The organism is Bradyrhizobium sp. GW821-FHT13H05, assembly GCF_058804065.1.
This window is the reverse complement of sequence record NZ_JBXAPO010000021.1, coordinates 1-55,520: the sequence shown is the minus strand read 5'-3', so window position 1 is coordinate 55,520 and position 55,520 is coordinate 1. Positions and strand designations below refer to the sequence as shown.

The 55,520-nt window shown below is 64.6% G+C and carries 56 protein-coding genes (1 of these 56 running past the window's edge); 20 read left to right on the top strand and 36 right to left on the bottom strand.

The features are described from left to right. The 8 genes from AC1RR3_RS36215 to AC1RR3_RS36180 form a co-directional block, all read left to right on the top strand. Nucleotides 1-76, top strand: the final stretch of a protein-coding gene (locus AC1RR3_RS36215; RefSeq protein WP_492829705.1) for a hypothetical protein. 395 nt of this gene lie to the left of the window's left edge; only the last 76 of its 471 coding nucleotides appear in the window; the start codon falls outside the window, past its left edge; it ends in the stop codon at nucleotides 74-76. A 40-nt stretch (nucleotides 77-116) separates the two neighbouring features. Continuing rightward, nucleotides 117-377 (top strand): hypothetical protein, encoded by a 261-nt coding sequence (locus AC1RR3_RS36210; protein ID WP_492829816.1) that lies wholly within the window; start codon nucleotides 117-119, stop codon nucleotides 375-377. A 132-nt stretch (nucleotides 378-509) separates the two neighbouring features. After that, complete coding sequence (locus tag AC1RR3_RS36205; protein ID WP_492829703.1) at nucleotides 510-764, top strand: hypothetical protein; 255 nt, start codon at nucleotides 510-512, stop codon at nucleotides 762-764. Nucleotides 765-790: 26 nt separating this feature from the next. Further along, the gene (dapA, locus tag AC1RR3_RS36200; protein WP_492829701.1) at nucleotides 791-1,708 is read left to right on the top strand and encodes a 4-hydroxy-tetrahydrodipicolinate synthase; all 918 of its coding nucleotides are present in this window, start codon (nucleotides 791-793) and stop codon (nucleotides 1,706-1,708) included. A 25-nt stretch (nucleotides 1,709-1,733) separates the two neighbouring features. Continuing rightward, entirely contained in the window at nucleotides 1,734-2,132 is a 399-nt protein-coding gene (locus AC1RR3_RS36195; protein ID WP_492829699.1) for a hypothetical protein, read from the top strand. 112 nt (nucleotides 2,133-2,244) lie between these two features. After that, nucleotides 2,245-2,436: a hypothetical protein gene (locus AC1RR3_RS36190; protein WP_492829697.1), complete on the top strand. Its 192-nt coding sequence runs from the start codon at nucleotides 2,245-2,247 to the stop codon at nucleotides 2,434-2,436. Nucleotides 2,437-2,454: 18 nt separating this feature from the next. Beyond that, nucleotides 2,455-2,841, top strand: a complete 387-nt coding sequence (locus tag AC1RR3_RS36185) for a hypothetical protein (RefSeq protein ID WP_492829696.1) — start codon at nucleotides 2,455-2,457, stop codon at nucleotides 2,839-2,841. A gap of 90 nt (nucleotides 2,842-2,931) precedes the next feature. After that, nucleotides 2,932-3,060 carry a hypothetical protein gene (locus AC1RR3_RS36180; protein ID WP_492829695.1) on the top strand — a complete coding sequence of 43 codons (129 nt, stop codon included), beginning with the start codon at nucleotides 2,932-2,934 and terminating at the stop codon, nucleotides 3,058-3,060. 3 nt (nucleotides 3,061-3,063) lie between these two features. Here the strand turns inward: AC1RR3_RS36180 and AC1RR3_RS36175 are convergent, their stop codons facing one another. Then, a complete protein-coding gene (locus AC1RR3_RS36175; protein ID WP_492829693.1) occupies nucleotides 3,064-3,645 on the bottom strand; it encodes a TetR/AcrR family transcriptional regulator in 582 nt (193 codons plus the stop codon). Nucleotides 3,646-3,730: 85 nt separating this feature from the next. On the opposite strand from AC1RR3_RS36175, the gene AC1RR3_RS36170 reads away from it, so the two are divergent. From AC1RR3_RS36170 to AC1RR3_RS36160, 3 genes are all read left to right on the top strand, one after another. Next, entirely contained in the window at nucleotides 3,731-4,471 is a 741-nt protein-coding gene (locus AC1RR3_RS36170; RefSeq protein ID WP_492829691.1) for a crotonase/enoyl-CoA hydratase family protein, read from the top strand. 69 nt (nucleotides 4,472-4,540) lie between these two features. Beyond that, complete coding sequence (upp, locus tag AC1RR3_RS36165; protein ID WP_492829689.1) at nucleotides 4,541-5,176, top strand: uracil phosphoribosyltransferase; 636 nt, start codon at nucleotides 4,541-4,543, stop codon at nucleotides 5,174-5,176. A gap of 32 nt (nucleotides 5,177-5,208) precedes the next feature. Then, nucleotides 5,209-6,783, top strand: coding sequence for an AMP-binding protein (locus AC1RR3_RS36160; protein ID WP_492829687.1), 1,575 nt, complete (start codon nucleotides 5,209-5,211; stop codon nucleotides 6,781-6,783). Between the two features lie 4 nt (nucleotides 6,784-6,787). Here the strand turns inward: AC1RR3_RS36160 and AC1RR3_RS36155 are convergent, their stop codons facing one another. The 11 genes from AC1RR3_RS36155 to AC1RR3_RS36105 all read right to left on the bottom strand — a co-directional run bounded on the left by AC1RR3_RS36155 (nucleotide 6,788) and on the right by AC1RR3_RS36105 (nucleotide 16,765). After that, nucleotides 6,788-7,699 (bottom strand): flagellin, encoded by a 912-nt coding sequence (locus tag AC1RR3_RS36155; protein WP_492829685.1) that lies wholly within the window; start codon nucleotides 7,697-7,699, stop codon nucleotides 6,788-6,790. A 12-nt stretch (nucleotides 7,700-7,711) separates the two neighbouring features. Next, nucleotides 7,712-9,481: a flagellar hook-associated protein FlgK gene (flgK, locus tag AC1RR3_RS36150; RefSeq protein WP_492829683.1), complete on the bottom strand. Its 1,770-nt coding sequence runs from the start codon at nucleotides 9,479-9,481 to the stop codon at nucleotides 7,712-7,714. An 18-nt stretch (nucleotides 9,482-9,499) separates the two neighbouring features. Continuing rightward, nucleotides 9,500-9,976 (bottom strand): flagellar protein FlgN, encoded by a 477-nt coding sequence (locus AC1RR3_RS36145; RefSeq protein ID WP_492829681.1) that lies wholly within the window; start codon nucleotides 9,974-9,976, stop codon nucleotides 9,500-9,502. 9 nt (nucleotides 9,977-9,985) lie between these two features. After that, entirely contained in the window at nucleotides 9,986-10,246 is a 261-nt protein-coding gene (locus AC1RR3_RS36140) for a hypothetical protein (RefSeq protein ID WP_492829679.1), read from the bottom strand. Between the two features lie 3 nt (nucleotides 10,247-10,249). Continuing rightward, the gene (gene flgE / locus AC1RR3_RS36135; protein WP_492829677.1) at nucleotides 10,250-11,515 is read right to left on the bottom strand and encodes a flagellar hook protein FlgE; all 1,266 of its coding nucleotides are present in this window, start codon (nucleotides 11,513-11,515) and stop codon (nucleotides 10,250-10,252) included. Between the two features lie 31 nt (nucleotides 11,516-11,546). Next, nucleotides 11,547-12,215, bottom strand: a complete 669-nt coding sequence (locus AC1RR3_RS36130) for a flagellar hook assembly protein FlgD (protein ID WP_492829675.1) — start codon at nucleotides 12,213-12,215, stop codon at nucleotides 11,547-11,549. Nucleotides 12,216-12,489: 274 nt separating this feature from the next. Then, on the bottom strand, nucleotides 12,490-12,762 hold the full coding sequence (locus AC1RR3_RS36125) for a hypothetical protein (RefSeq protein WP_492829674.1): 273 nt from the start codon (nucleotides 12,760-12,762) through the stop codon (nucleotides 12,490-12,492). A gap of 164 nt (nucleotides 12,763-12,926) precedes the next feature. Next, on the bottom strand, nucleotides 12,927-13,352 hold the full coding sequence (locus tag AC1RR3_RS36120) for a flagellar export chaperone FliS (RefSeq protein ID WP_492829671.1): 426 nt from the start codon (nucleotides 13,350-13,352) through the stop codon (nucleotides 12,927-12,929). A 2-nt stretch (nucleotides 13,353-13,354) separates the two neighbouring features. Beyond that, nucleotides 13,355-15,037, bottom strand: coding sequence for a flagellar filament capping protein FliD (gene fliD, locus AC1RR3_RS36115; RefSeq protein WP_492829669.1), 1,683 nt, complete (start codon nucleotides 15,035-15,037; stop codon nucleotides 13,355-13,357). Nucleotides 15,038-15,098: 61 nt separating this feature from the next. After that, on the bottom strand, nucleotides 15,099-15,923 hold the full coding sequence (locus AC1RR3_RS36110) for a flagellin (RefSeq protein ID WP_492829668.1): 825 nt from the start codon (nucleotides 15,921-15,923) through the stop codon (nucleotides 15,099-15,101). 143 nt (nucleotides 15,924-16,066) lie between these two features. Continuing rightward, complete coding sequence (locus tag AC1RR3_RS36105; protein WP_492829667.1) at nucleotides 16,067-16,765, bottom strand: RNA polymerase sigma factor; 699 nt, start codon at nucleotides 16,763-16,765, stop codon at nucleotides 16,067-16,069. A 513-nt stretch (nucleotides 16,766-17,278) separates the two neighbouring features. Here AC1RR3_RS36105 and AC1RR3_RS36100 point away from each other — a divergent pair. The 3 genes from AC1RR3_RS36100 (at nucleotide 17,279) to AC1RR3_RS36090 (ending at nucleotide 21,624) form a co-directional block, all read left to right on the top strand. Beyond that, nucleotides 17,279-19,693 carry a hypothetical protein gene (locus AC1RR3_RS36100; RefSeq protein ID WP_492829666.1) on the top strand — a complete coding sequence of 805 codons (2,415 nt, stop codon included), beginning with the start codon at nucleotides 17,279-17,281 and terminating at the stop codon, nucleotides 19,691-19,693. Nucleotides 19,694-19,754: 61 nt separating this feature from the next. Beyond that, nucleotides 19,755-21,074 (top strand): hypothetical protein, encoded by a 1,320-nt coding sequence (locus AC1RR3_RS36095; RefSeq protein WP_492829814.1) that lies wholly within the window; start codon nucleotides 19,755-19,757, stop codon nucleotides 21,072-21,074. Nucleotides 21,075-21,087: 13 nt separating this feature from the next. Continuing rightward, nucleotides 21,088-21,624: a hypothetical protein gene (locus AC1RR3_RS36090; protein ID WP_492829665.1), complete on the top strand. Its 537-nt coding sequence runs from the start codon at nucleotides 21,088-21,090 to the stop codon at nucleotides 21,622-21,624. A gap of 1 nt (nucleotide 21,625) precedes the next feature. Here AC1RR3_RS36090 and AC1RR3_RS36085 read toward each other — a convergent pair whose 3' ends face one another. Genes AC1RR3_RS36085 through AC1RR3_RS36060 form a run of 6 tightly spaced genes read right to left on the bottom strand, consistent with a single transcriptional unit; the run spans nucleotide 21,626 to nucleotide 28,576 of the window. Next, nucleotides 21,626-22,876, bottom strand: coding sequence for an acetyl-CoA hydrolase/transferase family protein (locus AC1RR3_RS36085; protein ID WP_492829663.1), 1,251 nt, complete (start codon nucleotides 22,874-22,876; stop codon nucleotides 21,626-21,628). Between the two features lie 7 nt (nucleotides 22,877-22,883). Next, nucleotides 22,884-24,437, bottom strand: a complete 1,554-nt coding sequence (locus tag AC1RR3_RS36080) for a class I adenylate-forming enzyme family protein (protein WP_492829662.1) — start codon at nucleotides 24,435-24,437, stop codon at nucleotides 22,884-22,886. Between the two features lie 22 nt (nucleotides 24,438-24,459). Beyond that, entirely contained in the window at nucleotides 24,460-25,626 is a 1,167-nt protein-coding gene (locus tag AC1RR3_RS36075) for an acyl-CoA dehydrogenase family protein (RefSeq protein ID WP_492829660.1), read from the bottom strand. Between the two features lie 36 nt (nucleotides 25,627-25,662). After that, nucleotides 25,663-26,952: a TRAP transporter large permease gene (locus AC1RR3_RS36070; RefSeq protein WP_492829659.1), complete on the bottom strand. Its 1,290-nt coding sequence runs from the start codon at nucleotides 26,950-26,952 to the stop codon at nucleotides 25,663-25,665. Nucleotides 26,953-26,964: 12 nt separating this feature from the next. Next, nucleotides 26,965-27,519 (bottom strand): TRAP transporter small permease, encoded by a 555-nt coding sequence (locus AC1RR3_RS36065; RefSeq protein WP_492829657.1) that lies wholly within the window; start codon nucleotides 27,517-27,519, stop codon nucleotides 26,965-26,967. A gap of 28 nt (nucleotides 27,520-27,547) precedes the next feature. Next, complete coding sequence (locus AC1RR3_RS36060) at nucleotides 27,548-28,576, bottom strand: TRAP transporter substrate-binding protein (protein WP_492829655.1); 1,029 nt, start codon at nucleotides 28,574-28,576, stop codon at nucleotides 27,548-27,550. A 228-nt stretch (nucleotides 28,577-28,804) separates the two neighbouring features. Between AC1RR3_RS36060 and AC1RR3_RS36055 the strand changes: the two genes are divergently transcribed. Genes AC1RR3_RS36055 through AC1RR3_RS36040 form a run of 4 tightly spaced genes read left to right on the top strand, consistent with a single transcriptional unit; the run spans nucleotide 28,805 to nucleotide 32,115 of the window. Next, nucleotides 28,805-30,007, top strand: a complete 1,203-nt coding sequence (locus AC1RR3_RS36055) for a CaiB/BaiF CoA transferase family protein (protein WP_492829653.1) — start codon at nucleotides 28,805-28,807, stop codon at nucleotides 30,005-30,007. Nucleotides 30,008-30,015: 8 nt separating this feature from the next. Continuing rightward, nucleotides 30,016-30,504, top strand: a complete 489-nt coding sequence (locus AC1RR3_RS36050) for a MaoC family dehydratase (protein WP_492829812.1) — start codon at nucleotides 30,016-30,018, stop codon at nucleotides 30,502-30,504. Continuing rightward, nucleotides 30,504-31,355 (top strand): HpcH/HpaI aldolase/citrate lyase family protein, encoded by an 852-nt coding sequence (locus tag AC1RR3_RS36045; protein ID WP_492829651.1) that lies wholly within the window; start codon nucleotides 30,504-30,506, stop codon nucleotides 31,353-31,355. Before AC1RR3_RS36050 ends, AC1RR3_RS36045 begins: the two co-directional genes overlap by 1 nt. Nucleotides 31,356-31,374: 19 nt before the next feature. Continuing rightward, entirely contained in the window at nucleotides 31,375-32,115 is a 741-nt protein-coding gene (locus AC1RR3_RS36040; protein ID WP_492829649.1) for an IclR family transcriptional regulator, read from the top strand. 75 nt (nucleotides 32,116-32,190) lie between these two features. Here AC1RR3_RS36040 and AC1RR3_RS36035 read toward each other — a convergent pair whose 3' ends face one another. From AC1RR3_RS36035 to AC1RR3_RS35995, 9 genes are all read right to left on the bottom strand, one after another. Beyond that, nucleotides 32,191-32,937, bottom strand: coding sequence for a transporter substrate-binding domain-containing protein (locus tag AC1RR3_RS36035; RefSeq protein WP_492829648.1), 747 nt, complete (start codon nucleotides 32,935-32,937; stop codon nucleotides 32,191-32,193). Between the two features lie 262 nt (nucleotides 32,938-33,199). Further along, complete coding sequence (locus AC1RR3_RS36030) at nucleotides 33,200-33,991, bottom strand: fumarylacetoacetate hydrolase family protein (RefSeq protein WP_492829646.1); 792 nt, start codon at nucleotides 33,989-33,991, stop codon at nucleotides 33,200-33,202. 81 nt (nucleotides 33,992-34,072) lie between these two features. After that, a complete protein-coding gene (locus tag AC1RR3_RS36025) occupies nucleotides 34,073-34,891 on the bottom strand; it encodes an alpha/beta fold hydrolase (RefSeq protein WP_492829644.1) in 819 nt (272 codons plus the stop codon). After that, nucleotides 34,891-35,679 carry an SDR family NAD(P)-dependent oxidoreductase gene (locus AC1RR3_RS36020; RefSeq protein WP_492829642.1) on the bottom strand — a complete coding sequence of 263 codons (789 nt, stop codon included), beginning with the start codon at nucleotides 35,677-35,679 and terminating at the stop codon, nucleotides 34,891-34,893. Before AC1RR3_RS36020 ends, AC1RR3_RS36025 begins: the two co-directional genes overlap by 1 nt. Before the next feature lie 9 nt (nucleotides 35,680-35,688). Continuing rightward, a complete protein-coding gene (locus AC1RR3_RS36015; protein ID WP_492829640.1) occupies nucleotides 35,689-36,660 on the bottom strand; it encodes a Bug family tripartite tricarboxylate transporter substrate binding protein in 972 nt (323 codons plus the stop codon). Nucleotides 36,661-36,703: 43 nt separating this feature from the next. Then, nucleotides 36,704-38,140: an MmgE/PrpD family protein gene (locus AC1RR3_RS36010; protein WP_492829638.1), complete on the bottom strand. Its 1,437-nt coding sequence runs from the start codon at nucleotides 38,138-38,140 to the stop codon at nucleotides 36,704-36,706. Between the two features lie 17 nt (nucleotides 38,141-38,157). Next, the gene (locus AC1RR3_RS36005; RefSeq protein ID WP_492829636.1) at nucleotides 38,158-39,612 is read right to left on the bottom strand and encodes an MmgE/PrpD family protein; all 1,455 of its coding nucleotides are present in this window, start codon (nucleotides 39,610-39,612) and stop codon (nucleotides 38,158-38,160) included. Continuing rightward, nucleotides 39,602-40,636: a PdxA family dehydrogenase gene (locus tag AC1RR3_RS36000; protein WP_492829634.1), complete on the bottom strand. Its 1,035-nt coding sequence runs from the start codon at nucleotides 40,634-40,636 to the stop codon at nucleotides 39,602-39,604. Before AC1RR3_RS36000 ends, AC1RR3_RS36005 begins: the two co-directional genes overlap by 11 nt. Nucleotides 40,637-40,654: 18 nt before the next feature. After that, a complete protein-coding gene (locus AC1RR3_RS35995) occupies nucleotides 40,655-41,968 on the bottom strand; it encodes a cation:dicarboxylate symporter family transporter (RefSeq protein WP_492829633.1) in 1,314 nt (437 codons plus the stop codon). Between the two features lie 137 nt (nucleotides 41,969-42,105). Between AC1RR3_RS35995 and AC1RR3_RS35990 the strand changes: the two genes are divergently transcribed. Both AC1RR3_RS35990 and AC1RR3_RS35985 read left to right on the top strand, forming a co-directional pair. After that, complete coding sequence (locus tag AC1RR3_RS35990) at nucleotides 42,106-43,074, top strand: LysR family transcriptional regulator (RefSeq protein WP_492829631.1); 969 nt, start codon at nucleotides 42,106-42,108, stop codon at nucleotides 43,072-43,074. Nucleotides 43,075-43,140: 66 nt separating this feature from the next. Next, entirely contained in the window at nucleotides 43,141-44,040 is a 900-nt protein-coding gene (locus tag AC1RR3_RS35985) for a LysR substrate-binding domain-containing protein (RefSeq protein WP_492829629.1), read from the top strand. Nucleotide 44,041: 1 nt separating this feature from the next. On the opposite strand, the gene AC1RR3_RS35980 is transcribed toward AC1RR3_RS35985, so the two are convergent. The 9 genes from AC1RR3_RS35980 to AC1RR3_RS35940 all read right to left on the bottom strand — a co-directional run bounded on the left by AC1RR3_RS35980 (nucleotide 44,042) and on the right by AC1RR3_RS35940 (nucleotide 55,212). After that, a complete protein-coding gene (locus AC1RR3_RS35980; RefSeq protein WP_492829628.1) occupies nucleotides 44,042-45,514 on the bottom strand; it encodes an amidase in 1,473 nt (490 codons plus the stop codon). A 16-nt stretch (nucleotides 45,515-45,530) separates the two neighbouring features. Beyond that, nucleotides 45,531-46,328 carry an FAD binding domain-containing protein gene (locus AC1RR3_RS35975; RefSeq protein ID WP_492829626.1) on the bottom strand — a complete coding sequence of 266 codons (798 nt, stop codon included), beginning with the start codon at nucleotides 46,326-46,328 and terminating at the stop codon, nucleotides 45,531-45,533. 11 nt (nucleotides 46,329-46,339) lie between these two features. Further along, complete coding sequence (locus tag AC1RR3_RS35970) at nucleotides 46,340-48,727, bottom strand: xanthine dehydrogenase family protein molybdopterin-binding subunit (RefSeq protein WP_492829625.1); 2,388 nt, start codon at nucleotides 48,725-48,727, stop codon at nucleotides 46,340-46,342. 2 nt (nucleotides 48,728-48,729) lie between these two features. Continuing rightward, on the bottom strand, nucleotides 48,730-49,221 hold the full coding sequence (locus AC1RR3_RS35965) for a (2Fe-2S)-binding protein (RefSeq protein WP_492829623.1): 492 nt from the start codon (nucleotides 49,219-49,221) through the stop codon (nucleotides 48,730-48,732). 21 nt (nucleotides 49,222-49,242) lie between these two features. Then, on the bottom strand, nucleotides 49,243-50,349 hold the full coding sequence (locus tag AC1RR3_RS35960) for an ABC transporter ATP-binding protein (RefSeq protein ID WP_492829621.1): 1,107 nt from the start codon (nucleotides 50,347-50,349) through the stop codon (nucleotides 49,243-49,245). Between the two features lie 18 nt (nucleotides 50,350-50,367). Continuing rightward, nucleotides 50,368-51,258 carry an ABC transporter permease gene (locus AC1RR3_RS35955; RefSeq protein ID WP_492829620.1) on the bottom strand — a complete coding sequence of 297 codons (891 nt, stop codon included), beginning with the start codon at nucleotides 51,256-51,258 and terminating at the stop codon, nucleotides 50,368-50,370. After that, on the bottom strand, nucleotides 51,255-52,145 hold the full coding sequence (locus AC1RR3_RS35950; protein WP_492829618.1) for an ABC transporter permease: 891 nt from the start codon (nucleotides 52,143-52,145) through the stop codon (nucleotides 51,255-51,257). Before AC1RR3_RS35950 ends, AC1RR3_RS35955 begins: the two co-directional genes overlap by 4 nt. Nucleotides 52,146-52,221: 76 nt before the next feature. Further along, nucleotides 52,222-53,583: an ABC transporter substrate-binding protein gene (locus AC1RR3_RS35945; protein WP_492829617.1), complete on the bottom strand. Its 1,362-nt coding sequence runs from the start codon at nucleotides 53,581-53,583 to the stop codon at nucleotides 52,222-52,224. 327 nt (nucleotides 53,584-53,910) lie between these two features. Continuing rightward, nucleotides 53,911-55,212, bottom strand: a complete 1,302-nt coding sequence (locus AC1RR3_RS35940) for an MFS transporter (RefSeq protein ID WP_492829616.1) — start codon at nucleotides 55,210-55,212, stop codon at nucleotides 53,911-53,913. Nucleotides 55,213-55,520 lie beyond the last annotated feature (308 nt).

Genomic DNA, 55,520 nt, shown 5'->3' with positions numbered 1-55,520 from the left:
GCGGCCGAGCGTTCCTTCGGTTCGTCCTGTGCTGGACCCGCTTTACGAACCGCTTGCCTGCGACAATTTCGGCTAGGGCCACCTGACGGATTTACGCCTTGCCCCACGCACCGGACATGTCGCATACGCTGAGCCCGGCGCGCGTGATCGCGCGCTTCGCCGTTCGCGTCGTGCTGCTCGTTGTCTTTGCCGCATTCGGCAGCGTCGGTTTTGGCCGAAGCCTCGCCGGCCTGCTCTGGATGTCGATCATCCTGTGCGCGCTCGCCGGCCTCATCAGGCGCGAACCGCTGTTCGGCCCTGCCCTCAATCATTGGGACGAAGCTGTCGCCTTCGGCGCACTGTTCGCCCTGGTTCACATTGCCAATGGCGTGGCCTGAGCAGCGGGCTTTATGACCTTCCTATGAGATCGCCGCGTGCCCGCCCTCGAAATCATATTCGCGAGACAGGATATTGAGCAGGCCGGCAGGAAAACGTGTCCCGTGCCGGCGTCGTTCAGAAGGAATATATCCGTGAAACTCGTCGAACCTCCCTCGTGCAGCTGCCCCTCGACCATCGTCTTCATCGGTCGCAACCACCGGGGACAATGGGTCGCGCAGGAGCAGAACGGCCTCTATGGCGGCCTGTTCGTCAGCCGCGCCCAGGCCGTCAAATATGCGCTGTTCGAGAACGGGCAGCATCCGGAAACCATCGTCGAGCTGCCGCGCGAGATCGAGCTCGACATGGGCAAGAGCCCCAACACCATCATCTCGCAGCGCGCCGCCTGAGCCGGCGCTTTTTCCGCGGGAAAGCCATGTTCATTCCCCCCTCTGCCTGGTTCACCGGTTTCATTCCGGACCTGCCGACGCCGTTCGACGCGGCTGATGCGGTCGACCTCAAGGCCTTTGCCGCGCTCTGCGAGCGCCAGATCGCGGCAGGTGTCCCCGCCATCGTGGTCTGCGAGACAGCCGGCGAAGCACCAACGCTCTCGCCGGCCGAGCAGGAGCTCGTCATCCGCGCCGCGGTCGACGTCGCCCGCGGCCGCGTGCGGATCATCGCCGGCGCGCTGTCGAATGCCACCAGCCAGGTCATCGAGCTTGCACGGCGCGCGGAAGCGGCCGGCGCCGATGCCGTGATGGCGGTGGTGCCCGCCTACAACAAGCCGATGCAGGAGGGCATGCTCGCGCACTTCCGCGCCATTGCCGGCGCCACCGGCCTGCCCGTGATCCTGCACGACGTTCCCGCTCGCACCCTGCGCCCACTCGCCGACGAGACGCTGCTGCGCCTCGTCGAATCCCGTCAGTTCGTGGGCCTGCGCGACGCAAACGGTGACATCACCCGCCCGATGCGCCTCGCCCGACTGCTGCCATCAGGCTTTCGCCTGCTTTCCGGCGACGACGTCACTGCCTTCGGCTATATCGCAAACGGCGGCGATGGCGCGATCTCGGAGGTCGCCAACATCGCCCCTGACCTCTGCCGCACGATCTTTTCGCAGGTCAGGCAGGGCCGCCTGCAATCGGCCCGCTACCTGCACAAGCGCCTGATGCCGCTCATCGCCTGTCTCGCCAAGGACAGCCCGGCGGCGCTCAAGAGCGCCCTGAGCGTGCTGGGTCTGATGTCGCCGGCCACAAGGCTGCCGATCGTGCCGCTGGACGCCGCCGCGCAGCGGGAGGTGGTTCGCGCCTTCGCCGCGATCGCCGACGAGGAGCTGATCGACAGCGTCGGAGCCTGACGCGTCGCGGACATCCGGCTATCCCATGATGCAATCGGTCAGCGAACCTCACAGGCTGCTCCGCGCCTGGCAATTGGCGCTGCTGCGCTTTGCCGTGACGCTGGATGAGTCCGACAGGCTCAATGTCGCGGCGCTCGCAGCGGAGCTCGATCGTCCCGGCGACCAGCGTGACCCCGACGACTCGCTCCACTTCTTCCGGCGGACCAGCTCGCAACTCTGCGCGGCCATCGGCGGGCAACTACAAGACGCGGATGCAGTCCTGGACTGTTTCTGCGAGCAGATCGAGGAACCACGGCTGCGACTGGCCTTTGCCGCAGCGATTGGGAGAGCGCATTCGGATCCTGAGCCGTCTCAGGCGGCCCGGCCGAAGCGGAACCCCGACCTTTTCAGGGGACTGCCATCGCGCCGGTCGGCGTCCTTATGACATTCCTATGCGGGCACCTCAGCGCTCATCTCGCAATCCTACGCAACGATGGACATCATACGACATAGATCGGGGCGGCCGTTTCGCCGCCCGAGAGACAAGGACTTCCAAGATGTCGATCCTGACACATGGCTATGACCGGCGCCTCGATGGGGTCGAACGCCCGACGCGACTCTCGGAAGCGCGCAAGGCGCAGCTCAAGCGCCTCGCGCTTCAGGGGCTGGCCTTGCTCTCGATGGGTACTGTGCTCACCGCGCTGATTGCGTTGAAGACCGCCATTTATGTCTGGCATCTCCACGCCTGACCGGCATGGGAGACCATCATGACCTTGCAAATGTGTGAAGAGGCCGCCATGGCCGCGATCGCCCTCCAGGCCGCCCATCGCCGCCCTGAGGCCAAGCGGGCGGCGACGCTTGGGCCGATCGACCCAGATGTCGTCAGTGCCGCCATCCCCGCCTTCTTCATTGGACGCAACAGCGCCGGCCTCTGGGTCGCGCGCGAAGCCAATGAACGTGTCGGCGGTCTGTTCCTGTTCAAGAGCTCAGCGGTGGATTTTGCCAACCGTCAGAGCGCACCGGAACGCTGCGCCCTGGTGTTCCCCACCGAGACCTTCGAACTCGACGTCGAGAACCGCGGCAATATCCTGATCGTGCTGGCGGAGGGAGCCAGGAAGATCCTTGCGCGCGTGGTGGCAAGGCTGCGGCCATGATCGAGCTCAAGATCGCCATCCTGGTCGCATTGCTGGGTGCATTGCTGCTCGGCGTGCGCTTCGGCGCCGCACCTGCCGCGGACAAGTAGCGTGCAACTCCTCAAGGGACATCTCGAGCACGCAGTCACCACGACGATCCTGACCATGACGCTGAGCCTGGTCTGGGGCGCGGTCCTGACGATCGTGATCACGCTCGTCGCGCGCGGGCTCGGGGTCTAGCCCTCACCGCTCCGCTTCCGCCTCGATCAGGCGCGCCAGTTCCGCCGCCGTGATCTCGATCGGCCGGGCGCTGCGTTCGACGCGGGCCTGGATCAGCGCGCCCTGGAGCGCCGACGTGCAAAGCACGGCAAGCGTCTCCGCCCGCGGCCTCGCAAACCCATCAGCCATCAGCCTGTCGCGAAGCAGCGCGATCCGCGCCGCATAGGCCTTGCGGCCGGCATCCGTGACCGCACGCTCGCGCGGCGCCAGCTCGAGCAGCACAGTCGTGATCGGACAGCCGTTGCGAAAGCCGGAGCCCTGCATCCATCCCGCCAGCAGCCGCGCATGGGCCCGCAGCAGCTCGCTGGTCGAGCCGCACTCCTCGACGAGCCTTGCAATGGTGGTGGCCACGCGGCGGCCGGCCTCCTCGACCGCGGCCACTGCGATCGAGGATTTTCCATCCGGAAAGTAATGGTAGAGCGAGCCTTTCGGCGCACCGCTGGCGTCGACGATGTCGTTGAGGCCGGTGCGGGCAAAGCCCTGGCGGCGGAACAGGGTCACCGCGGCATTGATGATGGGCTGGCGGTGTTTTGGCACGGCCGGCATGGCAGATTCCTCCGGTCAGACATTATATTGATTGGTCTACATCAGCCTCCGACAGTCAAGCCATGACAACGACAGGGAGAGGCAGATGCCAAAGGGAGTGACCTACGAGCTGGACGACGGCGTGGCGCGGATCGGGCTCGACGACGGCAAGGTCAATGTGATGTCGAGCACGATGCTGGGCGAGATCGGCGCCGCCTTCGACCGTGCCGAGACGGAGGCCGGGATCGTGGTGCTGCGCTCGGCGCGGCCGGGCATTTTCTCCGCGGGCTTCGATCTGAAAGTGTTCGCGTCGGGCGATGCCGCCGGGAGCCTCGAGATGGTCCGGGCCGGCGCCGAGCTTGCGCTGCGGCTGATGTCGTTTCCGCATCCGACCATCGGCGTGATGGAGGGCCACGCCTTTCCGATGGGGACGTTCCTGCTGCTCGCCTGCGACGTCAGGCTTGGCGCGCGCGGACCGCACCGCATGGGGCTGAACGAGGTCGCGATCGGCATCGCGCCGCCGAGCTTCGCGATCGAGCTGGCGCGCAGCCGCGTGCATCCGGCATGGCTCAGCCGCACCGCGACACTGGGCGAAATGTACGAGCCCGATGAGGCGTTGACGGCAGGCTTCCTCGACCGCGTGGTTGCGCCTGAGGCCGTCGACAACACCCTCGCGGAAATCATCGCGGCCTTGCGCGCGATCCACAAGCCGTCGCATGCGACCGCAAAGAAGCGCCTGCGCCAACCGGCCATGAACGCCATGCGCGCGGCGATCGACCGCGAATTGACCATGGCTGCCTACGAGGCAAGCAGCCGCGCGCGCAAGGAGGTCGCGATGCCCGCTTGAGGCGACCTATCCCGCGGAAAAAACCCGCCCGATCTGGCGCAATTTCACGGAACCGTGTAGATCGGTTTCATGAGCAGCAGCAACGTCCACGTCGTCGCCCATCCCCTGGTCCAGCACAAGCTCTCCCTGATGCGGGAGAAGGACCGCTCGACCAAGAGCTTTCGCGAGATCCTGAACGAGATCGGGATGCTGCTCGGCTACGAGGTGACGCGCGACCTGCCGCTGGAGCTGGTCGAGATCGAGACGCCGATCGCGGCAATGCAGGCGCCGAAGATCGCCGGCAAGAAGCTCACGCTGGCGCCGATCCTGCGCGCCGGCGTCGGCTTCCTCGATGGCATGCTGGCGCTGATGCCCTCGGCGCGCATCGCCCATATCGGGCTCTATCGCGACCCCGAAACATTGCAGGCCGTGGAATATTACTTCAAGGCGCCGCAGGACCTGTCCGACCGTACCGTGATCCTGATGGATCCGATGCTGGCGACCGGCAACTCCGCCTGCGCGGGCGCATCTCTGCTCAAGGACCGCGGCGCCCGCGACATCCGCTTCGTCTGCCTCCTGGCCGCGCCCGAGGGCATCGCGCAATTCCAGAGCGAACATCCCGACGTGCCGGTCTGGACCGCCGCGATCGACGAGCGGCTCAACGACCACGGCTACATCGTGCCGGGCCTGGGCGATGCCGGCGACCGGATGTTCGGCACCAAGTAGACAGGTTTGCGCGATCGGGTTACTCCGGGCGCATGAGCCCCAACGAATTTTCACTGCTATCGCTGATCCGGATCGAGGCCGCCGCCGATCCCGCCTTCGTGTTCGACGGCACGCCAGTCTCGCGCGCCGAGTTCTCGGAGAAGATCGAGCAGAGCGCCGCCTGGCTTGCGGCCCAAGGTATAGGCAAGGGCGACGTCGTCGCGGTCTGGCTGGTCAACCGGATCGAATGGGTCGCGCTGCTGTTCGCCGCCGCCCGGCGCGGAGCCATCGTCGCGGCCGTCAATACGCGCTACCGCAGCGCAGAGGTCGCCCATCTGCTGCGCTTGTCCGGCGCGAAGCTGATGGTGGTCGAGGCCGCGTTCCGCTCGATCGACTTTGCCGCCATCCTCGCCGATATCGCCAAGGACGAGGTGCCCGCGCTGCGACGGCTTGCGGTGGTTGGCGCGGATGCGATCCCGGCGCACTGGCCCTGCGTGCGGTTCGATGCGTACGACAAGCCCTATCCGCCTGCCCCGTCCGCCCCGGATGACGTCGACCTGCCCGTGCTGCTCTACACCACGTCAGGCACGACCAAGGGACCAAAGCTCGTCGCGCATTCGCAGCGGACGCTGGCCACGCACGCCGCCTCCGTCGCCACGGCTCTAAAGCTCTCGCCGCAGCGCCATTCGCTGCTGGCGATGCTGCCGTTCTGCGGCACATTTGGCATGACCAGCCTGCTCGGCTTCATCGCAGCCGGCGCGACCATCCATGTGCTCGACGCCTTCGAAGCGGCGCCGGCGTTGAAGATCCTCGGCGAGCAGAAGATCACGCATTCATTTGGCTCGGACGAGATGTTCCGCCGCATCCTCACGCTCACCGATGCGCCGCGGCCGTTTCCCCATCTCGAAATCTGCGGCTTCGCCGCGTTCCAGCCCGGCTGGCGCGAGCTTGCCGCAGAGGCCGAAGCGCGCGGCATGAAGCTGTACGGCCTCTACGGTTCGAGCGAGGTGCAGGCCCTGTTCTCGATCGCCCGCGCCAGTGACGCCTTCGCCGACCGGATCGAGGGTGGCGGCTGGCCGATGTCACCGGGGGCCAGCGTTCGCGTGCGCGACACCGAGACCGGCGAACTCGCAGCGGCCGGGGTCTCCGGCGAGATCGAGATCAGCGCGCCGTCACGTTTCCTCGGCTATTTCAACAATCCGGAGGCGACGCGCGATGCGATCACCGCGGATGGTTTCTTCCGCACCGGCGATATCGGCCGGCTGCGCGGCGACGGCTCTTTCGTCTACGAGACCCGCGCGGGCGACGCCATGCGGCTCGGTGGCTTCCTGGTTGCGCCCGGCGAGATCGAGGACGAGCTCAAGTCCTGCGCCGGTATTGCCGACGCCCAGGTCGTCGCAGTCGACCTGAAAGGAAACGCACGCTGCGTCGCCTTCGTGATCCCGGCGAAAGAGCCGCCGCAGCAGGAGACATTGGTCGCGCGCCTGCGCGAACGGCTCGCCGGCTACAAGGTGCCGGCGCGGATCTACGTCGTCGACGCCTTCCCCGTCACCGACAGCGCCAACGGTGTCAAGATCCAGCGTGCCAGGCTGCGCACCATGGCCATGGAACGGATCGCCGCGGAATAAGCGCCTATTTCAGATAGTTCGAGAGATTCAGGCTCAGGATCTTGCCGAGTGCCGAATAGGACGCGGTGAGCTGCGCCTGATAGGTCGAGAGCTGCGCGGTGACGGCGGCGACGTCGACGCTGGTGAGGTCGTTCGACAGCGTCTCGGCATAGCTCTTGTAGTCGGTCTGGCGTGCGCTCGCGGTCTCGATCGCGGACGCATCGTTCGACAGCTTGGCCTGCACCGCGGCGGTGTCGTCGAGCGCCGTTCCGGCGAGATCGAGCGCGCTGGAAATGTCCGAAGACGACAGCGAAGTGCTGCTGGCCACGAACTTCAGGACGCGCATCGCCTCCTCGAACGCGGAATTGTCGGCATTGACGCCGTACGACACCGTCTGGTCGGAGGCGACCCGCACGGAGGCGATCTCGTCGTCGCCATTGTAGTAGCTGGTGTCGGCCGTGGTCAGGGAGCCGCTGCCGGACGAGAAGCTCGTGAGGTCGACCGGCGCGGTGTCGGTCTTGCCGCCGGCGAACACATACTGGCCGTCATATTGCGTGTTCATCAGCGAGCCCATCTGCTCCAGCATCTGCTGGGCGGTGGTGATCACCGAATTCGACTCGGTCGAGCTGCCGGTCGAGGCCGCGCTGAGCTGGGAGCGCAGCTGCGTGAGAATATCGGTCACCGATCCGACGGCCGAATACATCACCTGCACCTTGCTGTCGGCGAGTGTCGCCGCGTCGACATAGGATTGCGCGCGCGTCACCGAGACCTGGAGGTTGACGACATGCTGCGCGTCCGAGCCATAGCCGCCGAAATCGGTCGAGAGGACGCCCGAAGATTCCTGGATCTGCTTGTTGGCCATGACCGATTCCAGGCGCATCGCGTCGGAAATCATCCTGTTCGACTGGGCGAAGGTGGCAACCCGCATTGCGACCATGGGCGCGCCCTCTTACGTCGACTGCACGGCGGTGAGCAACGCCGAGTACATGGAGTTGATAGCCTGGATCAGGGCCGATGCCGCCGAGTATTTGTTCTGTAGCGTGCTCAGATTGGCCGACTCTTCGTCGAGGTTGACACCGGACTGCGAGGCCAGCGAGTTCGCATAGGTCGATTGCGCCGTCTCCTTGGCGGTGTAGTTGGTGGACGCCTGCGAGGCCTTGCTCGAGACATCGGCCACGATCGTCGAGGCGTAGTCGGCCAGCGACCCGGTCGAGGCGGCAAGTCCGCCGGTTGACGCGAACGACCGTGACTGCGTCAACGCATCGTAGAAGGCGTTGATCACGGTCGCCGAGCCCGATGACAGCACGGTGCCCGTCGGGCTCGACGAGGAATCCAGCGTCGCGAGCTGGAGCTCGTTGGTGCCGGACAGGATCTTGCTGTTGACCGCGATGTCCGCCGCGCTCGTGCCGGTCACGAGGTCGTTGAGGCCGAAATACGCCGAGAATCCTTCACTCGAACTGCCCACCGAGCTCGTCATCTCGTTGATGGCGACGCCATTGCCCGAGCCGGTCGCCGTGATCGAGAGATGGCCGTCGGAATCGACCGAGGCCGACAATCCGGAGATGCGGTTGATGTCGGTGACGAGATCGTCGACCGTGGAATAGGACGACAGGTCAAGATCGTCGTAGGAGACCAGAGTGCCGCTCTGGTCAGTGACGGCAAGGCGCACGGTGCCGGTGGCGGACAGCAATGTGCCGCTGGTGACACTGGTCGTCCCGGTGAGGCTCGTCGGCGCCGGCACCGCGGAGGCGCTGTTCGAAACGCTGTTCATCGCGGACGCGAGCTGTTGGGCGAGTTGATCGAGCTGCGACTGCGCCGCCGGCAGCGTCGTGTCCCGCATCGTGATCAGCGCGCCGATGTCACCGCCGGTGATCTGCGAGGTGATATCCACCCCGTTCACCGTGATCGCGCTGAAGCCGCTCGACGAGGAGCCGGCGGTATAGGTCGTCGACGCCGTCACGTTGGCAGCAGGGGTATAGCTGATCGTGTGCGCCGACGAATCGACCAGCGCCTGCCCCGACGTGGTGTAGATCTGGAGGTCGCCGTTCGACGCCGTAAAATAGCTGACGTTCATCTTGGACCCGAGATCCTGGAGCGCGGTGTTGCGCTGGTCCTCGAGGTCCGCGGTCGACTGGCCGGTCGCCGCCGTCTGCTTGATCTGGGCGTTCAGATCCGCGATCTGCTGCAAGTCCGCATTGACGTCGTCGATCGAGGACGCAATATCCTGATCGGCATCCGACCGGAGCTTCTGGATCCCGCTCGAGGTCTCCCGCAACTGGCTCGCGACATCGTCGAGCGCACTGACGACGTTGGATTGCAGCGAGGCGCTGCTCGGCGTGCTCGCCAGCGAGGACAGCGCTGATTCCAGCGAGGCGATGCTGTTGGCGAGCGAGGTCCCGGACGACGAATCGTCGCTGCTGCTGATCGAGCCGTAGAGCTTCTGGAGCGACGTCAGATAGGTGTTGGTGGTGTCTGCCGAACCGAGATCGGAGTCTGCGGCGACAAGCGACTTCAGCAGTAGCTTGTCGACCGTCGAGGTGATGCCCGTCACCGTGACGCCGGTGCCGACACCGTTGGTGACGCTGCTCGACTGGCTCGCGGTCTTCTTGGTGTAGCCCGTCGTGTCGGCGTTCGAGATGTTCGACGACGTCACGCTGATCTGCACGGACGTCGCCGAGAGCCCGCTGAAGGCGATCGATCGTGCGATATCGAGCGACATGGCGGGCCCCTTGAATCGTCAGGCGCTGCGGCTGGTGCCGCTGGAAACGGCGCGCGCGGCGGCGACGCGGCCGGAGGCGCCATAGGGCGATACCGCGGCGATCTGCTCGCGGATTGCCTGCATGACGGCCTCGATCCGGCGGTTGCTGGCTTCGATCGCCGCGCGCAGGCGCACCAGATTCTCGTCCATTGCCGCGCGCAGCTTCAGGATTCGCTCCATCAGCTGCTCGCGCAGGATCCGGTCGCGCACGTCCAGGCTGGTGGAGCCTGCCGCGCACTCGGCCACGGTCCGTTCGAAAATCTCCGCCAGCTTGTTCTTCTCGTCGACCTGCTTCAAACGCGAGGCCGGCAGGCCTTTGGCGAGCTCCGCATTCTCATCGGCGACCAGCGCGGTCAGCGCATCGATCAGCACGATCAGCGACTTGATCCGGGCGTCACCATTTGCGGCGATCGTCCTCGTGGCTTGGCTGTTGGCTCGGGCTACAGTCATGGTCATCGCCTTCTTCTAGTTATGCCGTTTGCCGCGGTCGGCCTGCGAGTTGCGCAAATACGCGCCGATCGCGGTCGCCCTGACGGTCGCCTGCCTCATCTCGCCCGCGATCTCCGCACATTCCCGCAGGAGACCGCTGCGGGTGGTCTCGATATCGTCGAGCAGCGCGAGGAGTTGCCCGCGGTCGCTGCCCTTGACGGTCGCGGCCCGCGCCACCAGCCGCCGCAGCCGGCGCAGCAGTGTTTCACCGAGAGCGTTGGCTTTTTCATCGCGCATCGCTCACCTCATCGCCGAGATCAGGGTGTCGTACATCTTGTTGACGGTGGAGATGACCTGGGACGCGGCGGAATAGGCCTGCTGCGCCGAAATCATGCTCGAGAACTGGCTGGAGGTGTCGGTGGTCGATGATTCCAGCTCGCTGCCATAGATCGTGCCCGCACCGTTCTCGCCGGACGACTGCAACGCGGCGTTGCCCGAGGTCACGGTCGCCGAATAGAGACCGTCGCTGGCGGCGGAGAGCCCGTTGGGATCGGCAAAGGTCGCCACCGCGATCTTGTAGATCGCGATGGTCTCGCCGTTGGAATAGGTGGCGTCGACCACGCCGTTCTTGCCGATCGAGACGCTCGACAGCTTGCCGTAGGACAGGCCGTCCGAATCGATGCTGGTGACGTTGACCGACGGCGTCGTCTCGCCGGAAGCGTATTGGGTCAGGCCATCGGTGCCGCCAACGGTGCCGAGATTGAGCGTGATGCTGCTGTCGGCTGCGCCGTCGGTCCAGCCCGTGATCGAAACGACCGGCGGACTCGGGTCCGTGCTCGCAAGCGAGCCGTCGCTGTTAAAGACGACATCGATCGAGCCGCTGGCCGTGCCCGTTGCGGTCGAGGTGTCCGACGTCGTGGTCGGATTCGCAAAGGTCGCGGTCCACTTGTTGGTGTCGGTCTTGGTCCAGGTGACCTGCATCGTATTCGCCGCGCCGAGCGAATCGTAGACCGTCATCGAGCTGGTAAATTGGTTGGTCGCGGCGGCGTCCGATGGCAGATTGGCCGCAATGGTGGTCTTGGTGGTGGCGCTGCCGCTGGTCGAGGCGATCTGGGTGTTGATGGCGGAGAGATTGCTGGCGGACTCGCTGCCGACGACATTGCCGTCAGCGTCGGTGCGCCAGCCCTCGAGATAGCTGCCGTTGTTCTCGAGATAGCCGGCATTGTCGATCGTGAAGGCGCCGTTGCGGGTGTAAGAGGTGACGCCACCCGACGTGGCGCTGGTCACCACGAAAAATCCTGTGCCCTGGATCGCGACGTCTGTGGCATTCGAAGTCGCTGCCAGCAGGCCCTGCTGGGTGATGTTGGCACGGCCCGAGACGGTGACGCCACCCGAAGCGTAGGACGTCGTGTTGCTCGATGCGGTGACGAGCGCGTCGAACATGCCGGACGTCGTCTTGTAGGCGGTCGTGTCGGAATTGGCGATGTTATCGCTGATCATCGACAGGGACTGGCTCTGGGCGCTGAGCGCCGAGATCGCCGAGGACAATGCACCGGTAAGACTCATGATGAAACTCCGAGGAAATCAGGACGTGAAATCAGGACGTGACGCCGAGGATATTGGCGGCGCTGACGGCGACGCCGTTCACCGTGAGCGAGGGCGTGGAGGTTGAGGTGTCGATACCGGTCACCGTGCCGGTGACGGTCGTGTAATTGAGGACCGAATTGCCGGCGGAATTCGTCGCGGTCACCGAGATCGTGTACTGACCGCCGTCGGAGAGCTGGTTGCCGCTGGAGTCCTTGCCATCCCAGGTGAAGCTGTTGGAGCCGGAATTGCCGGTCCCTGTGCCGGTGTAGACAACATTGCCGGAGGAATCCGAGATACTGATGGACACGTTCGACGCGGCCGAGGACAGCGAGTAGCCGAAGGTCGCCGAGCCGTTGCTCAAGGTCGACGTGTCGGTCTTTGCCTCGACGGTGTGGCCGATGTAGTTCACGGAATTCAGCGTCACGAGGCTCGAGAACGAGCCCGCGAGCGAAGAGAGATTGGAGTTGATCGACTGCTGCGAGCTGAAATTAGCATAGGAGGTGAGCTGATTGATCAGGTCGGTGGTCGATGTCGCGTTCAGCGGATCCTGGTTCTGGAGCTCGCTGACGAGCAGGCTCAGGAAGTCGCTGGATGTCAGCGTCGAATTGGATGACGTGCTCGACGACGACGACGTCGTCGTGGTCGCAGTCGTCGCGGAACTCGTGGCGGAAACAGTCATCAGAAACTCCGGCTTTCCCGCGCTGCCGACGGCGCGATGTCGGTCGGCGGCGCTTGAAATCTGTGTGCTGATGAAACGGGTGGGCGCGTGGATTCAGGCGGGGATTCACGCGCGCGAAAACGGCTTTCGACACGGCAAAATCTGCCGCGTACGCACGAGTGGTGCGACGGTCTCGCGTTGATCTGTCGCGGTGATCGAGCCCCGCTCCGAGAAGTCGTGGAGCTTCAACGCCCCAAGCGCGATCGGGATATGCGAGGGTTGAAAAGGGAGCCCTTCAGCTCTCCGCCGTTTCGCCTTCGGTGCGAGGCTCGGCGGTGTCGTCCTTGATTTTCGCAGCAGCTGCAACGATGCGGTCGGCGAGCCCTTTGGGCGCGCGGACCGGTGGAGCTGCAAGCGCCTGGCGCAAAACGCGCGCCTCTTCGAGCAGGGCCTGCGCGGCAGATGAGCGCGCCAGCAGCTCTTCAGCGGGCAAACGCCGATCGTCGGGCCAGAGCGAGAGATCCTCGCCCAGCCGGTCGATCAGTTCCTCAAACTCGGTGACGTCCATCGCCCGCCGGTCCCGCCTCGGTCAGGCCGTCATAAAGCATTGCGGGCGGGGCGGAAACCGGATTTCAGCGGTTTCGGGCGCCAAAAGCGCCCGCAGCGCTACGGAAAATGGTCAAAACAACGGCCCCAACGCCCCCTCCCCGCATCGCGGAGGAACAGGCGGCGTCAACCCGTGCGGGCCGAATCGACCGACCCGGCCTTGCTGCTGCGCAACGTGGCATCGACGGACTCCCAGGCCTCACGCAGCTCGGTGAGCCCGGCGATGATCCGCCGAAAACTCTCGCGGGCGTGCGGCCGGCCGTAAGCCTTGAGGCTCGCCAGGATCAAGGCGTTGTAGGTCTGGAACATCCGTTCCGCCACAGCCCCGCCCTTGGTGAAATCGAGATTGTGGCTCAGCCCGCGCAGGATCGCGGTCGCCTTCATCAGGTATTCGTGCCCCTCCTCGAAACGGCGCGCCTCCTGCGCGGCGATCGACTTCTGAAGGAAGGTGATCGTGCCGCCAAGCAGCATCGAGACCGCCTTGAGTGGTGGCACGGTCGTCGCCGTTCCCCGATAGGCCTGGTTGGCCATGTACGCCATCGGATTATGCATGATCAATCACTCGAGCTGGAATTGAGCAGGGCCTTGAGATAATCGAGCGTGCTGTTGGCACTCTCGATCGCGGCCTGGTATTTCGCGTATTGCGTCTGAAGCTGCGACTGCAACGTCGACGCCGCGCTGTTGATGTCGTCGACCTTCTGCTGGAGATCGTCGTCGCGCGTCGTCAGATTGCTGATCAGCGTCTGGAGCGGCCCGGTCGACGACGAATAGTTCTTCGCGACCTGATAGATCTGCGTTGCGAGGCCCGAGGTCGACGTCACCGTGATCGACTGCGAGGTCGAGCCGCTATAGGTGAAGGCCATGCCGGCATAGATCGAGCCGGCAGCGCCGATGATCGTGGTGCCGCTGACCGTGAACAGCGACGAGTCGCCGCCGACCGACGCCGAGCTGAGGTTGCCGTCCGAATCGACCGTCAAATCCAGGGTGAAAGATTGCGGCGACGTCCCGGTATTGACGACGCTGAGCTGGCTCGACGACGTCGTGGTCTGCGCCGACAACAGCGTGGTCACGCCGCTCAGATTCGTGCTCAGAATCTCCGACAGCGTGCTGGTGTCGAGCTCGAGCTCGTTGTTCTCGTTGAACGACAGCCCGAGATCGGCCATGGTCATGCCGCCCACGGTGCTGTTCAGGGCATTCTGGAGCGCATCCATGATGTTGCGCATCGTTCCGTCGCCGAACAGCACGGCGCTCGAGTCCGCCGTGCCGTCGGTCGCGGTCGCCTGCTGGGCGATGACCTCGTCGCGAAAGGCGTTATAGTTGGTGACGAACGTCTCCACCGCCGATTCGATCTGGCTGGTGTCGGCCTCGATACTGATGTTCAGCGTCGTTCCGTCGGGCGTCGCCTGGAGCAGGCTGAAAGTGACCCCGCTCAGAACGTCGGTGATATCGTTGGTGTCGCGGCTCAGTGCGATGCCGTCGAGCGTGAATTCGGCCGACTGCGCCTCCTGAATCACGTCGGTGAACGCCCCCGAACTGTCGGTCACGCCAAGCTTGTTCAGGATGTCGTCGCCGGAGGTGCTGGAATAGGTGATGTCGGCCGCATCCTCCGTACCGGTCAGCACCATCTGGTACGCGCCGCTGGAGACCTGCACGATCGAGGCCTGGACGTTGGTCGTCGAGGTCTGGGCATTGATGGTATCGACGACGTCCTGGAGCGACATCGCGCTCGTGATGGCGATGTCGGACGTGCTGCCGCCGTCCAGACCAATGGAGAACGTGCCGGAATAGCCGAGCTCGTCGGTCTGGCTCGACTGCGAGGTGCCGACGACCTTCTGCGCGGTCGCGAGCTGGCTGATCGTCAGCGTGTGGTCGCCGACCGCAGCCCCGTTCTTGATCGTCATGGAGAGCGCCGAGGAGGCGCTCACGTCGCCGGTGGAGCCGATGCTCGCCGAACGCGTGGCAAAGGCGCTGGTGGACAGTGAATTGACCACCGCGGTCGAAAGTGACGCCAGCCCCGAATATAGCGTCTTCAGATCGCTCTGAAGCGTCTGATAGGCCGAGACCTTGGCCTCGTTGCTCGTGATCGAGGTCGAGATCGTGTCCGCCTGGGCGGTCTTCGCGTCCACCGCGGCCTGGATCAGCGCCGACCAGTCGATACTGCTCGAATTGGTCGTCCCGCTCGTGGTGACGGAGACGCCCGAACTTGTGCTGCTGGTGCTCGAACTGACGGTGGTCACTTTGCCTGACTGTCCCTGGTAGGGAGCGGGCCGGCATCATGCCGGCCCGCTCGGATCATCATCAGCCGAGCAGCTTGAGCAGGTACTGCGGCATCTGGTTCGCCGCGGCCAGCGCCGACACGGCGGCCTGGGTCTTCACTTCCGCGGAGGAGAGCTTGGACTGCTCGGCCGCGATGTCGACATCCTTGATCGCCGAGTTCGCGGATTGCAGGTTCTGGGTCTGGGTCGAAATCGAGTCGGATGAGAAGTTGAACCGCGATTCCTGCGCGCCGATGCTGGCGCGGGCGCCGGAGACCGTGTCGATCGCACTATCCAGCACGGTCAGCGCCGATGTCGCGTCATCCAGCGAGCTGACGTCGAGCGAGGACACGCCGAGCGAGGATGCCGTGAGGTTCGAGAGCGTGATCGTGATCGTATCCGAGCCCGAGGAGCCGACCAGCACGGAGACGCCCGAGGAGAACACGCTCGAACCATCCAGAAGGCTCTGGCTGGAATAGCGCGTGCCGGTCGCGATCGAATCGATTTCGCTCGTAAGCTGCGAGAATTCCGATTGGATGTAGCCACGGCTGGAGTCGGTGGTGGTGCCCGAAGCGGACTCGGAAGCCAGCGACTTCATACGCGCGAGGATGTCGGAGATGTTCGAGGCACCACCGTCGGCGGTCTGGAGGATTGCGTTGGCCTGCGAGGCGTTGGTCGCAGCCTGCTGCAACGTAGTGACGTCCGAGGAGATGCGGGTCGAGATCGCAAGACCGGCGGCGTCGTCGGACGCAGACGTGATACGCGAGCCGCTCGACAGTTTGGAGAGCGAGCTGGTCTCCTGCGAGGAGTTGATGTTGAGGTAGCGGACCGCAGCGTTGGCAGCGGTATTGGTGTTGATTGCAGGCATTGGAAGCTCCTGTGCTGATGGGCAAGCGTGCCGCATCGTGAAAATCGACTTACGACGACGCAGACCGCAGCCCCGTCCGTTCGCTCAAACGGTGGAGCGCAGGCAGATCAGGCGCGAAAATTTTCGCGAGGCCAAATTTATGGTTAGCAGTCGGTAAACGCGGTGCGGATGTCGCGTTCGTGCTTGCGCAGCAGCTGGCGAAGCTGCTGGCGGCCGCGCTTGAGCAGCGACTCCACGGCAGCGATCGTGGTGTCCATGACCTGGGCGATCTCGCCGTTGCTCATGTTCTCATGATACGAGAAGATCACAGCGATGCGCTGCTGCTCGGGCAGGCGCTGCATCGCAAGCTCCAGCATGCCGTTCAGCTCGTTGCGCTCGATAATCTCGACCGCACCTGGCTGGCCGTCGGCGACTTCGGGAACGGCCTCGACATTCTCGTTGCGCGGCTTGCGGCGCAGGTCGATGCAGCGGTTGGAGATGACGCGGTAGAGCCAGGTCGAGAATTTGGCGCGACCATGCTGCCAGCGGCCGCGATGGCTCCAGATCTTGAGCATGGTGTCCTGCACCACGTCTTCGGCGTCCGCCGCGTTGCCGACGATACGGAGTGCAATCGCGTAGGCGCGATCGATGTGACGCTCGACCAGCATGCGGAAGGCCGCTTCGTCGCCGGTCGCGAGCTGGTCCAAGAGCTCGCTGTCTTCATCGAAGACGACATCGTCGCTCACAGGCGCGCTGTCCGGCGCAAGCGGCACCGACGGCATCACCGGCACGATCTCTTCCGCCACAACCGTCGGCGCAATCTCGGCCTCGGCGGGAGCCATGACATCTGCAGCGTAACTCATCCCGCAACCTCCAACCCGCAATGCCGGCGGCGCACATGCCACACGGCTTCCAGGCGTTGAACGCGGGGCCAAAACAATCCAGGCGGAGAATTTTTGTTATTTTTCAAGATGTTAGCCGGTATCTTTTGCCGAGTATCGGGCAATAATTGCCGACTGCGCGATCATCTCGCGCTTCACGTCTGCAATCATCACATCGTCTCGCGCCATGACGGATCATCCATCCTGAACAGATGCACTCGGGAGAAAACGCTGACATTACGCGGCACTAGGTGATCAAACGCGACACGCATGGAGCGCATCAAGAAGCGATTGTTTCCGAGTGTAAATGAACGCTGGACGATTTCCGCACTCGGCAATTTTTTCCGAATCACCTTTTTCGAACCTAGCGATTTTTTTGAATCTGTCAGTCGCGGCGAGCGCGTTTTTGAATCGTGCGTGAATTTTTTTCGCTCCTGTGGCGCCTGACCTCGCGCACACGCACGTTTATCGCTCTGAATGGCGGGGATTCCTGGGATGACGATCGCAACAGCCGGCGCGAAGCGCCGCGCGCAAATTGTTTCTGCTTGGTCGTTCGATGTTTTCGATACATTTCTGTTTCGTGCCTGCACGACGCCAGATGGTGTGTTTGAAAGGACTTACGAGCTATCCGGCATTTCAATAATTTGTCCGAATGTTTCCGCCAGTTTCGTTCAACATCGAATCCAGGCCGAAGGGCGTGCACGCAGGGCGGCGAAGGAGAAGCGCGGCGCGGTCGAAGTTCGGATCGACGAAATCTATTCGTTCTTTCCGTTCAATCTGTTCGGCCTCTCACGCCGCGATCTGAACGATCTCGTCGAATCGGAGTTTTCCGCAGAGCTCGAGCTTTGCCGCGCCAATCCGGACATGATCCAGCAATATCTGGACATGATGCGCGCCGGCCATCGCGTCGGATTCATCTCCGACACCTATTGGGGTTCCGACCGGCTGGCACGGCTGCTGCGGGCCTGCCGCCCCGGCCTGACGTGGGACTTTCTCTACGCCTCCTGCGATCATGGCAGCGGCAAGAGCGAAACGCTCTTTGCAAAATATCTGACCGAGCAGGGCGTCGACGCCAGCGCCTCCTTCCATATCGGCGACAACGACAAGGCCGACATCGAGGGTGCCAAGCGCCACGGCATTCGCGCACGCTATTATCCGCAGGCGACCGCCTCGCTCGCGTCGAAGTTTCAGCGCGAGACCGCGCTGTTCGAGCTGCTGTGTCAGGGCGCGCCGTCGCGGCTCGACCACGGCGCGCGCACCCTGCGGCGCATGGTCGCCGCGCGCAGCGCCGAGAGGTCGCCCGCCTTCCACCTGGGTGTCACGGTGCTCGGCCCGGTGATGACGGCGTTCGACGCCTTCGTCGCAAGGCGGTGCGAACAGGTCGCAGGTCCCGGCCGACGGGTCGCTCTCGGCTTCCTCGGCCGCGACGGCTCCCTGTCGCACCGGATCTGGCAAGACCTGCACGGCATGACGTCGGCCTATCTCGAGATCAATCGCCGCGTCAGCCTGATCGCCTCGGCCGATACGATGGAGCCGCTCGTCGATCTTTTCGTCAAGATCTCGAAGATCGACGCGCCGACCTTTCTCGACATGATCAAGATCCTGCCGCCGAAAGTCGCCGCGTTCTTCGCGAAATCGCCTGACGGCATTGTGACCGGCCCGGATATTGCGGAGGCACTGCCTGAACTGATGGACGGCAGCGAGATCGTCGAGCTGGCGTCAGCCCTGCGAGCGCGGCTGATGGCCTATCTGCGCCACATGATCCCCGGCTTCGACGACTGCACCGACCTCGTGCTGGCCGATCTCGGCTATTCCGGCAGCGTGCAAAAGGCGCTGCGCCGGGTGTTCGAGCTGGAGGGCATCAAAATCCGCCTGCACGGCGCCTATCTGATGTCGCTCGACGACGCCTTCGACGATCTCGCCGAGCAGGACAGCGCGGAGGGGTTCATCTCCGATCTGGTGGTCACCCCTCACGTCAAACGCATGCTGATCCGCAACACTGCGCTGCTGGAGCAGATCTGCTGCTCGACCGATGGTTCGGTGCGCGACTATGATGGCGACCAGGTTCTACGCGAGATCGATCAGCGTTCCCCAAGCCAGATCGCCCTGGTCACCGAGATCCAGGCTGGCGCCCTCGCCTTTGCAGAAGACGCCGAGGACATCGCGATCGAGTTTTGTCTCAGCCCCCATGCCGCGACAAATGTCGCTTCACGCTGGTGCACGGCGACATTGGCGCGGCTTTTGCTGCTGCCCGACGAGGACGAGTTGGCGCTGCTCGGCGGCTTGAAACACGACGTCAATCTCGGGACACATGCGCTGGCGCCGATGTCCGATGGTGATTTCGTCCGCCGCCAAATCACGGCGCGTGGCCTCTCCGCCGCCTGCACGTCGGCCGGGCCGCCGATGTGGCTCGCAGGCAGCTTTGCGCGCCTGTCGCCGTCCCACGCCTATCTCTATACGCTGTTCGGCGCCAATCGCCTGCCCGCCGACGTGTTCGAAGAAAGCCCCTATGGCGCGGTTCAGGTCGGATTGTTTCGTGCCAATGGCGAGGCGACGCTGGAGACGGTTGCCGTCCACCGGACCGGTCTCGGGGAGCTGCGGGTGCGCATCCCGGTCTCGCGCGCGATGGGTATCGCCGTGCTGGCGCTTCCGTTGCCGAAATTCGCGGCCGAGGGTCTCCTGCACGGCGTGACCCTGCAATCCGCCGACGAGATCCGCGAGGCCGCCGCAAGTCAGGACGTGGTCGGCATCGCAGCCGAGAGCCTGGTCTATGCCGGCGTGCAGCGAAACGGCGAACATTATCGCGCCGAGCGCGACGACGGCTGCCTGCTGGTCCCGGTGGCCCCGATGACGCAGGAGATCGCGATCTATTCCGTCGCGATCACGCCGCTCGGTTCCGGCCCCAAATAATACGCCTGATCGCGTCGCCCCGGCCGTTGAAGTGCGAGGGCCGGCACGAGGGGGCATGGAATTGACGGACAAGACGCACGAAAGCCTTGATCAACTGCTGCAATCCGGCGGCGTCAGGCTCGGCCGGGCCCAGCGAGACCGCCTGGGCTGGCTGGTCGGCCAGTACGGCACGCCGACGTTCGACGATTTCGTCGGAGGCCGGCGGAACGGCGTCATCATCCTCAAGGAGCCACTGAGCGGCGCGGCGGCCGAGCTGTTCTACCGTTCGCTCACGCCCGGCTGCGCCGTCGTCATTCCCAGAAGCGAGAATCCCGGCTTCGACTTCCTCAAGTCCAAGCTGACAGAGTTCGGCACCGTCGGTCCGTGCGGCGCGGACGGTCCGCATGAGATGTGGTGGGGGGGCATCGGCTGGTCGAAATTCCTCACCGCAGCCGATGCATCCACCCTGCGCCCGCGGATCGTCTCCTGCTATCCGCGCGGCGGCGATGCAACCGCGGCCTTCGCGCTCCGGCACTCGCTCGAACGGTTTGACCTTGCCTGTCATATCGAGCCGATCGACACCCAGCTCGACGACCGCATCCTCTGCTTCGAGAAGGCCGAGTTCATGCTGCGGATGTGGAACAAGTATCGCGAGCCGCTGCTGTTCGTCGAAATCGGCTCCGTGCTGCGCGAGGCGCCGCTGCTGCCGTCCTTCCTCGGCTGCGACGTTGCACTCCACAAGTGGAATCGCTGGGAGATGTCGGCGCGCACGCTCTATCTCGGCCGCTCCGACCGCGCCGAAAGGCTGCTGCGCACCTGGCAACAGCTTGCCGCATCTTACCCCGCGATCTGGGAGGGCTATCTGCTCGATCAAGCCTGGAGCCTGACCTCGTCACAGGTGCCTCTCGACACCGTCTGGCTGCCGCGCTCCTATCACGCGCTGAAGGGCGACCTCGGCGCGATGCGCGCCACGATCCTGCACGACCAGCAGACGACGACGTTGGAGCTCGGGCCCGATCCGGCCTTTGCAGGCATCGTGCGCGCGGCCCGCCGCGCCGGGCGCACCGGCGCCCGCGACGCCTTCATGGTCATGACCTCGAAAGCCGAGACCAGCAAGAGCATCGCCGTGATCCTGCGCGACGTCTCGGCCAGCGATGCGGGTGCGGTGGCCGCCACCGTCGAGGCCGTGACCGGCGCTTATGCCGCCGATTGCGGTGGCTATAGCCGGCTCGAGCTGTCGCTCTGCGCCTGGCAGGACGACGTCGGCGCCGCACGCGGAGCCGCAGCGCAGGCGCGCTACCGCATCCTTGAGATCGCGCCGGGCCAGCGCATCGCCAACGATTTCTTCGCCGCCCACGCTTCCGACGACGCGGTCATGACCGCGCGCCATCTCTTTCCCTGACGGACATCACAAGATGCTCAAAACCATCATCCTGCTCACCGACACCGTGCAACAGCAGCAGCCGCTGGCCAACCTGCTCCGCGAGCACAATCGCGAGCTCGCCTTCCGCTCCGCACTGCGCGCCCAGGACCTCAGCGCCATCGAGCCGGACGTGCTGAGCGAGGCACGGCTGGTCTCTTTCGCCGCCGACGTTGCCGTCCCCGAAAAATTCCTGCTGAGGCTCGGCTATGGCGCCTACAAATTCTACGCTGCACCAACGCAATATCCGGGCTTGCCGGCCGCACCCGACGAAAGCGATGACGATCCGCGCTGCTACTCCGTGGTCGCGCAGTCGATGACGATCTGGCCCGACTTCAAGAAAGTGGTCGGCCTGGAAACCGTGACGATCCCTTACGGCACCGTTGCTGCCGAGCGCGAGCGGCTGGTGTTCTCCCGCCTTGCCCACCTGTTCTGGGGCATGTCGCACATGATCGCCGGCGAGGCGACGGATCTGCCTGCTATCATCGGGTCAAGCGAGAGCCAGCGGCCGACGCCCGCAATGATGAACTGAGCTAGCGCGCGGGACTGCGGAGCTGCGCCGACAGAGCATCGCGGTGCTCAGGCGCGGCGATCGTGATCATACGACGCGCCCGCTCGGCAAGGCCGCAGCCGCGCAGCTCGGCAATCCCCCATTCGGTGACGATGGCATCGACATCTGCGCGCGGAGTCGTCACCGTCTCGACATTGGCGACGATACGGCTGGTTCCGTCGGAGGCCGTCGCCGGCAGCGCGATGATCGCCCTGCCTCCGGGAGAGGCGTTTGCGCCGCGCACGAAATCGAGCTGGCCGCCGATCGCACCGATCGCAATGCCATTCAGCGTCTCGGAATTGACGCTGCCGTCCAGCCCGACCTGAAGCGCCGAATTGATCGCCACCAGCCGCTTGATCCGCGCCAGCACGCCCTGGCCATGCGTGTAGGACGTCGGCCGCACCGCAACCGCCTTGTTCTCATGCACGAAGCGGTAGAGTCGCTTTGTCCCGATCACCTGGTTTGTAACGGTGATCCCAGCATCGACGCCCTTCTCCGCATTCGTCACCGCGCCGCGCTCGATCAGATCGACGACGGCATCGTTGATCAGGCCGGAATGGATGCCGAGATTGCGCGCGTGCGACAGCGACGACAGGATCGCGTCCGGGATGCGGCCGACGCCGAACTGGAGCGTGCTGCCGTCGGCGATCAGGCTCGCTGCATGGGCGGCAATGCGCCGGGAGACGTCGTCGAGCGGCGCTGAGGCCAATTCGACCGGCGGACGGCGGGCCGGCACGCGCAAATGGATCGTCACATCCTCGGGCCATTCCGCCCCGAACGTAAAGGGCGCATCGGGATTGATCTCGGCGATGACAAGGCGCGCGCCGCGCGCGGCATCGATGACATAGTCGTTGGAGAGACTGGCGCTCAGCCGTCCGTCGGCAGCCTCGGCGAGCTGCACCAGAACGACATCGGCCTTGTGGCGGTGCGTGGCGAAGTCGGCGCAAAAGGCGCTGTAATTGCTCGGAATCACGTCGAGCCGTCCGGCTTTCGCAAGTCGCCGCGAATTGCCGATCACGCCATAGCTCTGGAATGAGACGCTGAGGGAGCACGCGGCAGAGAACGTCCCCGAGAATATCGGACCGACCATCATGCGAAACGACGGCAGGTGTACAGCCTGGGCCATCAGCGCCTCGGTCAGGGTGACCGGTTCTGCGGTCGCCTGTCCGCACACGACGAGATCGCCTTCCTGGATCAAGCCGCAGAAATCGATCGGCGGCGCGCCCCCGGACATCGCTGCCTCAGCCCATCGGGGTGAGGCGCGCAGAAGACTCGCCGAGAAGCGTACGCAACTCCGTCTTCACGATCTTGCCGTAGCTGTTCTTGGGGAGCTCACCGGTGAGGAAATAGTGCTTCGGCCGCTTGAAGCGCGCAATCCAGGCATTGCACATCCGGTCGAGTTCGTCCCGCGTGACCGCCCTGCCCGCGACGGGAACGACGACCGCGACCACCTCCTCGCCCCATTCCGGATGCGGCCGGCCGACCACCGAAACCTCGGCGACGGCCTCGTGCCGCAGCAGCACCTCTTCGACCTCGCGCGGATAGATGTTGGTGCCGCCTGAGATGATGACGTCCTTGGAACGATCCTTCAGGGTGAGGAAGCCATCGGCGTCGAAAGCGCCCATATCGCCGGTGTAGAGCCAGCCGTCGCGGAGCGTATTCGCGGTGGCCTCCGGGTTCTGCCAGTAGCCAGACATGACGGTGTCGCCGCGCACGATGATCTCGCCGACCTCACCTGGCGCAACGTCCCGGCCCGCTTCGTCCACAGTGCGCACCTGCACGACGCTCTGCGCGATGCCGACCGAGGCAAGGCGTTCCTCATGACGCAGATGCCCGGCGTCGAGATGCATCGATTTCGGCAAATAAGTGATCGTCATCGGCGTCTCGCCCTGACCATAGATCTGCACGAGCTTTGGCCCGAACACCGCGAGCGCGGCCTTGCAATCGGCCACGTACATGGGACCGCCGCCATAGATGATCGTCTTCAGCCCCGGCGCGGTCGCGCCCGCGGCCTCTGCGGCGACGGTCAGGCGTCGCACCATGGTGGGCGCTGCGAAGAAAGAGATGTTGTCGCGCTTCGCCGTCAGCTCCAGAATCTCGTCCGGCTCGAAGCGGCCGCTCTCGGGAACGATCTGCGCGCCCATGGCGAGCACGTGCGGGACCATGTAGAGGCCGGAGCCGTGCGACATCGGCGCAGCGTGCAGCAGCGCCTCGCCCGGGACAACTGGATTGACCTCGGCGAGATAGTTCAGCGACATCGCCAGCAGATTGCGATGGCTCAGCACCGCGCCCTTGGGCCGCCCCGTGGTGCCGCTGGTGTAGAAGATCCAGGCCGGATCGGTGATCGCGACATCGGCGATGGCGATGCTGTCGGTCTTCTCGAGGGCGCGATGTTCGGCGGAGCCGATCTCGACGATGCGCGGCTTGGCCGTGCCGAGCGCCAGCGCTTCCGAGGCGACGCTCGCCATGTCCTCCGTCACGAACACGACCGCAGCGCCCGAATTGTCGAGGATGAACGCGACCTCGCGCGGATGCAGCTTTGCATTGATGGGAACGGCGACCAGCCCGGCATGCCAGCAGGCATAGAGGCAGGCGACATAGTCAGGCACGTTCTTCATCAGCAGCGCGACACGCTCGCCCCTGGCGAGGCCAAAGCGCTGCCGCAGCGAAGCAGCCAACGAGGCCACCGTTGCGGCGAGCCGGCCGTAGTCGGCGACCGGCGTCAGGCCCTTCAGCAGCGCCGGCGCGGACGCATCAGCCTTGGCGGCGCGCAGCAGATGATGAGCGAGGTTCATGGCGATCCTGCCGAGGACAAGCCTAGTACGACTTGGCGAGGCCAAGCACCTTTTCCGCGATAAAGCTCAGCGCGAGCTGCGGGCTGACCGGGGCGATACGCGGGATCAGGCTCTCGCGCATGTAACGCTCGACGTGGAACTCCTTGGCATAGCCGAACCCGCCATGGGTCATCACCGACTGCTCGCAGGCGTGGTATCCGGCTTCGCCCGCGAGATATTTTGCCGCATTCGCGGCAGCCCCGCAGGGCATCCCCTTGTCGTACTGCCAGGCCGCCGACATCACCATCAGCCAGGCCGCCTCGAGCTCGACCCAGTTCACGGCGAGCGGATGCTGGATGCCCTGGTTTTTGCCGATCGGGCGGTTGAACACGACGCGTGTCTTGGCGTATTCGCTGGCGCGCGCCAGCGCGACCTTGCCGAGACCGACCGCTTCCGCCGCGATCAGGATGCGCTCGGGGTTCATGCCTTCGAGGATGTACTGAAAGCCCTTGCCCTCTTCGCCGATACGATCCTCCATCGGGATCTCGAAGTCCTCGAAGAACAGCTCGTTGGAATCGACGATCTTGCGGCCCATCTTCTCGATCTCGTGGACCTTGATCTTGTTGCGGTCGAAGTCCGTATAAAACAGGCTGAGGCCATGGGTGGGCGAGCGCACCTCCTCCAGCGGCGTGGTGCGCGCCAGCAGCAAAATCTTGTGCGCGACCTGCGCGGTGGAGATCCACACCTTCTGACCATTGACGATGTAGCGGTCATTCTTGGCGACCGCACGCGTCTTGAGCTGGGTGGTGTTGAGGCCGGTGTTGGGCTCGGTGACCGCGAAGCACGCCTTCTCGCGACCTTCCACCATCGGCGGCAACATGCGCTTGCGCTGTTCCTCAGTGCCGAACACGACGACGGGATTGAGCCCGAACACGTTGATATGCACCGCGGAGGCGCCGGACATGCCGGCGCCGGATTCCGCGATGGCGCGCATCATGATCGCGGCCTCGGTGATGCCGAGGCCGGAGCCGCCATATTCCTCCGGTACGCAGATGCCGAGCCAGCCGGCATCGGCCATTGCCTTGTGAAAGTCGTGCGGGAAGCCGCCGTCATGGTCCTTCTTCAGCCAATAGGCATCGGGAAAGTCCTCGCAAACTTTTACGACGGCGTCGCGAATGGCTTCCTGCTGATCGGTGAGCGCGAAATCCATGTTCTTGATCTCCTTATTGGGAGCCGGGCTCCGATCCTAGCGCCCCATCTGCGAGGGCAGCCAGAGAATGATCGAGGGAAACGCCACCAGGATCGCGATCGCGATCAGGTGGGCGATGAAGTGCGGGAAGGTGCCGTGGAAGACTTCCGCCACCGGCCGCTTGGCGTAGCGGGCGACGATGAAGCAATTCAGCCCGACCGGTGGCGTGATCATGCCGACTTCGGCGGTGACGATCTTGATGACGCCGAACCAGATCGGATCGAAGCCGAGCGTCTTGATCAGCGGCAGCACGATCGGCACGGTCAGAACCAGGATCGCGATCTGGTCCATGAACGAGCCAAGCACGATGTAGCCGCACAGGATCAGCGTGATGATCACCCAGCGCGAGGCCGGTAGTGAGCCGATCCAGGCGACGAGGTCCTGCGTGACGTGGGTGAGCGTGAAGAAATAGCCGAAGATCGAGGCACCGACCAGGATCATGATGATCATGCAGGTGCCGTGGGAGGCGCGCAGCAGCGTATGGTAGAGCGAGCTAGGGGTGATCTTGCCCTTGACGATCGCGAGCAGGAAGGCACCGAAGGCGCCGAAGGCCGAGGCTTCCGTCGGCGTCGCGACGCCGAGATAGATCGTGCCTGTGACGATCGAGAACAGCACAACCATCGGCGAGACCTGCCACAGCAGGGCGAATTTCTCCGGCCACGGCACAGATTTCGCAGCCGGCGCGCGCGAAGGATCCTGCCAGACCAGGAAGTAGATCGTGGCCATGATGGTGAACGTCACCAGGATCGCCGGGACAATGCCGCTGATCAGCAGCTTGCCGATGTTCACTTCGGCCAGCAGGCCGAAAATGACGAGCGCCACGCTGGTCGGCAGCAGCATCGACAGCGTGCCTGAGATCGCAACCACGCCGGCGGCCATCTTCGGCTCGTAGCCCTGGCGGATCATCGCCGGAAGGCTGGTCGAGGACAGCGTCGCGGCCGAGGCCGTCGAGGTGCCGCAGATCGCGCCAAAACCGGCACCAGCGAGTGCGGTCGCCATGCCGAGGCCGCCGGGAATGCGGCCGACCCAAGCCGAAGCCGTCTTGAACAGATCATCCGCGACACCCGACAGCAGCACGAGGTCCGCCATCAAGAGAAACATCGGGATGGTGATCAGCTCGTAGGACGAGACGGTCGAGAGCGGCGCGGTCTGGAGAATACCGAACAGCGTGGGCCACCCGCCAACCATGACGAGGCCGACCGAGCCTGAGAACGCCATGGCGAAACCGACGGGCGTGCCGAGCGCAAGCAGGCCGAACAGCAAAGCGAGAACGATGAAAGGTGTCATGGAGGCCTGCCGTTACTCGAAGCTGCGGGCTTCGCCGACGCCGGTCACCGGCGGCAGCGGATAGAGGTCGCGGCCGCTGACGAGGCTCAGCACGTTGCCGACGAGCTGGAGCGCCAGCCGCAGCACCAGCACGCCGCAGCCGAACGGCACCAGCGCCGCCGATATCCAGGTCGGCCAGGGGATCGCGCCCGAGAGAACGTCATGTTGCTCGTAATTCTCCAGCGCCCGCTCGAACCCGACCTTGCAGATCAGGACGAACACGAACAGGCCGGCGAGCGCGGTGACGATCTCGGACAACCGTCGTCCCGTCGGAGAGAAGCGAGACAAGAGGATGTCGACGCCGACATGGACATGCTCGCGCAAGGCGTCCGACAGCGTGAAGAAGAACACGCCGGCGAGCAGATAGAGTCCGATCAGATCATAGGTGAAGGAGAACGGGCTGTTCAGCGCGTAACGCATGAACACGTCGGTCACGACAAGCATCATGATCACGAACATGAACACCACCGCGATCACCGTCAGCGCACGCTCCAGCGCGCCGAGCACATCTCCTGCCTGTTTGATCACGTTTCGCGCCTCCCTCTAGTGACCAGAATTACTTGGCGCCGCCGGTGGCGAGCAGATCCTCGAACTCCTTCAGCGCGGCGGAGGCCTGCTTGCCGCGGCTGTCGAGCCCGCTTGCCCACTCCTTGCCGACCCCCTTGAGCTTGTCCTTGATCTCGGCGCGCGTCGCCTCCGGCAGCGGATCGAAGCTGACGCCTTCGTCCTGCATCTGCTTCTTGGTGACCTCGCCTTCCTTGTCGACGTCGGCACAGGCTTTCGGCGTGATCGCTTCCGAGGCCTCGTTCATCGCCTTCTTCACATCGTCGGGCAGCTTGTCCCAGACCGACTGGTTGATGGAATAGGCGACGATGAAGCTGCCGAAGCTGACGCCTTCGGTGGCGTGCTTGACCAGCTTGTCGAGACCGTAGGACACGACGCTGTCGAGCGGGAACAGCAGGCCGTCCATCGTGCCGCGCGACAGCGACTCATAGGCATCGGGCGCGGCCATGCGCACCGGCACGGCGCTGAGCGCACGCAGTGTGAGATCCTGCGCGCCGCCGGTGGTGCGCAGCTTCAGGCCCTGCATATCCTTGGTGGTTTCCACCTTCGACTTGACTGTCCACACCTGGTAGGGCGGCAGCACCACGGCCATCAGCAGCTTGATCTTGTTCGGTGCATATTCCTGCTTGGCCAGGATGCCTTCGCGCGCGGTCTTCCAATAAGCGAGCGTGCCCTGGCAGCTGGTTGCGAACGCGCCCGGCAATTGCGCGACTTCCGACAGCGGCATCTTGTCGGAGACATAGGACGGTCCGATGTAGCCGATGTCGACCACGCCGGATTGCGTCAGCCGCAGCATGTCGGCCGCCTTGCCGATCTGCTGGTTCGGATAATAGGTGAAAGTCACCGCGCCATTGGTGCGCTTGGTGACGTCGTCCATCCAGGGCTTGAGCATCAGGCGGACGAGGTAGTGACCGGCAGGGAAGCTATCGGCGACCTTCAACTCCAGCGCCTGTGCCGACATTGTCGAGACCGGCAGCGAGAGCGCGAGTGCCGCGGCAGCCCAGACCAGATTTTTCTTCATTTCGTTTCTCCTTGACGCTCCCAACGCCGCAGGCGGCAGCGAACCGCTGCAGCACCGTCCGGCCCTCACTCCATTTCTTGCTTGAGGAAAATGTACATATATGTGAATTTATATGTCAAGTATATGAACTATGCATGGAGCTATGCACTTTGGCAGCGACGTGCCGAATTGACATCGCCATTTTCTGAACTCTAACTCCACGTATATGAATTTATCCCACGAGGCCCCATGGGACCGCTCGCCGGCTTCACCATTCTCGACCTGACCTCGGTGCTGATGGGCCCCTACGGCACCCAGGTGCTGGCGGACATGGGCGCTGACATCATCAAGGTCGAAAGCCCCGAGGGCGACATCGTTCGCCAGATCGGTCCCGGCCGCACGCCCGGCATGGGCGGGATGTTTCTCAACGCCAATCGCGGCAAGCGCAGCATCGTGCTCGACCTCAAGAAGACGGAAGGCCGCGAGACGCTGCTGCGGCTGGCCAAGCGCGCCAACGCGCTCGTCTATAATGTGCGCCCGCAGGCGATGGCGCGGCTCGGCCTCGACTACGAGACGCTGGCCGCGATCAACCCCGCCCTCGTCTATGTCGGCGCGTTCGGCTACGGCCAGTCCGGCCCCTATGCCGCAAAGCCCGCCTATGACGATCTGATCCAGGGCGCGGCCACCATTCCGACGCTGCTCGCTGCAGCCGGTGACGGCACGCCACGCTACGTCCCCGTCACCATCGCGGATCGCATTGTCGGCCTGATGATGGTCAACGCCATCATGGGCGGGCTGATGCACCAGCAGCGCACCGGCCAGGGCCAGCGTATCGACGTTCCCATGTTCGAATCGATGACCGAGTTTGTGCTGGTCGATCACTTGGGCGGTCTCACCTACGATCCGCCGCTCGACCATGGCGGCTATGCCCGCCTGCTCTCGCGCTATCGCAAGCCCTACAAGACCAGCGACGGTTATCTCTGCGTCCTCATCTACAATGACAAGCACTGGCGCAGCTTCTTCGAGGCGATCGGGCAGATTGAGTTCTTGCAGCAGCCCCGCTTCGCCAACCATGCGTCGCGGACCAAACATATCGACGAGATCTATGAGGAGATCGGTCACATCTTCCTCACGCGGACCACCGCTGAATGGCGCGAGCTGCTGGAACGCGCCGACATTCCGGTGATGCCGATGCACACGCTGGAGACGATTCTGGACGATCCGCATCTCAATGCGATCGACTTCTTCAGGACGATGGAACACCCCGTGGAGGGCCGCATCCGCCAGATGCGCGTGCCCTCCACCTGGAGCGTGACTCAGCCGGAACCCGGTGGCCCCGCGCCGACGCTCGGCCAGCACAGCCGCGACATTTTATCCGAGGCCGGCTTCTCGGCTGAGGAGATCGAACAGCTCGCAGAGCAGAAAGCAGTTCATTTGGCAGCGCCGTCCTAAGGGCAGCGCTGGCCAAATCGCAACGATATAGGGAGGAAACCGCGATGGCCGGACTTTATTTCGAAGACTTTTCCGTAGGCCAGGAGTTCAGGCATCCGCTGACCCGGACCGTCACGGAGATGGACAACACCATGTTCAGCCTGCTGACGCTCAACCCGCAGCCGCTGCATATCGACGCGCACTTCTCGGCCCAGACCGAGTTCGTCCAGCGCATTTTCAACAGCCTTTACACCCTCGGCATCATGATCGGCATGACGGTCTATGATACGACCATGGGCACCACCGTCGCCAATCTCGGCATGACCGACGTGACCTTTCCGAAACCGGTCTTCCACGGCGACACCTTGCGGGCGACGACCAAGGTGCTTTCGTTGCGGGAATCCAAATCGCGCCCCAAGGCGGGCATCGTCGAGTTCGAGCATCACGCCTTGAACCAGAACGACGAGATCGTCGGGAAATGCCGCCGCATGGCGATGATGCACAAGAGGCCGGTCTGATGCGTTCGATGCTGTTCGTGCCGGGCGATTCCCCGCGCAAATTCGAGAAAGCGAGCGAAGGCAAAGCCGACGCGCTGATTATCGATCTCGAGGATTCCGTCGTCAGCGACAAGAAGCCGGAGGCACGTGGGCTCACGCTTGCGATGCTGAAGAGCCGTCCCGGCCCGCACCAGCTCTATGTCCGCGTCAACGCGCTCGACACCGGCATGACGCTCGCCGATCTCGCCGCGGTGATGCCGGGCAAGCCCGACGGCATCGTGCTGCCGAAATCGCAAGGCGGCGACGACGTGCGGCAGGTTGCAACCTGGCTCGAAGCTTTGGAAGCTGCGGCCGGCATCGCGGTCGGCGCGACACGCATCGTGTGCGTCGCGACTGAGACCGCCGGCTCGATCTTCGGGCTCGGCAGCTACAAGGGCTGTTCCCCTCGCCTCGCCGGATTGATGTGGGGCGCGGAAGATCTCTCGGCGTCGCTCGGCGCGACCGAGAAAGCGTCGGGCGGCGTGTTCCACAGCCCCTATCGCCTCGCCCGCGATCTCTGCCTGATGGCGGCAGCGGCGGCCGAGGTTGCGCCGATCGACACCGTCTATACCGACATCGAGAACCTCACAGGCCTCGAGCAGGAAACGCGTGCGGCACGCCGTGACGGTTTTTCGGCGAAGGCGCTGATCCATCCCAAACATGTCGATGTCGTCAACGCGGCGTTCGAGCCGACCGAAGCCGAGCGCACATGGGCGGAGAAGGTGATCGCGGCGTTCGCGAGCAACCCGAACTCCGGCACGCTGCGGCTCGACGGCCAGATGATCGACAAGCCGCATCTCCGCGCCGCGAAGAAGATCCTCGGCCAGCCATAGATCGGGACACCGCACCGCCATGATCGTTCGCCAAGCCGCAAACGTCCTGGAGATCATGGAATTCTTCGCGCAAACGAGGAAGCCGGCGACGCTTGCCGAGATCGCCGATCATTTCGGCTGGCCGCGCTCCTCGACCTTCAACCTGCTCGCGACGCTGTCGGAGAAGGGCTATCTCTATGAGCCGCGGCCGCGCGCCGGCTTCTATCCGACGCCGCGCTGGCTGGCGATGGCGCGGCTGATCTCGGAGGTCGAGCCGCTGCCGCCGTGGACGCACACGTTGATCGCCGATCTCTCGGCGGAGACCGGCGAGACGGCCTCTATCGTCGCGCCAGCCGGCGTCATGGCTGTCTTCATCGACGTCGTCGAGTCCCAGGCCGCGATCCGCTATTTCGCGACCATCGGCCACCGCGTGCCGATCCACGCCACCGCGAGCGGCCGCGCACTGCTGCTGCAATACTCGCAAGAAGAGCGCGACTCGGTCTATCGCAAGATCGAGTTCAAGCAATACGGCCCGTCGACGCCGATCAGCATCGACGCGGTCGAGACCGAGCTACGCAACTCGATCGCGCGCGGCTATTGCCAGAGTTTTGCCGATTACAGCCGCGATCTCGCGGGTGCGGCGATCCCGCTGCCGGTTGGGGATCGCAGACTCTCCGTCGTCGTTGCCGGGCCTGAGTTTCGGATTGGACCGAAGGTCGCGGAAGTGGCGGCGTTGATCGCGCGGACGGTGGACAGGTTGAGGCCGAAGGCTGCGGCTTAGAGGACTAAAGCCGAGACGCCGGCCGCGCCGACGGTGCGCCCCCTCGCCCCGTTCTTACGGGGAGAGGTTAAGAAACTACGGCGCAACCTTGTCGCCGGTGAACCCGTTGCCGTCGAGCGCGCGGCGGACTGTGCCGTCCGCTTTGGCCTCATCGAGGAAATGCGCGGCCCAAACCTTTGCCGCCACCTTGCCCTTGGGAACGACCACGACCACGCCGGTCGACTGGATCACCTCGTCCAGCACCTTCGTTCCCGGCAGCTTTCGCGACAGATCTTCCAGCGCCCCCATGCCCATCGCGAGAGCATCGAGCTCCCCCTTGCCGATCAGCGCAGCCGCTTCCTCAGGCTTCACGAACTTCGTCAGCTTGGCTTGCTTCAACGACTTCTCGACCGTGCGCGACGTCGATGTCCCCTCGATGCAGCCGACGCGCATGCCGGCGCGGTCGACATCGGCGACGGAGCGGATGTCCGAGCCGGCACGGACGAGATAGCCGCTCATATAGGCGACATAGGCGGGGCCCTGCTCCACGAACGGCTCTCGCTTGACGTCCGCCGGCATGAAGGAGAGATCCCAGATGTCCTTGCCGCTGGCGCCGGCGATCTCGTCGGAGCTCTGGTACTCGACGAGCTGCAGCGGGACATGCAGCCTATCGGCCGCAGCCTTGGCAAGCTCGACGGTGACGCCGCGCGGCTTTCCGCTCGAAGGATCGCGCGTGGTCCAGAATGCCGACGCGGCGGGGCCGACGGCCACTGCGACCCGCAGCGTACCCGAAGGCGCGATGTCGGCGGAGCCCTCGGCTTTTGCACCGTGAATGCCGGTCATCGCCAAGACCAAGCCCAACGCACCACTCAAACCACGCCGCAGCATCTTGCGCCTCCAAGGTTGGACGACCCGCCAAATCGACGGTGCGCTCCCTCGCCGCGTTCTTACGGGGAGAGGGTTGGGGTGAGGGGCCTCTCTCCCCACGCGAGGTCGTCGAGAGACCTGTACCCCCTCACCCGGATTGCGCCGGACGATGCTTCGCATCGCCGGGGCAATCCGACCTCTCCCCGCAAGCGGGGCGAGGTAAAGAAAGCGACCGCCACTACGCGATCTTGATCGACATGTCCGGCAGGCCCTCGAGCTTGCACAGGAGCACGTCGCCCTTCACCACCGGGCCGACATTCTCCGGCGTGCCGGAATAGATGATGTCCCCGGCCTTCAGCTCGAACGCCTCCGACAGCTTTGCGATCTGCTCGGCGACGCTCCAGATCATCTTGCTGAGATCGGAGCTCTGCTTCACGGTGCCGTTGATCGCGAGCGAAATCGCCCCCTTCTCGAAATGGCCGGTCTTGCTCGCGGGGTGGATCGGGCCGATCACCGCAGCGTGGTCAAAGCTCTTGCCGATCTCCCATGGCTTCTTTTCCGCGGCCATGCCGTTCTGGAGGTCGCGCCGGGTCATGTCGAGGCCGAGCGCGTAGCCGTAGACATGGTCGAGCGCCTTCTCGGCCGGAATATTGGTGCCGCCGGATTTCAGCGCGGCGACCAGCTCGACCTCGTGATGATAATTCTTGGTCAGCGACGGATAGGGATGATCGGCGACCTCGCCCACCGCGACGTTCTGGATCGCATCCGTCGGCTTCTGGAAGAAGAACGGCGGCTCGCGGTTCGGATCCGAGCCGCGCTCGATCGCGTGCGCGGCGTAGTTACGGCCGATGCAATAGATGCGGCGGACTTGGAACACGCTGGTTTCGCCGACGATCGGGATCGCCACCATCGGTACCGGGAAGATCGGCTTGGGCGCGGCCTGCGCTGCGGCCGGCGCGGTATCAGTGAGGCCCGCCGCCGTCATCGCGGCTGCGGCCGTGAGCACGTTGCGGCGCGTGGTTTTTGTCATGGCTTCACTCCCTGCTCTTTCTTGTCGGAACGGCAGTCATAGAACCAAACGGCGGGCGGGCCAATGCCCGCCCTGTACGTCTTAAGTCGCGACGCGATCGAAGAACTCCCTAACTTTTCGCGCGCAGACGTCCGGGTCGGTGGCGGCGACGTGATAGGAATCGCCGGGCAGCACTTCGAGCTTCGAACCTGGAATCGTCTCCTGCCAGGCCTTGACGGAGGCGACATCGCCGAGCCCCGAGCCAGTCGTGGTGATCACCAGGGCCGGGCGCTTGATGGACGGAAGCTCGCCGGTGACATCGACGGTCGGCACCATCTGAAGAAACGCCTCCAGCGTCGACGCCTTGGTCTTCGACATCAGAGCGATCCACCAGTCCAGCGCCGCCGGCGGCAGCGAGGAGCCGAGCCGGCCGGCCGTGGTCTCGCGCACCCAGGGCTCGACGCCGTGCTCGCGGATCTGCTTGCGCCAGGTCGGCGCCCGCTCGTTGAACGAGGTGAGCGAAGCCGGCGCACCGACCGCGGCGACCGCGATCACGCGATCCGGATGCTTGGCTGTAAGATGCATCGCCAGCGTGCCGCCGATCTTGCCGCCGACCAGGAAGACCCGCTCGAGCTTCAGCGCATCGAGCATCCGGATGATGTCGTCGCCGAGGCCCGCGAAACGATAGACATAGTCGCCCTGCATCGGCGTCGAATCGCCGTAGCCGCGCAAATCGGGGCGCACCACCAGATGATGCGTGGCGAAGTACGGCACCCAGCGCCGGAACGCTTCGCCGCTTTCGGCGAGCCCATGCAGCATCACGACCGGCGGCTTGGTGTCCCATGGCAGCAGATAATCGTCGATGCGAACCGCAAGCTCGCAATCGTCGCTGACACCGATCTTCCGCAGTTCGCTACCCATCAGATACACCTCGTTCCACCGCCATCGACATTGATGCAGGTACCAGTAATGAAGGACGCGCGGTCTGAACAGAGGAACGCGACGAGGCCGGACACCTCGTGCGGCTGCCCGACGCGGCCGAGCGGCACCGAGGCGATGGCCGCGGCATTGGTCGCGCCCTGGCCCTGCCCCGAGATCGCCGCGCCCTGAGAGATCAGGCTGTCCCAGCGATCGGTCTGCACCGGTCCGGGATTGACGCCTGTCACCAGCACATTGTCGGGCGCGCATTCCTCTGCCAGCGCCAGCGTGAAGTTCAACAGCGCCGCATTGACCGCGCCGCCCGCCATATAGGCCGCGCGCGGCTGGTGGCCGCTGCGGCCGATGATGTTGATGACGCGCCCCCAGCGCCGGTCGCGCATCTCCGGAAGAACGTCGCGGGCGCAGCGCATGTAGCCGAGCAGTTTCAGCTCGATCGACTTGGCCCAAATCGCATCCGGCGTCTCGGCAATCCGGCCCATTGGCGAAGCACCGGCATTGTTGACGAGAATGTCGATGCGGCCGAATGCCTCGCGCGCACTCGCCATTGCACGGGCGATGTCGTCGGGTCTGGTCATGTCGCCAGCGCAGGCGATCACGCGCCGGCCCGTATCCCGTGACATCTCCGTGGCAGCCGCGGCAAGACGTTCTGCGTCCCTCGCGACGATGACGACATGCGCCTGCTCGCGCGCAAGCTCGGCGGCGATGGCGCGGCCGATGCCGATACTGCCGCCGGTGACGACGGCAACCTTGCCGCCCAGATTGAGATCCATGACGCTGCCTTAATCCACGGTGGCGCCCGAGGCCTTGACGAGCTTGCCCCACTTTGCGGTTTCGTCCGTCATGAACTGCCCGAATGCGTCGCCGAAAACCGTACCCGGCTCAGCCCCAAGCTCGGCGAGGCGCTTCTTCACGTCCGGCATCTTCAAAATGGTCTCGAGTTCGCCGCTCAGCTTGGCAAGCGCGGGAGCAGGCGTCTTCGCCGGCGCCACCAGTCCGAACCAGGATGAGGCTTCGAAGCCCGGAATGGTCTCGGCCACCGTCGGCACGTCGGGCAGCGCATCGGCGCGCTTGGCGCCGGCAACTGCGATCGCATTGATGGCCTTGCCCTGCACCTGTGGCAGCACCGCGGGCATGTTGTCGAACATGAACGGGATCTGCCCGGCGAGCAGATCGTTCATCGCCGGCGCCGCGCCGCGATAAGGCACGTGGACGATATCGACACCGGCCATGCTCTTGAGCAGCTCGCCCGCCAGATGATTGGTCGAACCCATGCCGGACGAGCCAAAATTCAGCGAGCCTGGCTTGGCCTTGGCCAGCGCGATCAGCTCGCCCACGTTCTTCGCCTGCACCGACGGATAGACCACCAGCACGATCGGCACCGACGCGATCAGCGCCACCGGCGCGAAGGCCTTGGCCGGATCGAACGGCAGCTTCTTGTAGAGCGAGCCGTTGATCGTCAATGGAGGCGGTGCAGTCAACAGCAAAGTGTAGCCGTCAGGCTCGGCGCTCGCGACCGTTTCTGCGCCAATGTTGCCGCCGGCACCAGCGCGATTCTCGACGAGGAAGGTCTGGCCGTTCCGCTCGGTCAGTTTCTGGGCGACGATCCGGGCGATGATGTCGTTGGAGCCGCCGGCCGGGAACGGCACGATGATCTTGACGGGGCGGGACGGATAGTCCTGCGCGAACGCTGGACCGGACAGCAGGATCGCGCCGCAGGCGGCAAGTACCCAGCGGCGGCAGTAGCGGTACATCAGGCGTTTCCTCCCTTTTTGTTTATCGTTGATCGCCTGGAATTCAGGTGGTCATCAACGGCGTCAGCTTGCCGATATCGTCGATCCTCTCGAGATTGCGGATCTGCTCGATCAGCTTCTCCGATTTCTCCGCGCCCAGCACCGGCGCGATCAGGTCGCGGGTCTTCGCCGCCACTGCGTCCGTATTCAGCGGATTCTCCTTGGTGCCCGGCGGATATTTGGTGAAGTGCTCCACCTTCTTGCCATCGATCAATGTCACCTCGACGACAGCGCCGCGCGGCGCAGCCGGGTCCATCAGCGCCTTGTCGCCGGCCAGCGTCACCTTGGCGCGCTGTTCCAGGATTTTTGGATCGTGCATCAGCGCGACATCGTGGCTGTCGTTGAAGGAGACGGCGCCCTTGACCAGCGCGACCGCCACGAGGTGCTGGCAATTGACGTCAGGCATCGCGCTCTCGCCCACAATCCCCATCGCATCGGTCGGCAGCTTGACCAGGATGCTACGGACGTTATCTGGCGTGAGGCTGTGCTGCTTGCGCAGCGTCAGCGTCGCATCCAGCGGCGACTGGATAGGATAGCCGACCGAAAAGGTCTTGATCGCGGTCTCGGTGACGTAGAAGCGGCTGCCGAGATCCTTCACCATCTCTTCCGGCTTCGGGTCGGTCGAGAGCGCGATGAAAAGATTATGCGTGCCGTCGAGCACGTCGTCGACGCCGGTCAGGCCGTTCTTGACCATGTCGACCGCCATCACGCCGTTGCGGGCGCCCATGCCGGCGAAATCGAACGCCTTCTCGATGTGGTCGTGGTCCTTCACCCAGCTCCAGAGGCCGGAAACCTGCTGCGACGAATAGGAGATGGCGTAACGCATCCCCTTCTCGTCGAGCCGGGCCAGCGATGCCGCGGCGCCCAGCGCGCCGAAGGTCGAGGATGTTCCCTCGGCACTGCGGTGCGAGCCGCGCACGATATCCGGGCCCAGCGCCATCAACAGGCGGCAGGTCAGGTCATAGCCGAGCGCGACGGCCCGGATGACATCCTGTCCGCTGCGGTGCTCCCGCTCGCCGAACGCCAACGCAGCGGGGACCACGGAGCATCCGGGATGCGCCTTGGTGACCGGCTCGAAATCGTCGGTCTCGTCGGCATGCGCACACATCGCATTGGCCAGCGCAGCGTTCACCGCCGTGGTACGGAAGTTGGAGCCGACCACGGACGCCTGTGCGTCGCCGCCGAGCGTGCGGGCATATTTCAGCGCCATCTCGCCCGGCCTCATGCGCGAGCCCGATACCATCGCACCAAGCGTGTCGAGGATGCGGTGTTTGCATTCGAGCAGCACCTTTTCCGGCAGCTCCTGGTCGCGGGCGGCGACCATGTAGCGGGCAAGCCGTTCGGTGACGCCAGGGCCGGCAGCGCGGGCCGCGTGGCCCCCGGTGGCGGCCAGAGCGGCGATCGATCCGGCGGATTGGAGGAAGCGACGGCGTGAGGGCATTCCAATTGACTCCAGAATCAGGACGAGACCGACATCTTGGCGATTTCCGCCGCGCTGACCAGACCTTCGACGTTCCAGCATGCGTCCATGACACGGCGGATCATCGCTGTGGGAATGATTCCGTCCGCGAGGTCGGAGAACTTGGTCTCGAGCTGCTTGTCGGTCATCGGCACTTCGACGCTGCCGATCGCATGCTCGATGTAACGGTTGAGCTTGCGGCCGTCCTTGAGCACGACGGTGAGATCGACCTGCTCCGGTTTGATGCCAGGCGTGATGACCGGGACCACCTTCTCGCGCAGCGCGACGATGGTGGGATCGGTCACGGCACGGTCGCTGAACTGCTTTTCGCCGCCGGCGCCTTCGACGATCGCGACCGCAACCGAATGGTAGATGCTGAACTTGCCTTCGAGACCGACCTTAGGCGTCTTCTTGCCGGTCAGCTCCAGCACCAGCGGATGGATCTTGAGGTCGACCCGCTCGATCTGGTCGGCGGTCAGCTTGTTCTCGTTGCGGAGCTGGATCGCCGCATCGATCGCCGGATGTATGACGATGCCGCAGGCAAACGGCTTGTAGGTGTTGAGCGCGGCCTCGTAACGCTTGCCGAGGTCGCCCAGAATCTCGTTGTAATCCTGCTTGGTGCTGATCGTATTGGCCCAGCCGCGCTTGGCCTCGATCATCGCGTCGGAGGAGGTGAAATTCTTCGAGGCCAGGATCGCCGCGAAGATACCGCTGGAGGCTGCACGGCCCGGATTAAAACTCTTGTTCATCGAGCCGAAGGATTCGCGCAGGCCCACCGGTTGGGATGCGGCCAGCCCAAGCGCCCAGGTCATCTGCTGCTCGTTCAGCTTCAACAGCTTGCCGACGGCTGCCACCGAGCCGAACACGCCGGCCGTGCCGGTGATGTGCCAGCCGACATCGTAGTGGTTCGGATAGACGGAGTTACCGATCCGGCACTCGGTCTCGACGCCGAGCACCAGCGCGTTCAGGAATTCCTTGCCGGAGACCGGCTGCATTTCCGACAGCGCGAGGATCGCGGAGGCCACCGGGCCCGCGGGATGGATGATCGTCTTCAGATGGGTGTCGTCATAGTCGAAGATGTGGCTCGACACGCCGTTGATGAAAGCCGCGTTCATGATGTCGAACCGCTCACGCCGTCCGAACAGCGAGGCCTGCTGCGGACCCGAGAACGGGCCGAGCGCTGACACCGCGATGTCGACCGTCTCGTGATGCGAGCCGCCGATGGCGACACCGACCCAGTTCAGCAGTGTGCGAACGCCCTCTTTCCGGACATTCGCCGGCAAATCGTCATAGCTCGCCGTGACGAGATAATGCGCCAGCGCGCGCGTGACCTCCTTGGGCGGTGCGGCGGCGGGGGCCACGGCCTGAGCTTGCGCGAAGGCGGCATTGGCGCCGACGGTGGCGAGCGGCAGCGCGGCCGCCGCCTGGAGCAGGGTCCTGCGATCAGTGTGCATAGGCTGCCTCCTTGACCTTGATCGATACCAGTTGTGCCGCAAGACGTACCGCGCTTTCGAGCGCGCCGGTCTTGGCGACGCCCGTCCCCACGATATCGAACGCCGTGCCGTGCGACGGCGTGGTGAAGACAGTCTCGAGCCCGGCAGTGACGGTGACGCCGCGGTTGAAGCCGCGCAGCTTGGTCGCGATCTGGCCCTGGTCATGATACATCGCGACCACGCTGTCGAACTCGCCGGCAAAGGCGCGAATATAGACGGTGTCGGCCGGATAAGGACCGGTGCAGGCGATGCCGGTCTTCGCGGCGGCTTCGACGGTCGGGCGGATCATCTCGATCTCGTCGCGACCGAACAGGCCGTTCTCACCCGCATGCGGATTGAGGGCCGCGACCGCGATGCGCGGCTTGACGACGCCCGCCTTGCGCATCATGCGATCGACCAGCTCGATCGCATCGGTGATGCTCTCGGGATGAATGCCGTCCAGCGCCTCGCGCAGCGACTGGTGCCCGGTGACGCGGGACATCCACTGCCCGTCGAGCACATTCATCTCGGAGAAATAGGTCTTGTGGCCGAGCAGGCTCGCGAACATCTTGTGCTCGTCGGGGAACTTCCAGCCGCCGTCGAACATCGCACGCTTGTTCAGCGGCGCGAAGGTGATGGCGTCGACCTCGCCTGCCTTGGAGAAGTCGATGGCACGCGACAATGTATCGCCGGTCAGCCGGCCCGATTCCGCGCTGGCTTTGCCGAGCGGGATTTTGGCGGGATCGGTGTTGCCGAGATCGACCAGCTGCACCGCGCCGCGGCCCCAATTGGCCGCCTTGGGGGAGGCGATCCGCTCGACCTTCAGCTTCACGCCGGCATGCGCCATGCCCATCTCGAGCACGCGGGCATCGCCGACCACGACGAGGCGGGCGACATCGGCGAGGCGGTCGTCCGATAGGATGCGCGCGACCTGTTCGGGGCCGATCCCGGTGCAATCGCCAGGAGTCAGCGCGATGACGGGCAGTTCATTGGTGTTGGTAGCCATACTGGAAACCTTGGATCCTTACTTCGCTGCTTGGATTTGAGCGGCGGACTGAACCCAGTCCTCGCGGTTGAATTCCCCATCCCATTTCGCGACCACGATGGCGGCGACGGCATTGCCGATGGTGTTGGTGATGGCACGCGCCAGCGACATGAAGCGATCGATGCCGAGCAATAACGCCAGGCCCTCCGCCGGCAGTCCTGCAGCGATCACGGTCGCGGCGAGCGCGGCGAACGCACCGCCGGTGACGCCGGCCGCCCCCTTGCTGGTGAACAGCATCACCACGAACAGGCTGAGCTGCTGCGCCGCGCTAAGCTCGATGCCGTAGACCTGGGCGACGAACATCGTCGAGAGCGGCAGCGTCAGTGCGACGCCGTCGAGATTGAAGGAATAGCCGGAGGGAATGACGAGGCCGGCGACCGCCCGCCCCACGCCCGCCTTCGGCAGCTTCTCCATCATGCCGGGGATCGCCGTCTCCGACGAGGAGGTGCCGAGCACGACCAGCAGTTCGGTGCGCAGGAGGCGCAACAGGTCCATCAGGCGAATGCCGGCCAGGCGGCAGATCGTGCCGAGGACAACGAAGATGAAGAACGCCATCATCGCCCAAGCCGTGCCGACCAGCAGCGCCAGCGCATAGAGCGTGGCGGCGCCGAACTTCGCGACCGTGAAGGCCATGGCGCCGAAGGCGCCGATCGGGGCAAGTGCCACGACGACATGCACGACGCTGAAGACAAGCTCGGTCACCCGCTCCAGGCCCGTCCGCAGCGGTCCGGCTTTCTCGCCGAGCAGCAACAGGCCGATGCCGCACAGCAGCGCGAGCACCAGCACCTGGAGCACGTCGCCGGCTGCGAACGCACCGACGAAGCTTTCGGGGATCATGTGCTGGATGTAGGCCGACAGCGAGCCGACATGAGCTTGCTGATAACGCGCGACCGTCTCGGCCTGCTGAGCGGTTGCATGCGCCACGCCCGCACCGGGCTGAACCCAGCGCACCACGACGAAGCTGAACAGCAGGCACAAGGTCGTCACCGCCTCGAAATAGACGAAGGCCTTGAGGCCGATGCGGCCCACCGCCTTCATGTCGCCGACCTGCGCGATGCCGGTGACCACGACCAGGAAGATCAGCGGCGCGATCGTCATCTTGATCAGCGAGATGAAGGCATCGCCGAGCGGCTTGAATTCAACCGCGACGGTCGGGAGCAGGAAACCGAACAACGCGCCGAGCGCAGCACCGGCAACCACCAGGACATATTGCTCACGCCAGAGCGGCTTGCGGCGACCTTCGGAAACCGGCCTCGAGATGGGCTCAGACAGCGGCGTTGCGGCGATCTGCAATTTACGTTCCTCCAACGGCATCGGTGCGCCATGCGAAGGTGGCGCTTTGTTCTTGTCTTACGATGCCGTTTACATTGGACCAGCGGTGTGTCAGGCGCTAATGCCGTATCGGTATGATTTGAGGACAAAACGTTATTATGGACCTGGTCTGGCTGGAGGACTTCCTTGCCATCGCCGACGAGGGCGGGTTCTCCCGCGCCGCCGAGCGACGGCACGTGACCCAGCCGGCGCTGAGCCGCCGCATCAAATCGCTCGAGGAGTGGCTGGGAACGCCGCTGTTCGAACGTTCGACCCATACGATCACCCTCACCGCAGCCGGAGAAAGCTTTCGTCCCGTCGCCGAGGACGTGCTGCGCCGGGTCCTGGTCGGACGGGAGGAAGCGCTCGAAGTGGCGCGGCTGAAAGCCGAGACCATCACCTTCGCCGCTACGCATTCACTGTCGCAGACCTTCTTTCCGGAATGGATCCGCAACTCTGACGGCGCGCGGGCCGGCACGGCCGTCCAGCTTGTCGCCTCGAATTTCGCGGGCTGCGAGAAGCTGCTGCTGGACGCACAGGCTCATTTCATGCTCGCGCACTATCATCCGTCGCTGGTGAGCCGCCTCGACATGGACCGCTTCCAGCGCATCGATCTGGCCACCGACGTTTTAATCCCGATCAGTGCGCCGGCTGCAAAGCCAGGCCGGGCTGGACGTAGCGGCAAGAAGGCACAGCCCCGCTACGCCCTGCCCGGCGCATCCGGAGCGCCGCTGCCCTATCTCGCCTACCACCCGGGTTCGGGCGTGGGCCGATTGGTCACATCGTTCCTGGCGACGAAGGATCCAGCAGCCTGGCTCGTCCCCGGCTTCGCCGCACCGGTCATGCTGCTGATCGACATGGCGCGCGAAGGCCGCGGCGTGACATGGGCGCCGATGAGCCTCGTTCGCGCCGACCTCGACAGCGGCCGCCTGCTGCGCGCGGGCGGCGCCGAATGGGACATCCCGATCAGCGTCTCGCTGTTTCGCGCGCGGGCCCGCATGACGCGGGCGGCTGAGAATTTCTGGAATTCGGTGCGCAAGGGCCGGCCGGCCGGGAAATCGGCCGCGACAGCGCCTCGATCGAGGTAGGGAACGACCGGGGACTGCGCCCCGTAGCATGGAACTTGCATAAATTCTGGGCGACATGGACGCCGCATGAACCTCATCAGTCTCGACATCCGCATGCTCCGGTCGCTGATCTCGGTGGTCGAGACCGGCAGCATCACCGAGACCGCACGCCGGCTGGGCCGCACCCAGCCGGCGATCACCCTGCAATTGCAGCGGCTGGAGGAGCTCACCGGCAAGCAATTGTTCGAGCATGCCGGCCGACGGTTGACGCTGACCGACGACGGGACCACGGTTCTCACCTACGCCAAATCCATCCTGAGGTTGCATGACGAGCTGATTTCGCAACTGGACTCCCAGGAAATCGAGGGCCAGGTCGTGCTCGGCACGCCCGATCTCTATGCCGCGTTCATGCTGCCCTCGATCCTCAGCGTGTTCCGAAAATCCTTTCCGCGCGTGCAGGTCGAGCTCAACTGTGCGCTCTCGACGCCGCTGGTCGGCCTGGTCAAGCGCGGCGACGTCGATATCGCGCTCGTCACCCGCATGAACGATTTCACCGGCGGCCAGGTGGTGCGGCGTGAGCAACTGGTCTGGATGACCGGCGAGCAGTCCGCTGCGCACCAGGAACGCCCGATCCCGCTGGCTCTATTGCCGCCCGGCAACATCTATCGCGACTACGCCATCGACACGCTGGAGCGCGCGAATTTGCGCTGGCGCATCGCATGCGTCAGCGAAAGCGTCGGCGGCCTGCAGGCCGCGGCCTTCGCCGGCATGGCCGTGACCGTGCTCGGCCGCAGCGCGCTGGTGCCGGCGATGCGCGAGATCGGCCCCAACGAGGGCTTGCCGCCGCTGCCGAAGATCGAGCTGCTGCTCTACAAATCGAGCGGCGCTACCTCGAAGGCGGCCACCGCCCTGCACGACTACCTCGCGCACTATCTGCGCCTCGACGAAGAGCTCAGCGGCCGCGGCGCGCCGATCGAGCTGTCGTAGCTTACGCTTTCTGGCGTAGCGCCAATTGCGGCCAGAACTTTGCCCAGGGCTGCGCCGCTTCGAACGCCGCGGCGATGCGGAAGATCGTGGGTTCGTCGAGCCAGGGCGCGACAATCTGGAGGCCGATCGGCATTCCGTCGCGATCGAAGCCGCACGGCAGCGTTGCGGCCGGCAGGCCGGCGAGATTGATCGGCCAGGTGAAGGGCGACCAGCCGAGATGCGGATCGACCTCGCGGCCGTCGATCTTGCCGACACCGATCTGGCCGGCCTCGAACGCCGTCACCGCAACCGTCGGCGTTACCAGCGCATCGACGCGCTCGAACAGCTTTACGAACGCATTGCGTGCCTGACCGCGGCGATAGCTGGCCTCGATATAGTCGGTGCCGCTGTAGTGCCGGCCGGTCGTGATCACGTCGCGGTAGTCGGCTTCGGAGCTTGCGAGATCGGCCGTCGTCTTGGTCGCGACGGCAGCCGCCTGCTCGGTAAAGGCAATCGGCTTCAGCGTGTGTTCCAGAATGCCGGGATCAAGACCCGGACCATCCATGGAGACCTGCGCGCCGCAGGAGTCGAGAATGGCGAGCGCCTTGTTGAAGGCCGCCCGCACATCGGGACTGACCGCGGCGTAGCCGAGATCGACGCTGGCGCCGATGCGGATGCCGTTCAACGAGGCCGCATTCGCATCGAATCGCCGCGACGCCACCGGCAGACTTGCGGCATCGCGCACGTCGTAGCCAGCGATGATCTCCAGCGTCAGCGCGGCATCCGCCACCGTCCGCGTGATCGGCCCGGTATGGGCGAGCGACGCCCAGGACGGCGGCGAGAAGCCGGGCGAGCGCGGCACGAGGCCGAAGGTTGGCTTCAGCCCAAACACACCGCAGAACGATGACGGCACGCGGATCGAGCCGACACCGTCGGTGCCGATCGCGATCGGGCCGCAGCCGGCGGCCACACCGGCGGCCGCGCCGCCGCTCGATCCGCCGCTGGTGCGGCCGGGATTCCAGGGGTTTCGGGTCGTGCCTGTGACAGGGCTATCGGCCGTCAATTTGTAGCCGGACTCGCAAGTCGTGGTCTTGCAGGTGACGATCGCACCTGATGCCTTCAGCGCCGCGACCACCGCGGCGTCGACATCGGGCACGAACGTCTTGTTCATCGGCGAGCCGGCATAAGCCGGAACGCCCGCAACGAAGACGAGGTCCTTGATCGTAACAGGCACGCCGGCGAGCGGTCCCTTGGCTTCGCCCGCGCGCATCTCCCGGGTAAGGCGGTCGGCATCCGCCCTCGCCTGCTCGTACATCGGCGTGACCACCGCGTTGCAGGCCTCATGCGTCGCCTCGAGCGCGGCGATGGTGTCGTCGACGACATCGCGCGGGGTGAACGCCTTGCGCCGGTAGCCAGCCATCAGCTCGGTTGCAGAAAGCGCGCCAAGGCCAGTCGGCGCCGGCGGAAAGGCCGCTCGGCCGGAACCATCAGTCATCATCAACCCTAAGAAGTTAGCTGAGCGCCGCGTCGACGGCGCGCTTGGCCATAACCGTGACGAGATGTGCACGGTAATCGGCTTCGGCGTGGATATCGGAGGTGAGGCCGTCGTTATCGATCTTGATTGCCGCAATCGCGGACGGATCGAAATTCTCCGACAGCGCCGCCTCCATCGGCGGCACGCGGAACACGCCGGGACCCGCGCCGGTTACGGCGACGCGGACACCATCGGCGAATTTCGCGACGAACACGCCGACCAGCGCATAACGCGACGCCGGCGCCTTGAACTTTGCGTAGCCGGCCTTGACCGGCACCGGAAAGCGGATCGCCGTGATGATCTCGGCGGGTTCGAGTGCGGTCTCGAACAGACCGAGGAAGAACTTGTCCGCCGCGATCTCGCGCGTGCTGGTGAGGATGGTGGCACCGAGACCGAGAACGCCAGCCGGGTAATCCGCCGCGGGATCGTTGTTGGCAACTGAGCCGCCGATGGTGCCACGGCTGCGCACGGCTGGATCCCCGATCATCGCGGCCAGCGCGGCGAGCCCGGGGATTTTCGCCTGCACGAGCTTCGAGGCCGCGACAACCGCATGCGGCGTCATCGCCCCGATGGTGATGGTGGCACCGTCGTCGGTGATGCCCTTCATGTTTCCGAGCTTGGAAAGATCGACCAGCGCAACGGGGCTGGCCAATCGCTGCTTCAGCGTCGGGATCAGCGTCATGCCGCCGGCAACGAGCTTGCTGTCCTCGATCGAGGTCAGCAGCTTGGCCGCGTCGGGAATTTGTTCGGGTTGGTGATAGGCAAACGGCTTCATTGTTGTCCTCCCTATTCCGCGGCAACCGGTAGCGACGCATTCTGCAGCAGGCGCCAGATCCGGTTCGGCGTCGCCGGCATGTCGACATGGGTGACGCCGAGATGCGACAGCGCATCGACCACCGCATTGATGACGGCGGCCGGCGAGCCGATGGTGCCGACTTCGCCGCACCCCTTCACGCCCATCGGCGTGTGCGTGCAGAGCGTCGAGTGGGTCTCGACCTTCATCATCGGCATGTGATCGGCCCGCGGCATGCAGTAATCCATCAGCGAGCCCGACAGGAGCTGACCGGAGCCCTCGTCATAGACCGCGTTCTCGAACAGCGCCTGGCCGACACCTTGCACGATACCGCCATGCAACTGGCCTTCGACGATCATCGGGTTGATGACCGTGCCGACATCATCCACCGCCGTGTAGTTGACCAGCGTCACCGTTCCCGTCTCCGGATCGACCTCGACCTCCGCGATGTGGCAACCGCCGGGATAGGTGAAGTTGACGGGGTCGTAGTAGGCCTGCTCTTCCAGTCCCGGCTCCAGCACTTCGAGCGGATAATTGTGTGGCACGTAGGCGGCGCCCGCGATCTCCTCGAACGTCTTGGTGCGATCCGTGCCCGCGACCGAGAATTTTCCGGCTTCGAACTGGATATCCACTTCGGCCGCCTCGAGCAGATGCGCGGCGATCTTCTTGCCCTTTGTGATGACCTTATCCGTAGCTTTCGACAGCGCGGCGCCGCCGACCACGAGGGAGCGCGAACCATAGGTGCCCATGCCGAACTGCACGCGGTCGGTGTCGCCGAACACGATGTCGACATTCTCGAAGGATACGCCGAGCTTCTCCGAGACGATCTGCGCGAACGTCGTCTCGTGGCCCTGGCCGTGATTGTGCGTGCCGATCATCACCGTCACCTGGCCGGTCGGATGCACGCGCACCGTGGCGCTCTCGTAAAGACCGCCGCGCGCGCCCAGCCGCCCCGCGAAGCGCGACGGCGCAAGACCGCAGGCCTCGACATAGGTGGAGTAGCCGAGCCCGCGGAATTTGCCCTTGCTGGCCGAGGCCGCCTTGCGCACGCCAAAGTTCTTGACGTCGGCCGCAACCAGCGCGCCGTCGAGGCATCCCATCGGATCGCCGGAATCGTACTGCACCAGCACCGGCGTCTGATACGGATAGGCCTCCTTCGGGATCATGTTACGGCGGCGGATCTCGACGCGGTCGATCCCCATCTCGCTGGCTGCGACATCGACGATGCGCTCCAGCACGAAGGTCGCCTCGGGCCGGCCTGCGCCGCGATAGGCGTCGACAGGCACGGTGTTGGTGAAGACGACCTTCACGTTGCAGTAGATCGCGGGCGTGGTGTAGACGCCGCCGAGCAGCGGACCATAAAGATTGGTCGGGATGTTCGGCCCGAAGGTCGAGAGATAGCCGCCCATATTGGCGAGGGTGTTGACGCGAAAGGCGAGAAACTTTCCGGTCTCGTCGAGCGCCAGCTCGGCCTCGGTGACGTGATCGCGGCCGTGGCGGTCGGAGACGTAGCCCTCGGAGCGGCTGGCCACCCACTTGATCGGCCGCTTCACGCGCTTGGCCGCCCAGGTGATCACGGCCTCCTCGCCATAGTGGAACTGCTTGACGCCGAAACCACCGCCGACATCGGGCGCGACAACACGCAGCTTGTGCTGCGGGATATTCAACACCAGCGCGCCCATCAGGAAGCGCACGACGTGCGGGAACTGGCTGGTGGTCCACAGTGTGAATCGGTCCGTGCCCGGCTCGTATTCGGCGATCGCCGCGCGCGGCTCCATCGGATTGCCGATCAGGCGGTTGTTGACGAGGCTGAGCTTTGCGACATGCGCGGCTTTACGGAATGCGGTCTCGACCGCGGTTTTGTCACCAAGCTCCCAGTCGCAGCAGATGTTGTTCGGCACATCGTCGAACAATTGCGGCGCGCCAGGACGGACCGCCTCGAGCACGCCGACCACAGAGGGCAGCACCTCGTAGTCGATGGTCAACAGCTCGGCCGCGGCATTGGCCTGCTCCGGCGTCTCGGCAATGACGAAAGCCACCATATCGCCGACGAAGCGCACCTTGCCCTGTGCCAGCATCGGAAACGGCGGCTCCTTCATCGGCACGCCCTTGGCGTCGCTAATGCCCCAGCCACAGGGCAACGAGCCGAGACCGTCGACCTTGACGTCGTCGCCGGTCAGAACGGCGATGACGCCGGGCGAGGCCAGCGCCGCGCTCTTGTCGATACCGCGCAGGATCGCATGGCCATGCGGCGAGCGCACGAACACGCCCGCCGTCAAGCCGGGACGCTTGATGTCGGAGACGTAATTGCCACGTCCCGTAAGAAAGCGCTGGTCTTCTTTCCGCTTCGGTGAGGCGCCGATCCCGATCACATTGCCCATGGTCACTCTCCCTTGGCGGCGTTCATGGCGGCCGCGCCTGCCATCACCGAGACGACGATGTTCTGGTAGCCGGTACAGCGACAGATGTTGCCTTCCAGCCCGTGGCGGACGTCGGCCTCGGTGAGATCAGGCTTCTCGGCGGCAAGCGCCACCGCGGTCATCAGCATGCCCGGCGTGCAGAAACCGCACTGCAGGCCGTGATGCTCGCGGAAGGCCTCCTGCATCGGATGCATCTGGTTCGAACCGGGCGCACCTTGCAGACCCTCAATCGTCAGCAGCGTCGCGCCGTCGAGCGCGGGGGCCAGCAGCGTACAGCTCTTCACGGGAAGACCGTTGAAATGCACCACGCAGGCGCCGCACTGGCTGGTGTCGCAGCCGATATGGGTGCCGGTGAGGTTGAGCTGCTCGCGCAGCAGCTCGGCGACGAGCGTCGCCGGTTCGACGTCCACGGTGGTGGGCCGGCCGTTGAGTGTGAAGGATATCTGCACGGTCATACTCCTGTGCGCGACGGATGTTTAGGCGAGTGGAAGTGCGCTGCCGGTGGCCCATGTGGCCATGACGACGTCGCCGACGGTGAAGGGATCTGCGAAGAAAGTCTTTTCCGGCACGTAAGCGACGAACTCGTCGTCCGGCACGGTGTCGAGCATGACCTTGACGAAATAGCCCTGGTATTCAATCGCGAGCACGCGGCTCGGCAGCGACGTGGTGCAGCCCGGCGGCAACTCCCGGCCCGGCCTGACCAGCGCGACATCGTCGCGGCGCACGGCGATATCCACCTTGTCGCCGACGCTGACGTTGGAGCGCGCCTGAAGCGGAACCTCGATGCCATCAGGCGCCGCTTGCGCGAGGGTAAAGCTCGCGCCGTTGACCTTCTCCACCCGGCCCGACAGCACGTTCTGGCCGCCCATGAATTCGGCGACATAGCGGTCATGGGGGTGAGCGTAGACGTCGCGCGCCGCGCCGGCCTGCTTGATCTTGCCCTGCTCCATCACCACCACGAGGTCGGCGAGCGCGATCGCCTCGAGCTGGGTGTGCGTGACATGGATGAAGGTGATGCCGAGCTCCCGCTGCATCCGCCGTAACTCCTGCCGCATCTGCACGCGGAGCTGCTCGTCCAGCGCGGACAGCGGCTCGTCGAGCAGCAACACCCGCGGCTCGGTGATCGCCGCGCGCGCCAGCGCCACCCGCTGCTGCTGGCCGCCGGACAGCTGCGCCGGCAGGCGGTCGGCGAATTGCGTCAGCCGCACCTTTTCGATCATGGCGTCGGCGGCGCGCAGGCGATCAGTCTTGGACTGGCCCCGCACCCGCAAGGCAAAGGCGATGTTCTCGCGCACGGTGAGGTGCGGGAACAGCGCGTAGGACTGGAACATCATTGCCGTGCGCCGCTGCACCGGCGCGAGCCCGACGACGTTCTGCCCGCCGATCACGATCTCGCCGGCGGTCGGATCCTCATGGCCGGCGATCATGCGCAAGATCGTGGTCTTGCCGCAGCCGGAGGGACCGATGAAGCAGCAATAGGCGCCGTCGGCGATCCTGAGATTGACACCGTCGACCACATTGGTGACGCCGTCAAAGCTCTTGCAGACGCCTGCCAGTTCGATATCGCCGCGATCGTTCTTCATTCCAAGCTCAACCCTTGCTCAACCCTTGGCCCGACTGCCACGCTTCTTCTGGATCAGCACGATGCTGCCGAGGCTCGCACCGATGACGATGAAGGAGACGATGGTCGTGACCGTGCCGAGCGCGTAAAGCGAGGGTGAGGTGACGTTCAGCGTCATGCTCCAGATTTCCAGCGGCAGCGTGTTGAGTGAGCCCGCGGTCTGAAGGCTGCGGGCGAACTCGTCATAAGACAGCGTGAAACCGAACAGCGCCACCGCGACAAGGCCGGGTGCCAGCACCGGGATCATCACCAGCCGGATTGACTGCCAGCGGCTGGCGCCGAGATCGTAGGCCGCCTCCTCCCAGACGTGATTGAAGCGCGACATCACCGCGAACATCACAAGCACGCCGAACGGCAGCGTCCAGGACAGCTGCGCGCCGAGCGCCGAGGTGTACCAGCTCGCGTTGAGCCCGAGCGCCTGAAACAGAAGTCCCGTGCCGAGGCCGAGCACGAGGCCCGGCGCGACCAGGCTGCCGATCATCATGTAAAACACGACAGTGTCGCCGCGAAAGCGCTTGCGGAAGCCGAGGCCGGCGAGGAACGAGACCACCACCGTGATGACGGTGACGATGACCGCGAGCTTGATCGAGCGGTCGAACGAGCCCTTGACGTCGCCGGTCCGCACCTGGGTGAAGAGATCGACGAACCAATGGAGCGAATGCCCCTTCATCGGGAAGACGAGGCCGCCGCGGATGTCCTGGAACGACAGGATGTAGATGCAGAACATCGGGCCGTAGAGTGCAATCACGTAAGCCGCGAACAGCGTCGCCAGCACGTAGAACGTCCAGGGCCGGCCACCCTTGCTGGGCGCGATGGCTTTGGTGGTCGCGGGCGCGACCGCTTCTGGCATATCGGCGAGAACCGCGCTCATCGCGTGATCTCCTGCCTGATGTCGACGGTGCGCAAAATCAGCGAGACGATCGCGACCAGCACCAGCGTCAGCAGCACGGCGCTCGCCGCCGCGGTCGGATATTGCAGCACGCCGACGTCCTCGTAGAACGCGCTGACCACCGAGGCCGAGCCGCCGCCGGACATCACCTTGACCACGAAGAAGTCGCCCATCACGATCGAGACCACGAAGATGGTGCCGAGCGCGATGCCGCTCTTGGACATCGGCACCACGATCAGGCGCATGATGTCGAAGCGGCTGGCGCCGGCGTCGATCGCGGCCTCGATCAGCTTCTTGTCGATCCGCGCCATGGAATTGAAGATCGGCACGATCATGAAGATCGTGAGCTGGTGGACATAGGCGATGACGACTGCAAGGTCGGAGAACAGCAGCACTTCCAGCGGCTGACGGATCACGCCGGTTGCGAGCAGCGCCTGGTTGATCAGGCCTTCCTTGCCGAGCAGCGGGATCCAGGAAATCATCCGGATGATGTTCGAGGTCCAGAACGGCACCGTGCAGAGCAGGAACAGGCCGATCGCCAGCAGCTGATTGCGGACGTGGAAGACAAGGAAATAGGCGACGAAGAAGCCGATGATCAGGGTGAAGACCCAGGTCAGCACCGTGAACTTGATTGTCGCCAGATACAGCTTCAGCGTCAGCGCCGAATGCAGCACCTCGACATAGCTTGCCAGCGTAAAGCCCGGCGTCAGCCCGCCGAAGCCGTCGGTGGCAAAGAAGCTCGCGGCCAGCACGACCAGGATCGGCGCCACGAAGAACGGCACCAGCACCAGCACCAGCGGCGATACGTAGAGCCAGCCGGCGAGATTGGTGCGTGGCGGAGATTGAGCGGGACTTGCACTTGGCTGCATATCGGCCTCGAAGTCGGTCTTCTCGCACCGGCGCGGTTCACGCGCCGGTGCCTCGCCACATCAGGGGAAGCAGGTTTCACGCCACCTTGAAGTCATTCCAGCGCTTGTTCATGTAGGCGGCCTCGTCCATCAGCGTGTTCCAGCACGAGATGTTCTTGACGCGATCAAGGAACGAGCCGCCGTCACGCTTGGTGCCGACCTTCTCCATCGGCACGCCGTAGGGATCGTTGATCACCGCGGGTGCCGGCTTGCCGTCGTACCAGAAGTCCCATTCCGCCGCGGTGAGGAATTTCTTGGCCGTCGACGGCACCGGGCTGTAGTAGCCGTAGCGTCCGACGAAGCCGCCCTGCCAGCCCGACAGATACCAGTTGAGATATTCGTAGGCCGCATCGAGCTTCTTGCCGGAGAGATGCTTCATCAGGCCCATGCCGTTGCACCAGCCGCGATAGCCTTCCTTGCCGTTCTTGACGTTGACAGGCGCGTAGACGCAGGGGATTTCCTTGACGCGAACGGCCGCGACCGCCGGCGACCACATCGACTGGATCACCACTTCGCCCGCCGCCATCAGCTGCACCGACTGGTCGAAGGTGGTCCAGGTCGCGCGGAACTGGCCCTGCTTCTTCAGCTCGATCAGCTTGTTGCAGGTGAAGTCGATCTCCTCCTTGGTCATGTTGCCCTTGTTGCCGTACTTGATCAGTCCAGCACTTTCGAAGCAGAGCGCGGCGTCCATGATGCCGATCGCGGGCACGTCGAGGATGGCGGCCTTGCCCTTGAATTTGGGATCGATCAGATCCTTCCACTCGGTCACTTCGTGGCCGACGAGATCGGGGCGGTAGCCGATGGAGTCCGCGTTGTAGACCTGCGGCAGGAAGGTCGCCCATTCGGTGACGCCGTCATGCAAATCGGTCGAGTCGGGCTTGGCGATATACATCGCCTCGTAGGGCGAGATGCCCTGGCGCGGGATCTTGTGGCCGTCGATCTCGCCCTTGGTGAAGATCGGCAGGATGTTGTCGAACTCCTTGATCTTCTTGACCTCGATGCCCTGGATCACGCTGCGCTTGGCGGCGAGCTTGGCCTGCCAGCCCTCGAGATCGGCGATATCGACCGTATTAGGCTGGCTTATGAAGCGGTTGATGGCGGCGGAGGTGTCGAGGTTCTGCATCGTCACCTTGAAGCCGAGATCCTTGGCCGCCTGGTCGCCGATCGCCTTCACCACCGAATAGGAGACGCCGACATGGCGCAGCTCGATGTCCTTGATCTCCTGCGCCCAGATGGTCGGGAAGCCGCCGATCGCATCCGCTCCTGCGGCTGCGCCTGCGACTGCCGCCGCACCCTTCAACAGCGTGCGCCGGCTCAGCTTTTTGGTCGATCTGACGTCCGCTTTGGTTTCCGTCCCCGTTGAAACGGAAGTGGATGTCCGCTTATCCCTGTCAAGCATGGCAACCCTCGTTGGTTACGATAAACGCCCGCACCGATCGCCATTGACCGGCTGCGATGTGATCAGTTGCGCGTGAGGCTAGGGGCGGGATTTTGCGAAGTAAAATTGGAAGTAAAAATTCGCCGCATAAACGCGGCTAATGGTTCGCCCCGCTGCATTTGCTTTCGGCAGCACCGCATAAGAAGGCGTCAGGACGTGTATGCAAGGAGGCGCGCCGGACCGCGAGGGCCCGTTCGCGCGGCAGGCGCGATCAGGCTTGCGATGCGGGTTGCCGCAACGTTGTGCGTGGCGCGCGTCCGCGACGAAGCAGCGCGCCGTCGATCGATCTCAGGATTTCAGCGCGTCGCGCGCCGTCTCCGGCGCCATCAGCGTTGCGACGATCGTGATGATCGACAGCGCGATGATATAGACCGAGACCGCCCAGTACGAGCCGGCCCACGCCAGCAGTGCGGTTGCGATCAGCGGCGAGAAGCCGCCGCTGATCGCGGCCGCAACGTTCGCGCCGAGCGACGCGCCGCTGTAGCGCACCTGGGTGCGGAACAATTCCGGCATGAAGGCGGCTTTTGGTCCGAACAGCAGCGCATGCGTCAGCGTCATCGTGACGACGAGCGCAAGCGTGATGAGCGCGGGCTCCCTGGTGTCGAGGAACCAGAACAGCGGAAACGCCAGCGCCACCGAGAACACGCCGCCGGCCAGATACAGCGCCTTGCGGCCGAAGACGTCGGACAGCCAGCCGGCGAGCGGCAGCGTCGCGAACTCGACGATCGCGGCATAGACCACGGCATTCAGGATCACCTGGCGCGGCAGGCCGAGCTTGGTCGTGGCATAGACCACGGTGAAGACCGTGAGGAGATAAGCGAGCCCGACTTCCGACACCGTGATGCCGACCGCGAGCAGAAAGCTGCGCCAGTCGCAACGAAGCACTTCCCATACCGGCTGCGCCAGCACTTCCTTGCGCTCCACGACGTCCCTGAAGTGCGGCGTCTCGGCGAGCCTCAAGCGCACGATGAAGCCGACGCCGACCAGCAGAATGCTGATCCAGAACGGCATGCGCCAGCCCCAGCTCAGAAAGTCCGCCTCGGGCAGTTGCGTCATCAGCGCAAAGATGCCGGTGGACGCGGCAACGCCGACGGGAAAGCCGATCTGCACCAGGCTGCCGTAGAAGCCGCGGCGGTTGCCGGCATGCTCAACGACCATGACGACCGCGCCGCTCCATTCGCCCCCGAGCCCGATGCCCTGGATGAAGCGCAGGATGACGAGGAAAATCGGCGCCCAGACGCCGATCTGGCTGTAGGTCGGCAGGCAGCCGATCAGGAAGGTGCCGAGCCCCATCGCGATCATGGTCGCGACCAGCATGGTCTTGCGGCCGAGCCGGTCACCGTAATGCCCGATGATCGCACCGCCGATCGGCCGCGCCACGAATCCGACCGCATAGGTCGAGAATGCCGCAAGCGTGCCGACGAAGGGATCGAAGCTCGGGAAGAACAGCTTGTTGAGCACCAGCGCAGCCGCCGTGCCGTAGATCAGGAAGTCGTACCACTCGATCGCGGTGCCGAGCGCGGCTGCCCACACCACATGCGCCGTCGTCGATCTCTCCGTCGCTGCGGAGACCCCCGTTGCTGCCGACATGCCACGCCCCACAATTCCTGAGAGCATCATGGCCAATCGTGATGGTGGTTGCAACCTGCCCGCGCATTTGATCGCTCTCGTGCCCCGGACGCTGCGCAGCACGAAGTGATGCGCTGCAGAGCCGGGACACGAGAGAGTCGATTGGGACGGCTTCACTGTCATTGCGAGGAGCACTTGCGACGAAGCAATCCAGGCTGCGTCCGTGGAGAAGGTCTGGATTGCTTCGCTGCGCTCGCAATTGTGCAAGTCCACTAATTCGCTGATCGAGAGATTTCGGTTTTGGCGGCGGCAAAATCTTTTGGAGACTT

Excerpts from the sequence above, each read along its gene's own strand:
- AC1RR3_RS36120 (WP_492829671.1), bottom strand. The coding sequence starts at position 13,352 with ATGCATAATCCGATGGCGTACATGGCCAACCAGGCCTATCGGGGAACG.
- AC1RR3_RS36125 (WP_492829674.1), bottom strand. The coding sequence starts at position 12,762 with ATGGACGTCACCGAGTTTGAGGAACTGATCGACCGGCTGGGCGAGGAT.
- AC1RR3_RS36145 (WP_492829681.1), bottom strand. The coding sequence starts at position 9,976 with ATGACCATGACTGTAGCCCGAGCCAACAGCCAAGCCACGAGGACGATC.
- AC1RR3_RS35950 (WP_492829618.1), bottom strand. The coding sequence starts at position 52,145 with ATGCAGCCAAGTGCAAGTCCCGCTCAATCTCCGCCACGCACCAATCTC.
- AC1RR3_RS36060 (WP_492829655.1), bottom strand. The coding sequence starts at position 28,576 with ATGAAGAAAAATCTGGTCTGGGCTGCCGCGGCACTCGCGCTCTCGCTG.
- flgE (WP_492829677.1), bottom strand. The coding sequence starts at position 11,515 with ATGAGTCTTACCGGTGCATTGTCCTCGGCGATCTCGGCGCTCAGCGCC.
- AC1RR3_RS36160 (WP_492829687.1), top strand. The coding sequence starts at position 5,209 with ATGAGCCCCAACGAATTTTCACTGCTATCGCTGATCCGGATCGAGGCC.
- AC1RR3_RS36155 (WP_492829685.1), bottom strand. The coding sequence starts at position 7,699 with ATGGTCGCAATGCGGGTTGCCACCTTCGCCCAGTCGAACAGGATGATT.
- AC1RR3_RS35965 (WP_492829623.1), bottom strand. The coding sequence starts at position 49,221 with ATGACCGTGCAGATATCCTTCACACTCAACGGCCGGCCCACCACCGTG.
- AC1RR3_RS35985 (WP_492829629.1), top strand. The coding sequence starts at position 43,141 with ATGAACCTCATCAGTCTCGACATCCGCATGCTCCGGTCGCTGATCTCG.
- AC1RR3_RS36030 (WP_492829646.1), bottom strand. The coding sequence starts at position 33,991 with ATGACAAAAACCACGCGCCGCAACGTGCTCACGGCCGCAGCCGCGATG.
- AC1RR3_RS36195 (WP_492829699.1), top strand. The coding sequence starts at position 1,734 with ATGATGCAATCGGTCAGCGAACCTCACAGGCTGCTCCGCGCCTGGCAA.
- AC1RR3_RS36015 (WP_492829640.1), bottom strand. The coding sequence starts at position 36,660 with ATGTACCGCTACTGCCGCCGCTGGGTACTTGCCGCCTGCGGCGCGATC.
- AC1RR3_RS36075 (WP_492829660.1), bottom strand. The coding sequence starts at position 25,626 with ATGGATTTCGCGCTCACCGATCAGCAGGAAGCCATTCGCGACGCCGTC.
- AC1RR3_RS35980 (WP_492829628.1), bottom strand. The coding sequence starts at position 45,514 with ATGACTGATGGTTCCGGCCGAGCGGCCTTTCCGCCGGCGCCGACTGGC.
- AC1RR3_RS36005 (WP_492829636.1), bottom strand. The coding sequence starts at position 39,612 with ATGCACACTGATCGCAGGACCCTGCTCCAGGCGGCGGCCGCGCTGCCG.
- AC1RR3_RS36010 (WP_492829638.1), bottom strand. The coding sequence starts at position 38,140 with ATGCCCTCACGCCGTCGCTTCCTCCAATCCGCCGGATCGATCGCCGCT.
- AC1RR3_RS36020 (WP_492829642.1), bottom strand. The coding sequence starts at position 35,679 with ATGGATCTCAATCTGGGCGGCAAGGTTGCCGTCGTCACCGGCGGCAGT.
- AC1RR3_RS36140 (WP_492829679.1), bottom strand. The coding sequence starts at position 10,246 with ATGCGCGATGAAAAAGCCAACGCTCTCGGTGAAACACTGCTGCGCCGG.
- AC1RR3_RS36185 (WP_492829696.1), top strand. The coding sequence starts at position 2,455 with ATGACCTTGCAAATGTGTGAAGAGGCCGCCATGGCCGCGATCGCCCTC.
- AC1RR3_RS36210 (WP_492829816.1), top strand. The coding sequence starts at position 117 with ATGTCGCATACGCTGAGCCCGGCGCGCGTGATCGCGCGCTTCGCCGTT.
- flgK (WP_492829683.1), bottom strand. The coding sequence starts at position 9,481 with ATGTCGCTCGATATCGCACGATCGATCGCCTTCAGCGGGCTCTCGGCG.
- AC1RR3_RS35960 (WP_492829621.1), bottom strand. The coding sequence starts at position 50,349 with ATGAAGAACGATCGCGGCGATATCGAACTGGCAGGCGTCTGCAAGAGC.
- upp (WP_492829689.1), top strand. The coding sequence starts at position 4,541 with ATGAGCAGCAGCAACGTCCACGTCGTCGCCCATCCCCTGGTCCAGCAC.
- AC1RR3_RS35945 (WP_492829617.1), bottom strand. The coding sequence starts at position 53,583 with ATGCTTGACAGGGATAAGCGGACATCCACTTCCGTTTCAACGGGGACG.
- AC1RR3_RS36170 (WP_492829691.1), top strand. The coding sequence starts at position 3,731 with ATGCCAAAGGGAGTGACCTACGAGCTGGACGACGGCGTGGCGCGGATC.
- AC1RR3_RS36090 (WP_492829665.1), top strand. The coding sequence starts at position 21,088 with ATGCTCAAAACCATCATCCTGCTCACCGACACCGTGCAACAGCAGCAG.
- AC1RR3_RS35990 (WP_492829631.1), top strand. The coding sequence starts at position 42,106 with ATGGACCTGGTCTGGCTGGAGGACTTCCTTGCCATCGCCGACGAGGGC.
- AC1RR3_RS36190 (WP_492829697.1), top strand. The coding sequence starts at position 2,245 with ATGTCGATCCTGACACATGGCTATGACCGGCGCCTCGATGGGGTCGAA.
- AC1RR3_RS36085 (WP_492829663.1), bottom strand. The coding sequence starts at position 22,876 with ATGTCCGGGGGCGCGCCGCCGATCGATTTCTGCGGCTTGATCCAGGAA.
- dapA (WP_492829701.1), top strand. The coding sequence starts at position 791 with ATGTTCATTCCCCCCTCTGCCTGGTTCACCGGTTTCATTCCGGACCTG.
- AC1RR3_RS36000 (WP_492829634.1), bottom strand. The coding sequence starts at position 40,636 with ATGGCTACCAACACCAATGAACTGCCCGTCATCGCGCTGACTCCTGGC.
- AC1RR3_RS36110 (WP_492829668.1), bottom strand. The coding sequence starts at position 15,923 with ATGCCTGCAATCAACACCAATACCGCTGCCAACGCTGCGGTCCGCTAC.
- AC1RR3_RS36175 (WP_492829693.1), bottom strand. The coding sequence starts at position 3,645 with ATGCCGGCCGTGCCAAAACACCGCCAGCCCATCATCAATGCCGCGGTG.
- AC1RR3_RS36130 (WP_492829675.1), bottom strand. The coding sequence starts at position 12,215 with ATGACTGTTTCCGCCACGAGTTCCGCGACGACTGCGACCACGACGACG.
- AC1RR3_RS35975 (WP_492829626.1), bottom strand. The coding sequence starts at position 46,328 with ATGAAGCCGTTTGCCTATCACCAACCCGAACAAATTCCCGACGCGGCC.
- AC1RR3_RS36105 (WP_492829667.1), bottom strand. The coding sequence starts at position 16,765 with ATGAGTTACGCTGCAGATGTCATGGCTCCCGCCGAGGCCGAGATTGCG.
- AC1RR3_RS36045 (WP_492829651.1), top strand. The coding sequence starts at position 30,504 with ATGCGTTCGATGCTGTTCGTGCCGGGCGATTCCCCGCGCAAATTCGAG.
- AC1RR3_RS36035 (WP_492829648.1), bottom strand. The coding sequence starts at position 32,937 with ATGACCGGCATTCACGGTGCAAAAGCCGAGGGCTCCGCCGACATCGCG.
- AC1RR3_RS36100 (WP_492829666.1), top strand. The coding sequence starts at position 17,279 with ATGACGATCGCAACAGCCGGCGCGAAGCGCCGCGCGCAAATTGTTTCT.
- AC1RR3_RS36040 (WP_492829649.1), top strand. The coding sequence starts at position 31,375 with ATGATCGTTCGCCAAGCCGCAAACGTCCTGGAGATCATGGAATTCTTC.
- AC1RR3_RS35940 (WP_492829616.1), bottom strand. The coding sequence starts at position 55,212 with ATGTCGGCAGCAACGGGGGTCTCCGCAGCGACGGAGAGATCGACGACG.
- AC1RR3_RS35955 (WP_492829620.1), bottom strand. The coding sequence starts at position 51,258 with ATGAGCGCGGTTCTCGCCGATATGCCAGAAGCGGTCGCGCCCGCGACC.
- AC1RR3_RS36070 (WP_492829659.1), bottom strand. The coding sequence starts at position 26,952 with ATGACACCTTTCATCGTTCTCGCTTTGCTGTTCGGCCTGCTTGCGCTC.
- AC1RR3_RS36080 (WP_492829662.1), bottom strand. The coding sequence starts at position 24,437 with ATGAACCTCGCTCATCATCTGCTGCGCGCCGCCAAGGCTGATGCGTCC.
- AC1RR3_RS35970 (WP_492829625.1), bottom strand. The coding sequence starts at position 48,727 with ATGGGCAATGTGATCGGGATCGGCGCCTCACCGAAGCGGAAAGAAGAC.
- AC1RR3_RS36055 (WP_492829653.1), top strand. The coding sequence starts at position 28,805 with ATGGGACCGCTCGCCGGCTTCACCATTCTCGACCTGACCTCGGTGCTG.
- AC1RR3_RS36025 (WP_492829644.1), bottom strand. The coding sequence starts at position 34,891 with ATGGGTAGCGAACTGCGGAAGATCGGTGTCAGCGACGATTGCGAGCTT.